Origin of the sequence: Vibrio jasicida CAIM 1864 = LMG 25398 (assembly GCF_000400365.1) — a bacterium.
Taxonomy (GTDB): Bacteria; Pseudomonadota; Gammaproteobacteria; order Enterobacterales; family Vibrionaceae; genus Vibrio; species Vibrio jasicida.
The window spans coordinates 1-57,671 of record NZ_BAOG01000010.1; the positions used below are offsets into that span (position 1 = coordinate 1).

General features: G+C 46.2%; 42 protein-coding genes and 1 pseudogene (1 of these 43 running past the window's edge). 22 read left to right on the forward strand and 21 right to left on the reverse strand.

Annotated elements, in window-relative coordinates:
• Nucleotides 1-163: 163 nt before the first annotated feature.
• Both VJL_RS03110 and VJL_RS03115 read right to left on the reverse strand, forming a co-directional pair.
• On the reverse strand, nucleotides 164-1,192 hold the full coding sequence (locus tag VJL_RS03110) for a metal-dependent hydrolase (RefSeq protein ID WP_038875629.1): 1,029 nt from the start codon (nucleotides 1,190-1,192) through the stop codon (nucleotides 164-166).
• Between the two features lie 158 nt (nucleotides 1,193-1,350).
• The gene (locus tag VJL_RS03115; RefSeq protein ID WP_038867037.1) at nucleotides 1,351-1,608 is read right to left on the reverse strand and encodes a hypothetical protein; all 258 of its coding nucleotides are present in this window, start codon (nucleotides 1,606-1,608) and stop codon (nucleotides 1,351-1,353) included.
• Nucleotides 1,609-2,164: 556 nt separating this feature from the next.
• Between VJL_RS03115 and VJL_RS03120 the strand changes: the two genes are divergently transcribed.
• The 5 genes from VJL_RS03120 to VJL_RS03140 all read left to right on the forward strand — a co-directional run bounded on the left by VJL_RS03120 (nucleotide 2,165) and on the right by VJL_RS03140 (nucleotide 7,317).
• Nucleotides 2,165-3,508, forward strand: coding sequence for a polysaccharide lyase family 7 protein (locus VJL_RS03120; protein WP_038867036.1), 1,344 nt, complete (start codon nucleotides 2,165-2,167; stop codon nucleotides 3,506-3,508).
• Nucleotides 3,509-3,821: 313 nt separating this feature from the next.
• Nucleotides 3,822-4,295 (forward strand): hypothetical protein, encoded by a 474-nt coding sequence (locus tag VJL_RS03125; RefSeq protein WP_038867033.1) that lies wholly within the window; start codon nucleotides 3,822-3,824, stop codon nucleotides 4,293-4,295.
• Nucleotides 4,296-4,317: 22 nt separating this feature from the next.
• Nucleotides 4,318-5,244, forward strand: coding sequence for a tripartite tricarboxylate transporter substrate binding protein (locus VJL_RS03130; protein WP_038875632.1), 927 nt, complete (start codon nucleotides 4,318-4,320; stop codon nucleotides 5,242-5,244).
• 159 nt (nucleotides 5,245-5,403) lie between these two features.
• The gene (locus tag VJL_RS03135; RefSeq protein WP_038875790.1) at nucleotides 5,404-5,817 is read left to right on the forward strand and encodes a tripartite tricarboxylate transporter TctB family protein; all 414 of its coding nucleotides are present in this window, start codon (nucleotides 5,404-5,406) and stop codon (nucleotides 5,815-5,817) included.
• A gap of 9 nt (nucleotides 5,818-5,826) precedes the next feature.
• Nucleotides 5,827-7,317, forward strand: a complete 1,491-nt coding sequence (locus tag VJL_RS03140) for a tripartite tricarboxylate transporter permease (RefSeq protein WP_038875634.1) — start codon at nucleotides 5,827-5,829, stop codon at nucleotides 7,315-7,317.
• Nucleotides 7,318-7,407: 90 nt separating this feature from the next.
• Here VJL_RS03140 and VJL_RS03145 read toward each other — a convergent pair whose 3' ends face one another.
• From VJL_RS03145 to VJL_RS03155, 3 genes are all read right to left on the reverse strand, one after another.
• Nucleotides 7,408-9,846 (reverse strand): M9 family metallopeptidase, encoded by a 2,439-nt coding sequence (locus VJL_RS03145; protein WP_038875636.1) that lies wholly within the window; start codon nucleotides 9,844-9,846, stop codon nucleotides 7,408-7,410.
• 247 nt (nucleotides 9,847-10,093) lie between these two features.
• Nucleotides 10,094-10,432 (reverse strand): GFA family protein, encoded by a 339-nt coding sequence (locus tag VJL_RS03150; RefSeq protein ID WP_038875638.1) that lies wholly within the window; start codon nucleotides 10,430-10,432, stop codon nucleotides 10,094-10,096.
• Nucleotides 10,433-10,500: 68 nt separating this feature from the next.
• Nucleotides 10,501-11,358, reverse strand: a complete 858-nt coding sequence (locus tag VJL_RS03155; RefSeq protein ID WP_050568805.1) for a YDG/SRA domain-containing protein — start codon at nucleotides 11,356-11,358, stop codon at nucleotides 10,501-10,503.
• Between the two features lie 340 nt (nucleotides 11,359-11,698).
• On the opposite strand from VJL_RS03155, the gene VJL_RS03160 reads away from it, so the two are divergent.
• Both VJL_RS03160 and VJL_RS03165 read left to right on the forward strand, forming a co-directional pair.
• The gene (locus tag VJL_RS03160) at nucleotides 11,699-13,027 is read left to right on the forward strand and encodes a sphingomyelin phosphodiesterase (RefSeq protein ID WP_038875640.1); all 1,329 of its coding nucleotides are present in this window, start codon (nucleotides 11,699-11,701) and stop codon (nucleotides 13,025-13,027) included.
• Nucleotides 13,024-13,983 carry a chromosome partitioning protein ParA gene (locus tag VJL_RS03165; protein ID WP_038875643.1) on the forward strand — a complete coding sequence of 320 codons (960 nt, stop codon included), beginning with the start codon at nucleotides 13,024-13,026 and terminating at the stop codon, nucleotides 13,981-13,983. Before VJL_RS03160 ends, VJL_RS03165 begins: the two co-directional genes overlap by 4 nt.
• Before the next feature lie 248 nt (nucleotides 13,984-14,231).
• Here VJL_RS03165 and VJL_RS03170 read toward each other — a convergent pair whose 3' ends face one another.
• The gene (locus VJL_RS03170) at nucleotides 14,232-14,786 is read right to left on the reverse strand and encodes a hypothetical protein (protein WP_020197005.1); all 555 of its coding nucleotides are present in this window, start codon (nucleotides 14,784-14,786) and stop codon (nucleotides 14,232-14,234) included.
• Between the two features lie 194 nt (nucleotides 14,787-14,980).
• Nucleotides 14,981-16,003 carry a tryptophan--tRNA ligase gene (trpS, locus tag VJL_RS03175; protein WP_038875645.1) on the reverse strand — a complete coding sequence of 341 codons (1,023 nt, stop codon included), beginning with the start codon at nucleotides 16,001-16,003 and terminating at the stop codon, nucleotides 14,981-14,983.
• Nucleotides 16,004-16,802: 799 nt separating this feature from the next.
• Here trpS and katG point away from each other — a divergent pair.
• The 3 genes and pseudogenes from katG to VJL_RS30530 all read left to right on the forward strand — a co-directional run bounded on the left by katG (nucleotide 16,803) and on the right by VJL_RS30530 (nucleotide 21,128).
• Nucleotides 16,803-18,983, forward strand: a complete 2,181-nt coding sequence (katG, locus tag VJL_RS03180; RefSeq protein WP_038875647.1) for a catalase/peroxidase HPI — start codon at nucleotides 16,803-16,805, stop codon at nucleotides 18,981-18,983.
• A gap of 356 nt (nucleotides 18,984-19,339) precedes the next feature.
• Entirely contained in the window at nucleotides 19,340-20,230 is an 891-nt protein-coding gene (locus tag VJL_RS03185; RefSeq protein ID WP_258071118.1) for an NAD(P)-dependent oxidoreductase, read from the forward strand.
• Nucleotides 20,231-20,309: 79 nt separating this feature from the next.
• Nucleotides 20,310-21,128 (forward strand): annotated as a pseudogene (locus VJL_RS30530) (alpha/beta hydrolase fold domain-containing protein).
• A 154-nt stretch (nucleotides 21,129-21,282) separates the two neighbouring features.
• On the opposite strand, the gene VJL_RS03190 reads toward VJL_RS30530, so the two are convergent.
• The 4 genes from VJL_RS03190 to VJL_RS03205 all read right to left on the reverse strand — a co-directional run bounded on the left by VJL_RS03190 (nucleotide 21,283) and on the right by VJL_RS03205 (nucleotide 25,765).
• Nucleotides 21,283-23,040 carry a sodium:solute symporter family protein gene (locus VJL_RS03190; RefSeq protein ID WP_038866999.1) on the reverse strand — a complete coding sequence of 586 codons (1,758 nt, stop codon included), beginning with the start codon at nucleotides 23,038-23,040 and terminating at the stop codon, nucleotides 21,283-21,285.
• 720 nt (nucleotides 23,041-23,760) lie between these two features.
• Nucleotides 23,761-24,384: a bifunctional 4-hydroxy-2-oxoglutarate aldolase/2-dehydro-3-deoxy-phosphogluconate aldolase gene (locus tag VJL_RS03195; protein WP_038875652.1), complete on the reverse strand. Its 624-nt coding sequence runs from the start codon at nucleotides 24,382-24,384 to the stop codon at nucleotides 23,761-23,763.
• Between the two features lie 78 nt (nucleotides 24,385-24,462).
• On the reverse strand, nucleotides 24,463-25,395 hold the full coding sequence (gene kdgK, locus VJL_RS03200) for a 2-dehydro-3-deoxygluconokinase (RefSeq protein WP_005437155.1): 933 nt from the start codon (nucleotides 25,393-25,395) through the stop codon (nucleotides 24,463-24,465).
• 34 nt (nucleotides 25,396-25,429) lie between these two features.
• A complete protein-coding gene (locus VJL_RS03205; RefSeq protein ID WP_005450851.1) occupies nucleotides 25,430-25,765 on the reverse strand; it encodes a cupin domain-containing protein in 336 nt (111 codons plus the stop codon).
• Nucleotides 25,766-26,186: 421 nt separating this feature from the next.
• Between VJL_RS03205 and VJL_RS03210 the strand changes: the two genes are divergently transcribed.
• Together VJL_RS03210 and VJL_RS03215 are read left to right on the forward strand one after the other, a co-directional pair.
• Nucleotides 26,187-28,352 carry a heparinase II/III domain-containing protein gene (locus tag VJL_RS03210; RefSeq protein ID WP_038875655.1) on the forward strand — a complete coding sequence of 722 codons (2,166 nt, stop codon included), beginning with the start codon at nucleotides 26,187-26,189 and terminating at the stop codon, nucleotides 28,350-28,352.
• A gap of 2 nt (nucleotides 28,353-28,354) precedes the next feature.
• Nucleotides 28,355-30,520, forward strand: coding sequence for a heparinase II/III domain-containing protein (locus tag VJL_RS03215; protein WP_038875657.1), 2,166 nt, complete (start codon nucleotides 28,355-28,357; stop codon nucleotides 30,518-30,520).
• Between the two features lie 472 nt (nucleotides 30,521-30,992).
• On the opposite strand, the gene VJL_RS03220 is transcribed toward VJL_RS03215, so the two are convergent.
• The 4 genes from VJL_RS03220 to VJL_RS03235 all read right to left on the reverse strand — a co-directional run bounded on the left by VJL_RS03220 (nucleotide 30,993) and on the right by VJL_RS03235 (nucleotide 35,409).
• Nucleotides 30,993-32,063 (reverse strand): polysaccharide lyase family 7 protein, encoded by a 1,071-nt coding sequence (locus VJL_RS03220; protein WP_038875659.1) that lies wholly within the window; start codon nucleotides 32,061-32,063, stop codon nucleotides 30,993-30,995.
• Nucleotides 32,064-32,323: 260 nt separating this feature from the next.
• Nucleotides 32,324-33,613 (reverse strand): MATE family efflux transporter, encoded by a 1,290-nt coding sequence (locus VJL_RS03225; RefSeq protein ID WP_038866988.1) that lies wholly within the window; start codon nucleotides 33,611-33,613, stop codon nucleotides 32,324-32,326.
• Between the two features lie 183 nt (nucleotides 33,614-33,796).
• Nucleotides 33,797-34,513 carry a FadR/GntR family transcriptional regulator gene (locus tag VJL_RS03230; RefSeq protein WP_038875661.1) on the reverse strand — a complete coding sequence of 239 codons (717 nt, stop codon included), beginning with the start codon at nucleotides 34,511-34,513 and terminating at the stop codon, nucleotides 33,797-33,799.
• 119 nt (nucleotides 34,514-34,632) lie between these two features.
• Entirely contained in the window at nucleotides 34,633-35,409 is a 777-nt protein-coding gene (locus tag VJL_RS03235) for an SDR family NAD(P)-dependent oxidoreductase (RefSeq protein ID WP_005437107.1), read from the reverse strand.
• 367 nt (nucleotides 35,410-35,776) lie between these two features.
• Between VJL_RS03235 and VJL_RS03240 the strand changes: the two genes are divergently transcribed.
• From VJL_RS03240 to VJL_RS03255, 4 genes are all read left to right on the forward strand, one after another.
• A complete protein-coding gene (locus VJL_RS03240) occupies nucleotides 35,777-36,496 on the forward strand; it encodes a FadR/GntR family transcriptional regulator (RefSeq protein WP_038875663.1) in 720 nt (239 codons plus the stop codon).
• Between the two features lie 173 nt (nucleotides 36,497-36,669).
• Nucleotides 36,670-38,532, forward strand: coding sequence for a putative nucleotidyltransferase substrate binding domain-containing protein (locus tag VJL_RS03245; protein WP_038875665.1), 1,863 nt, complete (start codon nucleotides 36,670-36,672; stop codon nucleotides 38,530-38,532).
• A complete protein-coding gene (locus tag VJL_RS03250; protein WP_038875667.1) occupies nucleotides 38,532-39,248 on the forward strand; it encodes a 3'-5' exonuclease in 717 nt (238 codons plus the stop codon). Before VJL_RS03245 ends, VJL_RS03250 begins: the two co-directional genes overlap by 1 nt.
• Nucleotides 39,249-39,266: 18 nt before the next feature.
• Entirely contained in the window at nucleotides 39,267-40,151 is an 885-nt protein-coding gene (locus VJL_RS03255; protein WP_038875669.1) for a DMT family transporter, read from the forward strand.
• Between the two features lie 104 nt (nucleotides 40,152-40,255).
• On the opposite strand, the gene VJL_RS03260 is transcribed toward VJL_RS03255, so the two are convergent.
• From VJL_RS03260 to VJL_RS03270, 3 genes are all read right to left on the reverse strand, one after another.
• Complete coding sequence (locus VJL_RS03260) at nucleotides 40,256-41,704, reverse strand: MltF family protein (RefSeq protein WP_038875671.1); 1,449 nt, start codon at nucleotides 41,702-41,704, stop codon at nucleotides 40,256-40,258.
• A 154-nt stretch (nucleotides 41,705-41,858) separates the two neighbouring features.
• A complete protein-coding gene (locus tag VJL_RS03265; protein ID WP_020195684.1) occupies nucleotides 41,859-42,575 on the reverse strand; it encodes an oligogalacturonate-specific porin KdgM family protein in 717 nt (238 codons plus the stop codon).
• A 71-nt stretch (nucleotides 42,576-42,646) separates the two neighbouring features.
• The gene (locus VJL_RS03270) at nucleotides 42,647-43,906 is read right to left on the reverse strand and encodes an alginate lyase family protein (RefSeq protein ID WP_032802640.1); all 1,260 of its coding nucleotides are present in this window, start codon (nucleotides 43,904-43,906) and stop codon (nucleotides 42,647-42,649) included.
• A gap of 1,404 nt (nucleotides 43,907-45,310) precedes the next feature.
• Here VJL_RS03270 and VJL_RS03275 point away from each other — a divergent pair.
• The 5 genes from VJL_RS03275 to VJL_RS03295 all read left to right on the forward strand — a co-directional run bounded on the left by VJL_RS03275 (nucleotide 45,311) and on the right by VJL_RS03295 (nucleotide 53,002).
• Nucleotides 45,311-47,092 (forward strand): sodium:solute symporter family transporter, encoded by a 1,782-nt coding sequence (locus tag VJL_RS03275; RefSeq protein ID WP_038866972.1) that lies wholly within the window; start codon nucleotides 45,311-45,313, stop codon nucleotides 47,090-47,092.
• Between the two features lie 414 nt (nucleotides 47,093-47,506).
• Nucleotides 47,507-49,294: a sodium:solute symporter family transporter gene (locus VJL_RS03280; RefSeq protein WP_038875673.1), complete on the forward strand. Its 1,788-nt coding sequence runs from the start codon at nucleotides 47,507-47,509 to the stop codon at nucleotides 49,292-49,294.
• A gap of 58 nt (nucleotides 49,295-49,352) precedes the next feature.
• Nucleotides 49,353-50,969 (forward strand): polysaccharide lyase 6 family protein, encoded by a 1,617-nt coding sequence (locus VJL_RS03285; protein WP_038875675.1) that lies wholly within the window; start codon nucleotides 49,353-49,355, stop codon nucleotides 50,967-50,969.
• A gap of 179 nt (nucleotides 50,970-51,148) precedes the next feature.
• Complete coding sequence (locus VJL_RS03290; RefSeq protein ID WP_038875678.1) at nucleotides 51,149-52,105, forward strand: AEC family transporter; 957 nt, start codon at nucleotides 51,149-51,151, stop codon at nucleotides 52,103-52,105.
• An 87-nt stretch (nucleotides 52,106-52,192) separates the two neighbouring features.
• Entirely contained in the window at nucleotides 52,193-53,002 is an 810-nt protein-coding gene (locus tag VJL_RS03295) for a fumarylacetoacetate hydrolase family protein (RefSeq protein ID WP_038875681.1), read from the forward strand.
• Between the two features lie 64 nt (nucleotides 53,003-53,066).
• On the opposite strand, the gene VJL_RS03300 is transcribed toward VJL_RS03295, so the two are convergent.
• The 3 genes from VJL_RS03300 to VJL_RS03310 form a co-directional block, all read right to left on the reverse strand.
• On the reverse strand, nucleotides 53,067-53,768 hold the full coding sequence (locus VJL_RS03300) for a DUF1028 domain-containing protein (protein WP_038875683.1): 702 nt from the start codon (nucleotides 53,766-53,768) through the stop codon (nucleotides 53,067-53,069).
• A 22-nt stretch (nucleotides 53,769-53,790) separates the two neighbouring features.
• A complete protein-coding gene (locus VJL_RS03305) occupies nucleotides 53,791-55,182 on the reverse strand; it encodes a YfcC family protein (RefSeq protein WP_017188230.1) in 1,392 nt (463 codons plus the stop codon).
• Nucleotides 55,183-55,315: 133 nt separating this feature from the next.
• On the reverse strand, nucleotides 55,316-56,563 hold the full coding sequence (locus VJL_RS03310; protein ID WP_038875687.1) for an allantoate amidohydrolase: 1,248 nt from the start codon (nucleotides 56,561-56,563) through the stop codon (nucleotides 55,316-55,318).
• Nucleotides 56,564-56,996: 433 nt separating this feature from the next.
• Here VJL_RS03310 and VJL_RS03315 point away from each other — a divergent pair, with 433 nt between their 5' ends.
• Nucleotides 56,997-57,671: the 5' portion of a FadR/GntR family transcriptional regulator gene (locus VJL_RS03315; RefSeq protein ID WP_038875691.1), read on the forward strand. 72 nt of this gene lie beyond the right edge of the window; only the first 675 of its 747 coding nucleotides appear in the window; its start codon is at nucleotides 56,997-56,999; its stop codon lies beyond the right edge, outside the window.

A 57,671-nucleotide genomic window follows, 5' to 3' on the forward strand; every position in this document is an offset into this window, starting at 1 on the left:
TCCGATAGAGTATCGAACTCAGGCCTTGAAAGCCGCTTAACAGAAATGTCCAACTTTACGGGGTCACTTCATCACGTCCGGCTTTTCTGTATCTAATCCAGAATCTCGTATCTTCATCCTCAAGAGCGAGGCACGTGCGAGTTGGGGATCTCATACACGCAAACTAAGAATGCGCACTCAACTCAGTACGTTGTAAATTTGCATCAATACTCTGGTCACCTTTCAGCCTTTCCCAAAGCTGGCCAAGTAAATCCAAACTACGTTCACTTGGGTAACGCTCCGTCGATTCCAACAACTGCCATTGTCCATCTTTCCCCTTCTCCGCAAAGATAAACTCGAACGATAAGTTGTTGGACATACCCAAACGTAAGTCAGTCACAATCAACGCATCGTCTTCAATACGGTAGTTTAGGTAGTCGTGAGAGAAAGCCTTAAGCCCTTTCAATGTGTCTGGCTTGTCTTCCAATGGCCAACTCCCAAGCGGATGCGAGACAAAATCAATGTGGTCACTACCATCGAGGACTGACGCCAAACCTTCATAGTATTGGCCGTCATTCATTACGACGACGCGCCACAAAACGGTATTGAACGGTGTTGGGGTGATCAGTACTTGTTGATTAGGTAAGTTCTGCGCACTCAAGTTTTGTTCCACGCGAGACGCGATCATTTGCTGCGATGCGTAACCCCAACCAAGATAAAGCGTCGAAATCAACACCACGCTCTGACACCAGCGTCCGCCGCGAGTTTTGGAAAACAGAGCCACACCAATCGCCAGCAATAAGGGCAGCGTGTAAAGCGGATCGATAATAAACACGTTCCGCAGCTCAAAGTAGCCCTCAAATGGCCAAATCAACTGCGTGCCATACGTTGTCATTGCATCCAACAAAGTGTGGGTAACGAACACGCTCACGGTTAAAAAGAACACACGAGAAAGTGTCCAAAACGTATCTGGTCGCCAGCGGCAATAGAGCCAAGAAATCAGCAAAGCGAAAGGAGGCAAAACAAGTAAAGAGTGACTAAAACCACGATGCTTAATTGTGTTTTGCACGGCATCACCATAGTCCAGAATTACATCCAGATCTGGCAAGGTTCCGAGGGCAGCCCCCATTAATAGCACCTTTGCGTTGCAGCGCTTCCCTGCGATCGCGCCAGCGACGGTCGCTCCTAGTGCAGCTTGTGTGATTGAATCCATATCCCGCTATCTATACTCATTCATGACAAAGATTGATTGGTTCGAAAACTAAAACGCATTTCCATATGTGTCAAACCAGTCACCCACTTTATGTCTCTTATTTACTTACTTTTACACACTAAGGGGCGATCAAATGTCTTTGATAGTTTGAAGGCGCTTTACTTAAAAAAAGCAGTCTCTTGGCGGGAGATTTTCTTGATTAACGCTTCACGTCGAAGATCTAAAATCTCATCAATCAATTTCTCTTTCGCACTAATGCCAAAGTGTTGAGCGTAATTTTTCACTTTTTCGATTTCACTCGGATGTAAACGGTACACATCTTTCTTTAATCGCGCTTCAGCTTCGCTTTTAATAAGGCCTTGGCTCTGCAACAATTTGATGATGGCTTCATCGGTTTGATTTACTGCTCGTGTCATGGGGTTCCAATCTAAAAGTTTGCGTTGCCCGCCATGCTGTTGGGCTTTCAAGTCGCACAACTTATAGACCAAACATGACAACGTTATTGCAGCCTAAAGTCATTTATTAGCAAAACATGAAACGAACTTACGACAAAAAGCTACTCACCAGCGACTTAAACAATTTACCGCTCTGAAGTATAAATACACACATTCACTTCTTCCCAATAAAGAACTTTTCGCCTTTCTGCCAATTTTACTATTGAGTATAAATTCGCTCTCGATCACATAAATCATATTATATAGGTTGTTCTCTCACTCCAATCAATCACCGTCATACTATTCAAACATCCAATTTCAGAAGCAAAATCATAGTCCGAGCAGCATAGAAAGTTGGTTACATTGTCAACAACTGGCAGTGGTCACTTTTTCGTCCATTTCAATTTCAATATTTGTGTTTTTCCCCTCCACTTCATACTTAACATAGTCAACACTACGCATATTTGTGTTATTTAAATACAAGCAATATTACTTTCTTTGTATGTCACGAAGAATGACGTTAACCATGGAGAACAATATGAAGATCACACTCACGAATATTGTCGGTAGTGCGTTGTTACTAACAACATTTGCCTCGCACAGCGCTCAAGTGAATTTAATAAACCCAAGTTTTGAAGAGAGCTTTTCTGGCTGGACGGAATTCGACCCAACCGCCGAATCTGGCGTTGCTTACGATGGTGTAAAATCAGCAAAATTCGAAGGTGATGGAGCTCGCCTTGAGCAAACCGTTTCCGTTGTCGCCAACACCGAATATACACTTAGTGCTTATGTGCGGGGTGATGCAAACATTGGCGTAGACGTTGGTGGAAGTACCTATAGCCAATCTGCATCCAATAGCGATTGGGCGAAAACAACCGTCATCTTTAACTCGCAGGATTCAACCGAGATCACCATATTTGGTGAATACAATAGTGCCGAAGGACGTGTTGACCTGTTCGCACTCAACTCATCAGACATCATTGATCCACCGACGACTTCTTTACCTATGTTTGACCTTGACCCGTCAGTGCCACCTTCCGATAACTTTGATCTACTTGATTGGAAACTGGATTTACCTGTTGACGATAACGGTAACGCCTCTGGCGATGCACAAGAAGTAAAAGAAGATGAGTTATCAAGTGGTTACGAAAACACAGAATTCTTCTATACGGGAGACGACGGTGGCCTCGTATTTATCTCTCCAGTTGAAGGGGCAACGACATCAAGTAATACCAAATACACGCGTTCTGAAATGCGCGAAATGTTACGCCGAGGCGATACCAGTATTTCCACCACAGGTATTACCAAGAATAACTGGGTATTTGCAAGCGCTCCAGCAGATGACCAAGATGCATCAGGCGGCGTTGACGGTGTATTAGAAGCAACTCTCGCGGTCAACGCGGTGACAACAACCGGCGATAGCAACCAAATCGGCCGAGTGATTGTTGGTCAGATCCACGCCAATAATGACGAGCCAATTCGACTTTACTATCGCTTACTACCCGGTCACAGCAAAGGTTCATTGTACTTTGCACATGAACCTAACGCAGACGCTTCTCCAGACGATGAGCAGTTCATCAACCTAATCGGCAGCTCTGCAGATGATGCCTCTGAACCTTCTGATGGTATCGCCCTTAATGAACTCTTCTTCTATCGCATTGAAGTTCAAGGGAACCAGTTGATCGTGACAATTCAGCGAGATGACCATGAAGACGTGACGGAAACTGTCGACATGAGCACGAGTGGCTACGATGTTGGCGGTCAGTACATGTACTTCAAGGCAGGTGTTTACAACCAAAACAACTCTGGTGACCCTACAGACTACGTACAAGCAACGTTCTACTACCTCACCAACAGCCATGAAGGATACGAGTTCCCTTAGATCTATAAAGCCAAGCGGAAGGTTAACTCCCTTCCGCTACTTCCCATCTTAGTGATGGCATTAGCAACAATAAAAAACGGTTTATACGTAAAATTTATCGTGACAAATGCCACTTTATTGTCTTAGTTATAAAACTTGATTCAGCCCTCACTTTTATAACCAATATCCTTATTAAAGTTAGATCCCTCGCACTATTCTCTTGATTCACAAGTGATCTGACCATCATTTAATCGTTTCGTACGTTTCGCACTCACTTGTCATACAATATCATTTATTTTGCAAGTTCAGGTAAGAACATCAAAAGGAATCAATGATGAAAAGTCATGTTGAAATTGCCATGGATGCTGTCGAGTTAGTCAAGCCATCCATAGAACGATTATTCGAACGAACCAATCGAAAAGAACTTCATATCGTGGTGATGGATCCTAGAGTCAAACCGTGGGAAGCGTCTTTTACTGATGCCGTTCTCTATGAAACATCTCTGGGACAACCACAAGAATGGACCATTCCATTTGATGAGTTCGCAAGAAACAAAGCACAACAAGCGTGGCGCAACGGCCGCCCTAATATTCATAACCAAACCACCCAAACGTCTTCCCTACAAGAAAACGATTTGCTGTTCTTCGGCTCATTTGTACATGGCGACGTCGTCGTTGCGTGCAGTGGTGTCGAGCAATGGTATGACATGCTCATAAGCGGCTGGATTGCCGTCGCGTTTGAGCAGCTCTGCATGAGCGAATATCAAAACAATAAAACAAACCACCCTACACAAGCATACAAAAACTAACGGAAACAAAAGGTCGATTATTATGAACAAGCTTCTTAAATCTCTACTTGTCGCCGCTGGCATCATGGCCTCTGCAACGGCTATTGCCGCGGATTATCCAACGAAAAACATCCGTCTTATTGTTCCGTTTGGTGCAGGCGGTGGTACAGACGCCGTCGGTCGAACTCTGGCTAACTCCGCAAAAGATGTACTAGGACAAAACATCGCTGTAATGAACCGCACTGGAGGCGCTGGCGCGGTGGGCATGAGTTTTGGTGCGCAGCAGCGTCCAGATGGGTACACGCTTACGGTTGTCACTCGTGAAATCGCTTCTCTCCCTCAAATGGGTTTAATGCGACATGATGCGAGCGACTTTAAACTGATTCGAATGGTTAACCTCGATCCTGCCGTGGTTCTGGTTCATAAAGACAGCCCTTTCAACACCATCAATGACCTGATCGCCGAAGCGAAAAAAGGCGAAGGTAAAGTGAAGTTTGCCTCGACTGCGGCGCCAAACTTCTACCTGATGGCATTAGAGCAGAACCAAGGAATCAAACTTAACGCCATTCCATACAACGGTGCATCGGAAGCGATTCCCGCGGTACTTGGTAAACACACAGACGTCACCATGGTAACGCCAGGAGAAGCCATTGCTCAGTTGCGTTCAGGTCAATTAAAAGCATTGGGCGTCATGTCAGACGAACGCATTGAATACATCGCCGATGTTCCGACATTAAAAGAGCAAGGTGTTGATGTCGTCACTGGTACATGGCGTGGTATTGGCGCACCAAAGAACACGCCAGATGAAGTTATTGAAACGCTGGGTAAAGCCTTTGATGAAGCAATGGCATCGGCAGAGTTCAAAGAGTTTATGGAAAAAGGCGCAATGTCGATTCACAACATGGATGCAGAAGCGTTTACCAAGTTTGTTGATGAAGACAGCAAAGCACTCGCAAAACTAATTCAGTAAGTGATGTTTTAAGCGAAGAGCATCACCACGATGCTCTTCGTGTTGAGGAGAATCAGCATGAGTCAAAACAGCCTACAACAAAGCGGCTCGCAGCCCACAGAACCCATTCAAAACCAACCGTCATCAAAACTGGATAGAGAGATCTTTTTCCCGCTTTTGATGATCGTCATTAGCAGCATCGTACTTGTGCTCATCAGCCAATTCGATGAACCGCACTACCAAGACGCCAGCGTTAACGCCCAATTCTTCCCTAGTGCTATCGCAATTGCACAAATCGTCATTTGCATCGCTCTTATCGTCCAACGAAAGCTAAAAGCATCCGTTCAACAGCCTGCCGTTCCCGTGTTTTCAAAAATGGCAATATTTGGCATCGGCTTTCTCGTGACTTATGCGCTGCTGATTCATATCGTCGGTTATTTGATCGCAAGCTTAATCGCGTTCACCGCTTACTTGGTCTTTTTCAAAGTCAAAAAACCGCTGTATTACCTTATTGCTTGGTGTTTTGTATTTGGGGTGTATTACCTATTTGGAGAGGTGTTTTACATCGCTCTACCCCAAGGCTTGTACTATTAAGGAGAGGCTATGTTTGAACACTTACTCAATGGCCTACTAACCGCATTTAGCCCAGAAGTATTGCCCATCTTAATTTTCGGTGTTGTCGGTGGAATCATCTTGGGCGCACTACCCGGACTGACGGCTACAATGGGCGTGGCGATTCTATTGCCTTTTACCTTTGGTATGGATTCCACACCGGCACTGGTGATGCTTATTGGCGTCTATATCGGTGGTATTTACGGAGGCTCGATTGCCGCCATTCTATTAAAGACACCGGGTACTCCGGCTTCAGCCGCGACGGTACTCGATGGACACACCTTAGCAGCAAAAGGACAAGCCGCTCGCGCGCTCAGTATTTCTGCGGTGGCCTCGTTCGTCGGCGGACTACTGAGTACGATTGTCTTAATTGCCATCTCCCCGCTTTTGGCAAACTTTGCACTACGCTTTAACGCGCCCGAGTACTTTGCGCTCGCTCTGTTTGGCCTAACCATTATTGTTAGCGTTTCTTCTCAAAACATTTTGAAAGGCTTGTTGGCTGGTAGCATTGGTTTATTGGTGTCGACGGTCGGTCTTGACCCTATCAGTAGCGTTCCGCGCTTCACATTTGGAATGATGGATCTTTATAGCGGCATCAATGTTATTCCGGTGCTTATTGGCTTGTTTGCCTTGTCAGAAGCCATTAATCAGATCGAGAAGATCATCAATGAAAAGCATGCAGAAGTACCAACATTTGATCGTAAAATCTTAAGCAAAAAAGACCTTAAGACGATCCTGCCTACAGCCACTAAAAGCGGCCTGATTGGCACTGCGATTGGCTCTGTACCCGGTGCTGGTGCAGATGTCTCGGCTTTTGTTTGCTACAACGAAGCCAAACGTTCAGCGAAAAAACCGGAAGAGTTTGGTAAGGGTTCACTTCATGGATTGGCTGCTGCTGAATCAGGCAACAACGGCGTAACCGGTGGCTCATTAGTACCTTTGCTCACACTGGGTGTTCCGGGTGATGCCGTTGCGGCAGTCTTGTTGGGCGCACTTATTGTGCAAGGTTTAACGCCAGGGCCTCTGTTGTTTAGCCAAAGCCCTGAGGTGGTTTATGGCGTCTTTAGTTCGATGTTGGTCGCTAATATCGTCATGCTGTTGGTTGGCTTACTTGGTATTCGTTTCTTCTGTCGCATCATCGAAGTTCCGAAAATACTGATGATTCCAATCATCATCTTCCTGTCTGTTGTTGGTGCTTATGCGATTAACAACTCCATGTTTGATGTCGGCATCGCTATCGCGTTTGGTTTACTGGGCTTCGCCCTCGGCAAGATGGACATTCCATCCTCACCAATACTGTTGGCCATCATTCTAGGGCCTATGGCAGAAACCAACTTACGCAAAGCCTTACTCATGTACGACAACTCGTGGTCATTCTTATATGAACGACCAATCGCACTTGCCTTCGTGTTGCTAGCGATCTTCTCGGTTTACTCAACATTAAAGATGAAGAAGAAAGCCAAACCCCAAGCCGCAACCTAGAAAAGGTTACGTAACGACTAACACACAGCAAAAAGCCGGACTCTGATGTCCGGCTTTGGTTTTATGAGGGTTTGATTTCGGTACGGCGAGTTAGTAGAAGTAAACCAACATCTCGACCTCATCCCCTTGCTGCTCAGCATTTAAAGAGAAATGGACATAGCCTTCTTCTGTCACTGGGATTTGCAGGTATTCATTGCTTCCCCAGTAGTTTGATGCGTATTCGTGTTGCCCTACTGTTGGCCAATACGCTTTACTCGCATACAGATCAACGTTGCCATTGCCTGCATTACCGTTTATGTCGGTTAGCCACACTCGCACCTCTTGCACGCCTTGCGGAACGTAAACCGCTGCGTAACGCTGTTGGTGCTCCGTTAAGGTTTGCGCTTGGCCAGATTCCAATACCACTGGGGTTAAGTCATCTTGCTCTTGTGCTGGCGGTGTTGGGGTTTCTGTCACTAATGACGCCTGTAATGTCACGTCATTAAAGTCCGAACGACCCGCAATGCTGATGTAGTAACGACCCAGCTTGATATAACCCGATTGCTCCGGCTCAAACGTCACTAACTCGTTGCTGCCATCGCCATATTGGCTGAACTCAAAGTCATAGTAATGGGCTTCTTTCTCAAAGCTCATGTACAAATCGGCATCGCCTTGGCTTTTGCCATGAATCGCCACGTCAAAGTGAGTAGTGTTCTCTGGCACATCCACATAGAACAATTGCTCGCTGTATGCTGCGCCACTGAGCACCACACTCTGATTTGCTGCGAGTTGCGTTACTTGATCAGAAGGCTCGGTCGGCTCACCCGGATTTGGGTCTGGGTTCGGATCAGGCTGCTGTGGTTCACTAGAGACTGAATCTAACCAACGGTCAAACTCACCATTGTATTGCTGACCCAACAATTGAACTTGCTTTGCCCACTCAGCAAACTGACCAGAACGAGAAAGCGCCAGTAAGCTATCCACTTCTTGCGGATGCTCTTCCAACATAAAGCGAACTGCTAAGTAGCCCCAACGATAAACTCGATTGGTATCGTGAGAGTAAGTGGTTGCCAACACGTCCGATAGGCTCATCTTGCCATCGGCAATCAGCCCAATCGCCGCGTCGTAACCTTGCTTGTAATGCATGTACTCAGCAAAGCCATCTAGCCACCAAACAATGTAACCATGTGCCAAGTTATCGCTGAATGAGCCATATTGGTTGAATCGTGCATCTAGGTAATGAGTGTATTCATGCTCTAGATTGAGAATAGAAAGCGCCTCACCATTGTCATAGCGGTAAGCGACAAAGCGCGCTACGTTGCCTGCTTGTGCCGGATTACCCTCAAGATACTGACCGCCGTTATCCGTCGTGTTACCAAACAAGAAAGACGAGTAATCCACGTAGCTGCCGTTGTTCGCAAACACGGCGACTTCTACTCGCTCATTGTTGTCGTCCGCCACAGGTTGATGCCCTGTGTTTGCCACTTGGTGGAAGTCGGCCTCTTTTGCGGCTAAAACCTCACAAGCTTCAATAGATTGGGCTTGGGTTAAATCTTGGGAACGGATGATGGCCGGACCATCACACTCATGACGATTCGGTAGCACACGGGCCGCTAAATCACGCTTAGCTTGATCTAAATCCAGACCATTTAAGCCTTCTGGCGCGAAGTAGCTCATCATCTCGACTGCGGCTAGCCAAAGTTTATCGTGTTCACTACCAAGCGGGTTTTGCTCCATCACTTGTTGCATCACACGCAACGATTTCTCTTTGGTTGCTTGGTTTGGGCTGGCTAGTAAACGTCCGGTTTCGCGAACGGCGTTGTAAACCAAGAAGCTCGCATCCGTATCCAATGCCCAAGCATTATCACGAGCAAATGCTGCTAACGTATCGATGTGTTGTGTATGGCTTGCCATGTATTGGTAAAAATCATCTCGCGAAGCATGGCCAGCCATTGCACGGAAAAGGTTATTCAACCCATCGACCCACTGTGTATCTTGCGCCGTTTCGCGATTGAAGTGACGCAATGCCGCAAGTTGTGCTTCCATCGTTAGAGGAAGTTGCTTCACATTGTCGACCATCAACGTCAGGCTTTTCATCGCTCCTACTTGCTCGCGTCCTTGGTCTAGCGCGTGTGGATTCGCTAAGAACGCATTAATCGATTGAGCAAAACGTTGGCCTAATGTCTCAGAGAAATCCGGCTGTTGCGCGTTGTAACGAACGTAATAAGCCGCGCGGACAAACTCACCAAGGTTTTCGAGTTTGCGCGCTTGTTCTGCCTCACCACGGTAACTTGCAATGGCTTGGTTTAACGCGATTTGAATACGGCTTAAGCTCGCTTCACTGTAGATATCGTTCAGTGAATCAGCAGGTGCGGAGAACCAAGCGCCATAGCAATGATGACTCGCTTCAGAAACAGCCAAAGCAAGATCAGACGCCTGTTGAAGATCAGGAATATCGCACTGCTCTTGTGCGAATGAGAAACTGGAAACACTGGCAAGCATGCAAGCTAGCGCCAAGCGATGACGTGGGAATAGACGGGTATGAGACATAACGACACTCATTGATTAGTTATATATTTGAGGGCGCTGTTATATTCCTTACAATCAATACGGAGAACTGAGTTGCATAAAATTTATGAAGCCAGTTCAGGAAATAGAATTTATACTCTAATTTATAAACCAATTACCAAATTTGCAGATTATCTCTCTCCGAAAACGTTCCACAACTGATTGAAATATCAAAGATAAGGTCTGTTAATTAGAAAGAAAAAAGCCAGACATGTGTCTGGCTTTTAGGTTAGTAGCGCTTACCATCAATGCGTCTCAGCGGGATATCTTTCAAGACTTCCTCTTCTGCCATCCTCATGTTTATGGCGACGATATCAGCGTCACATTTCTCTGTCGTTACGTAGTGTGTCAAACACCCACACAGGTTGCAGCGATGAAACTCGACTTCTTTATCACCCCAAATATAAAAGACTGAAGGCTCTTTCACGTAACGAACTGATACTTGCTCTGGCGAGTAGTAAGCCCAATAAGCTGCATACCGACGGCAGATAGAGCAATTACATGACGCTATCTCTTTCGGTACGTCAGCTTGAACAACGATGTTCCCGCAATGGCATGTGATTTCCATATTCAAAGATTCCATTCCAAATTCTGTCTTGGTTACTTTAACAAAATTTCATCATCTATGGCCGGCATCTAAATCTTAAAATAATGCTCACGGTGATACTGAAGAAACTTCTGTTCTATCTTGTGTTTCTTGTTCAGCGTTAAGTGTCCGTCTAGGCCAATCAAACTGAAATTCTCCGCAATTGAGAACACTCCGTTATCAAACATCACGTGATGATTTGGACATAAGCACAGGATATTTTCGACCACATCAGGTCCACGATGCGGCTCACCCAGCGGTTGAATGTGTGCAGCTTCTGCGTAGTACCCTGCTCCAGTATCAATGGCCAAACCGCATACTTGGCATTGGTATTGATGCCAGTCCTTTACCTGCTTTGCCTTTTTGTAGTCTCGGACGATCTTGTTGACCGTAACGGCTTGGCGGGACGTTACCTCATAACGTGCTTTGGTTGTGTCTTGCACCTCTGCCGCAGGTTCCGAATCAATTTGGACAAGTTTATAGCGCCATACTTTGAAGCCAGACAATCCACGCTCGCACCAATAGTCTTCAACGCGGTATAAACCCGCATATTGGTAACCTTTGGTTGGAGAATAATGGCTTTGGTGTTTATGACTTCGAGTAACGCGGACGGGTAACTCCTCCAGCTTGTTTCTAGCCAGAGCGAGGTTGGTGCGTTCTAATTTTTGATCGGCAATTTGTTTGTTGCTGTTTTCGTCACGACCACCAGCTCCGGTATAGATGATGACGTTGCCAAAATCTTCGTCGTCTTCATAACCACCGGAAAGTACGATTGAGTCAGCGCCTTCTTTAGCGCCGCCACTGATACCAGCCTGCGTTGGTGGATGGATGCCAGATTTGGCTAACGCGGCTCGATTTTCGAACATGTCACCGACTTCGGTATCGGGTATGTGTCCAAAAACTCTCATAGTAAACCCTTGTATGTGTACTACTCAGTGGGAAAACGTGTCGAGAAAAGTGACGAATTTCCAACTGATACATACGCTAACGGTATCACAATCAATCAGGTTTATATGCGTGAAACCTTCTCATTTTTCACAAGAAGTTTTTATGGTGACAATCGTTTATTTTCATATACATAGCGAACAGCACCGGGTAAACAACATGGTCAATATTGCATCTCAAACAAAACAAAGATCACAACTTATTATCAAAGTCCGACGTGCGGTTTTCTGTCATCCATATTTAACGTGCTAGTCATAATTATCAATAAGAATAATCACTCTAATTCGACTTATGGACAGACAGATGAAATTGACACAATGGATTGTTGGGCTAAGTGGCTTACTCGCATTACCGAGCTTGGCAGACACAGATGTATACCTTACGAATAACTCAGACCAACCGTTAACCATTCAGGTAAAACATGAAGGCAGCGATTTACTGGAATACGGTGAAGAATGGCAGCAACATGTGCAATTACTTGGTCCTTGGGAAACCAAATCGATACTGAGCTTTAATCGCTGGGAAGGCGTGAAAACTGGCCAGAACTATCGCTTTGAAACCGTGGTGTCTAACCCACAAGGTGAGAGTGTCACACTCAACCAAGTGGTGGAGGGCCATTGGTATAACTCGACAATGGAATATGGCCTATCGGCTGCTGATGTCGGTTTAGCATTGAAAGATGACCGTAACGTCCACCGTTCTTATACGGGATCTTTTGGTATTCGCAATACAGAGCTCGCATTCAAATCGAGCAAGACAGCCCGGTACGACGATTTGCACTACACCATCACCCCTAGCAAGGTAGATGAAGCAACGGATAATAATGAGCAAAACCTGAAGCTGATGACTTATAACATCTGGGCTCTGCCTGCGATTGCTTCACATATTGGCGATCGTTACGCGCTAATTCCTGATTACGTCAAAGGTTACGACGTACTGGCACTACAAGAGGTGTTTGCCAATGGTCGTGATGCGTTCTTACGAGAACTTGCAAAAGAATATCCTTACCAGACTAAAATGCTGGATAAAGAGGGTTTCAACATTTATGACGGCGGTGTGATCATCGTGAGCCGCTACCCTATCGTGAATCAGGCACAATATGTGTTCCCTGATTGCACCGGCACCGACTGTTTTGCCGACAAGGGCGTGAATTATGCGGAGATAGTCAAAGGTGGTCAGGCTTACCATGTGTTTGCCACGCATACCGCCTCTTTTGATACGGACACGGCACGAGACTATCGCCAACGCCAATTTAAACAGATGCGTTCGATGGCTCAGTCTTTGAATATCCTAACGAGTGAAACTGTGGTTTACAGTGGCGACTTCAATGTGAATAAGTTGAAGTTCCCTGATGACTATCAACAGATGATTGCGAACTTAAGTGCGATAGAGCCCCAGTACTCTGGTTATACCGCTTCGACTTTCGATCCTCGAATCAATAACTTTGCCGGAGAGGCTATATCTGGTGGCGAGAATGTGGAGTACCTCGACTACGTGATGGTGAGCAATGAGTATGGCGTGAAGTCGTTTAACGATAACCGTGTCGACGTTCCGCGCTCTACCGCAGAGAGTTTGTGGAAGCATTACAATCTGTCGGATCACTTCCCTGTTAGCGCTGTGATCAAACCATGAAGCGTATTGCGTTAGTTACTGTGTCCGCCGTTGTGGCGGGCACGATTTGGTTCTCAATGGCGGGTGATAAGCGTGAAAGCTTGTTGCCGTTTTCTTCTGTGATTGAACGCCGTGCTGAACAAGATACCAGTGGTCATTCTTCTTCATCAGTAAATCAAGCTGCCAGTAAAAAAGTCGTACCGAAAGCCAAAGATACCCCTTCTCCAATTAAAGCGATTGCTGGACGTTTGAATGACGCCAAAGGTCGTGCATTAAAAGCCGAGATAGAGACCTTCTGGCACACGTGTATGTCTGACCATAACTGCGAATCTAAGCTGGCCGAACTGGAAAGCTATATGTCGGGTGAGCGGTTTGCTTTACTGGCGAACTACCATCAGCTCAATAGTTTGTGGCAACAAAGAGTGGGTGGTTTGTTGTTTGATGAGCAGCAACCGCTCGCCTCTCGTGTTGCTCTTCTCAAAGCGGAAGCAAGAAAGATATGGGGTGAGCTGGCCGAAGTCATTTTTGCTGATGAATTTGCTCTTTACGATTTTAGTTTGCAGGCAGAGCAGTTGAATTCGACTCCTGCTCAAGACTACGCGCAAGCCTTTGAGGATTTAGTTCAAGAGTGGCAAGGTAATGAAGAAACGTTGGGATTAGCCAGCGACCAAGCAAAGTACGAGCGTGCGGTGGCGTTAATTCCGGATAGCGTCAGCCAAACCGAGCGCGAGGCTTTGATTGAAGAGCTTCAACAAACTTACCTTTCTGAACAAGAGAGTGAAGAGATACACGCTCGCGAACAACAAGTCGCAGAGCAAAAGCAGCAAGTGCGCGATTATCAGAGTGAGTTGCAGCAGCTTGAATCCAAACTGGCAACTCAAAGAGCCACCAGCCATGCAGGTTTGTCGGACTCGGAGTGGCAACGTTATTACCAACAAGAGGTGGCGGATTTTCGTCGCGAGTTCTTCGCTGGCTAACGGCTCGTTTGTCTGAGCAATTGGAGGTGAGAGATTCCCTACTCGCTCATTCTTCGCTCTAGGCAATGACAATGTGTGAGTGCGTGGTCATCGACAACAAATACGTCCTCCACTAACTCAAAACTTAAACCGTGTCATTCCAGCAAGGCTAGGCGCGACTAGGAATCTGGTTCCCGCGAATGCTTGATACAAGAAGGTCGCTCACTTAAAGTGACCTTCTGTAATTCGTTCCGTTAAGAACTCAAGAGTTACAACACTCGTAAGCACTCTTCCGGAGGTAAGCTAAGCAGCGTGTTAGCGAAGTTGATCTTCTCATCACGCCATTTCAATGCTGCTTCTCGGCTGTCTTGCGAATGTCGGTCAGCTTCAAAGTAGCTTTTTCTTGGTAGTCCGTTCGCTGGTGTCATCACCATAGATTGTTCATTCAAACGAATCGTAAATAGGAACTGACCGCGTTGCCCGGTTTGCGCTGCTGGGTGGTGCAATGTGGTATCGCAGCAATAGCGTTTATCACGTAGTGCGCGGCATGTGTATTCAAAGGCATCTTGAGCACCACGACCAGGGAACGCGGTATAAATACTGATGCCATCTCGTTGCAAAGACTGATCACCCGCCGCCAGTTGCACCGCGTATTGGATCATCCTAAAGCCTAGAATCACGCCACCAATGCTGTTCAATCCACTGTATTGAATTGCGCCTTCTAAGCTCAGACGAAGTTTGTCTTCCCCTTCATAAAGAAAAAGATCAGGCGATGCCCAATCACTCTTTGGAATAAGCAGTTGAGTAATATCCGAGTGTTCCATGTTGGTCTCCGCAACAATAAGTGTATTTGAGACCACAAACATAACGTAATGATAATTATTATCAATAAGTTTAAAGGAAAACTGAGAGCATAAAAAGGCACTGCTCACTACAATAGATCGTGCCTATATCAGAAATGCCAATCCGTTGAATTCAAATTGAACTCCTTGAGCCAAGCCGGATTTCGATCGTAACTTCAGAACAGGTTCAAGCCAAACACACCTTTCACATCAAATAGCACTTGCTCGGTTTTCTCACGTGAACGTTGGCTGCCTTGTTTAAGGATTTCGATCAGTTGTGCTTTGTCATCTAAAAACATGGCGCGTTTTTCTCGGATTGGACGAAGCATCTCTTGCAGACACTCTTCCAACACTTTCTTGGTTGTTCCGTCACCCAGCCCGCCACGGCGATAATTCGCTTTTAACTCTTCCACATAAGCTTTGTCAGTATGGAACGCATCAAGGTAAGTGAACACGATGTTACCTTCCACTTGGCCTGGGTCTTCAATACGTAAGTGGTTTGGATCGGTGTACATGGATTTCACCGCTGCGCTGATCTCTTTCTCTGTCGCTCCAAGATTGATTGCGTTACCCATGCTTTTCGACATTTTGTTTTTGCCATCTGTGCTTGGCAATCGCGGCGCGTCACTGAGTAGTGGACGACACTCTTTCAAAATGGTTTTCCCGCCAAGATGGTTTATCTTTCTCACGATTTCATTGGTTTGCTCTAGCATTGGCAATTGGTCATCACCAACGGGAACAAGTGTCGCGTGAAAGCCGGTAATGTCAGCCGCTTGAGAGATTGGGTAAGTCAAAAATCCAGCCGGAATGGAACGCTCAAACCCTTTGCTTTGGATTTCGTTTTTCACCGTCGGATTACGCTCCAAACGTGCGATAGAAACCAAGTTGCTGTAGTACATGGTCAGCTCAGCCAGCGCCGGAACTTGGGACTGTAAGCAGATGGTGGTTTGAATCGGGTCGATGCCAACGGCAAGGTAATCCGCCACGACGTTCAAGATATTGGAAGATACCTTGGAAGGATTGTGCGCATTGTCGGTTAGACCCTGCATATCGGCAACGAGAATGGTTTGATCGTGCTGAGTTTGTAGCGCAACTCGCTGCTGTAGTGAGCCGACGTAATGACCTAAATGCAGAGGGCCAGTGGCTCGGTCGCCAGTGAGAATGATTTCGCGCTGTTGAGTGTTTTGTGTGGTGTTCATAACTTATCTCCGAATAAAAATAGATCGCTACTGGAGATAAAAAGACATGACACTCTTAGCTACCGTCCAGCAGCGTAAGAATGTAAAGATTCCGCGCCGCTCTAATTAGAGCGCCACCAGAAGAAGTTTGATGAAGGTGTGAATGTCGTTTTCATACTTTTAAAACTAACAAGGAGCAGAGCTAAAAACAACCCTACTCCTTGTACAATTTGATTTTTCAGTTTTGGTACGGCTTGCCAGCACGGCATCAAATCTGGATATACATGGCGATGACCAGTGCAGCGCCAAATAGGCTACCCGATACAAACGCACACAATACCGCTTTATTCTGTTTGCTTCTCATCCTTTACTTCTCGACTTTAGAGCACGTAGAGCAACGCTGATTGCTCCGCTCTGATACTAAGTTGAACAGTGATAAATCCTTTCCGGTGAATCGATACGCCAAACAATCTTCGGTTCACTCTGTTGCACACAGCGTTACGATTTTTGGCGAAAACTTAAACCACTTAGTCCAAGAAGTGTGATGACGTTAGAACAAGTTCAATGAAAGCCGACAAGGTTTACAGAGACGTGTCTATTAAAAATAACGTAGTTTAGCGTCTTCGGTTAGAAACCCATTATTTCGATTTTTAATAGATACGAGCTGCACTTATTTGGCATTAAATACTGTTAAATTAGATAAGAATGACACTGATCATCTTTTGGACAAAATCCCGAAATATAACGTAAAACCGCAAGGGCGAAATACGCAACCTGTAACTAAACTTTGGGAACACTAACCCCAGTTAGGGAGCAAGAGATGAGCGACAAAAACAATCACTCCAAATGTCCTGTCATGCATGGAGCGAATACCAACCAACAGGCAGCTGAATTCAATTGGTGGCCGAAAACCCTCAACCTCGACATTCTTCATCAACATGACCAAAAAACCGACCCGATGGGCGCGGATTTTAACTATGCCGATGCTTTTAACTCTCTCGATTTAGAGGAAGTGAAAAAAGACCTAAAAGATCTGATGACCGACAGCCAAGATTGGTGGCCAGCGGACTGGGGTCATTACGGTGGCTTGATGATTCGTATGGCGTGGCACTCTGCGGGTACTTATAGAATTGCAGATGGTCGTGGTGGTGCCAGCCGAGGTAATCAACGTTTTGCTCCACTCAACAGTTGGCCAGATAACGGCAACCTAGACAAAGCACGTCGTCTACTTTGGCCAATCAAAAGAAAATACGGCAACAAATTGTCTTGGGCCGATTTGATGATTCTTGCTGGTAACATGGCTTATGAATCCATGGGCTTTAAAACGTTTGGTTTTGCTGGCGGTCGTGAAGACATTTGGCATCCTGAAAAAGACATCTACTGGGGCGCAGAAAAAGAGTGGTTGCAACCAAGTGGCGGCGAGAACAATCGTTACTCTGGTGAACGCGATCTAGAAAACCCGCTTGCAGCGGTAATGATGGGTTTGATTTACGTAAACCCTGAAGGGGTCGATGGCAAACCTGACCCAATCAAAACCGCACACGATATGCGAGTCACCTTTGCGCGCATGGCAATGAACGATGAAGAAACCGTAGCGCTCACCGCGGGTGGTCACACTGTGGGTAAAGCACACGGTAATGGCGATGCTTCCCTACTCGGCCCTGAACCCGAAGGCGCAGAAATCGAAGACCAAGGCTTTGGTTGGCTGAACAAAACCTCTCGCGGCATAGGACGTGATACCGTCACCAGTGGTGTGGAAGGTGCGTGGACCACTAACCCAACCAAATGGGATAACGGCTACTTCCACTTGTTGTTTACTTACGACTGGTGGGTTACTAAGAGCCCTGCGGGTGCTGCTCAGTGGGAGCCGGTGAACATCAAAGAAGAAGACATGCCAGTGGATGTGGAAGACCCAAGCATCCGCCGTAATCCTATGATGACCGATGCGGATATGGCGCTTAAGTTTGATCCGGAATACCGCAAGATTGCAGAGCGTTTCCGTGATGATCCTAAGTACTTCGAAGATTGTTTCGCTCGCGCTTGGTTTAAGCTGACTCACCGCGATCTAGGCCCTAAATCTCGTTACCTCGGCCCTGATGTGCCAGCAGAGGATTTAATTTGGCAAGATCCCGTGCCACCTGTTTCTTACCATCTATCTGAAGAGAACATCGACGCGCTCAAGATGGCGATTCTCAATAGCGAATTGAGCATTGCTGAGCTAGTTTCTACCGCATGGGACAGCGCTCGTACTTACCGTGGTTCTGACCGTCGCGGTGGTGCCAATGGCGCACGACTTCGTCTTGCTCCGCAAAAAGATTGGGTGGGTAACGAGCCAGAAAGATTGCAGAAAGTGTTGAGCGTACTCGACGATATTCGCACCACACACAACTCGCCAATTAGTATGGCGGATTTGATTGTGCTCGCGGGTGGTGTAGGTATTGAGAAAGCAGCATCTAACGCGGGTATGAATATCTCCGTGCCATTTAGTCAAGGACGTGGGGATGCGACAGACGCAATGACCGATGCCGATTCGTTCGATGTGCTTGAACCAATTCACGATGGCTTCCGCAACTGGCTGAAATCCGATTACATCGTAACGGCTGAAGAGCTCTTACTGGAAAGAAGCCAATTGATGCAACTGACCGCTATCGAGATGACGGTGCTCATTGGTGGTATGCGTGTTCTTGGCACCAATTATGGTGGTACAAGCCAAGGTGTCTTCACCGATAACGTCGGCGCACTGACCAACGATTTCTTCGTTAACCTCACTGATATGAGCTACACATGGCATCCAACCGGTGATAACGAGTACGAAATCCGCGAACGCGCTTCTGGTCAAACTAAATGGACTGCGTCACGTGTCGACTTAGTATTCGGCTCTAACTCGGTACTACGCTCTTACGCTGAAGTTTACGCTCAGGACGACAACAAAGAGAAATTTGTCCAAGACTTTGTCGCAGCTTGGGTGAAAGTGATGAACAACGATCGCTTCGACTTATAAAGAGCGCGCTTTTATCCATTATCTTCCAAAAGAGCTGATGACCTCAGCTCTTATTTTTTCATCCTAACTGTCACTGATTCCTTCCTCTCCCCTAGATAAATTGTAATACAATTGACATTATTCACTGAACAAACATTTGCGTAGTTAAAGCGAATCTCTTGGTTATATTTGGCATAGATACACTTATTACTTGAGACACTAAAACCCGCCAGAAACCAAGAGAAGTCGAGCCAATAGCCAAACCAACCTCTCACTTTTGCCAAAAAACATCGATAAAACCTTATTCATTGCATTTTCCGATTGCAAAATCCAACTGAGGACTTAAGATAAAGACATATAATCATACAATACGATATTTGGAGTCTAATATGACAAAACCTGTCATTGGTTTCATCGGCCTTGGTCTGATGGGTGGAAACATGGTTGAGAACCTACAAAACCGTGGTTACGAATTAAACGTAATGGATTTGAATAAAGACGCTGTGGCAGCTTGTGTTGCTCGCGGTGCTAAAGCGGCAAACACACCTAAAGAACTTGCTGAAGCAAGTGACATCGTAATGCTGTGTCTAACGACTTCTGAAGTTGTAGAAAAGATCGTTTACGGTGAAGAAGGTATTCTAGCGGGTATCAAAGAAGGCGCGACTCTGATCGACTTCGGTACTTCTATCCCTGCTTCGACTCGTAAGATCGGTGCTGATCTTGCTGCGAAAGGCGCAGGCATGATTGATGCGCCTCTTGGCCGTACTCCAGCTCACGCGAAAGATGGTCTACTAAACATCATGGCTGCTGGCGACATCGAAACGTTCAACAAAGTTAAGCCAGTGCTTGATGAACAAGGCGAAAACGTATTCCACCTTGGTGCTTTAGGTTCTGGTCACGTAACTAAGCTCGTGAACAACTTCATGGGCATGACAACAGTAGCAACTATGTCTCAGGCGTTCGCTGTTGCTAAGCGTGCTGGCGTTGATGGCCAACAGCTATTCGACATCATGTCTGCTGGCCCATCAAACTCACCATTTATGCAGTTCTGTAAGTTCTACGCTGTAGACGGCGAAGAGAAGCTAGGTTTCTCAATCGCAAACGCAAACAAAGATCTAGGTTACTTCCTAGAAATGGTTAAAGACCTAGGTACTGAGTCTCTTATTGCTGAAGGTACTTCTAAGAGCCTACAAGCAGCAGTAGACCAAGGCCTTGGTCAAAACGACGTTCCAGTTATCTTTGACTACTTTGCTGAACTAGAAGGTTAATAACCCTTTCTAAACCAAATTTTCTAAGCCTTGCTCACCTAGTAGCAAGGCTTTTTTTGTTCTTCTTCTTCCATTCTTTATTTTTCTGCGCTCTAACGGTGGCATCAAAGAGCTAGTCGACGCATTCCAAACAAATCGTAAGCCCAGCCTTTAAAAACAAGCCGTCGCCGAACGTCGCGCGGGTTATATTGGCGCTAATGTTTTAGCAGGCGAGAGCCAACATTGCGTAGCAAATGCCTAGATGTGAGGAATAGCATTGAAGTTAAAATTTACAAGCCGCCCTTCTTTCCAATGCAATTGTTATCTGCATTAAATATCAGCGGCACCTGAACATACCTATCCTAGGGCACATGATGATATTTATCAGGCGGGGCTTGGCATGAAAGAAGATGACCATAAATATGGTGGCGATACCAAACAAGTCGTGCTGCGCTTTAGGCCAATTGGCGTTAGCGACAACGCTTAGGCTCAAGTGCTTGCGACATTGGTTGCCGAGCCAACAAATTATCCACCCAATTTTAGCTCCTAAGGCCTCTCACAAAGCGACGCAGAAAACGGGCCCGACTGTGTGGTATTACCGCCAAGATGCTTCTTTCTGGTTTCGATTTATACACACACGGAAAATTCAGAACCACAACCAAACAGGATCTTAACCTTTTAAGGAGTGACTTCGGTGAACTACCCTAAACACGCTCATCACCGCTGAGTTTGATCCGCTACATAACGAAGGCGAACAGCTCTACAAGCTCATGCTCTCTTATGGTGTCGAAGTCTGAAGGGAACGTTACTTGGGGCCATTCATGGCTTCTCTCAACTTTCTGAAGTAAGTGGTTCAGCAAGACGCGGCATCACTGCGGTTCCAAACCAAATCGAGCATTCCCCATTACTACTGATTTGAAATGAAGTACTTCCCAATGCCTAATGACAACTGGGCGAATTGGGCAAAGAATCAAAAAGCAGGATCTGTGTAGAGAGGCAAGCTGACAAATAGAAAAAATCCCACAGTGATGACACCGTGGGATTTTTATTAGAAAGAGTGAGTTAAGTGGGACTTAGCTTTTCGCGTTAGCTAACTTTGGGCTTTTAGGCCCTCGTGCTGCGTTCACCAATAGAACACCCACCGAGAGAACAATCGCACCACACAAGATAAACAGTAGTCGACCTGATGGTTCGTTTGGAATCAGAGCCATCGCTAGGATACCGAAGCCCGCTACGCTGATAAGCTTACCAAGCATGCCGCGCTGTTTTGTATCTAGGTTCTGCTGCTCTTCGCTGTCAGCCACAAGAGGCGTGTTCCAGTTTTCGAACAATTGATCCACTTCTTTCTCACGTTCAGGCGATAAGCCTTTGTAGAAACGTGTTGTCAGTAGGAAGAATCCACCAGTGAAGACAACGTGTGCTGCTAGGCTCAAGCCAACTTTCAGGTCAGCCCACTCACGTGCTGTAAACGCTTGCTCTAGACCGAATAGGCGCTCCACGTCTTCTGCTTGTAGTGAGATACCGAAGATGTAAGAAACAAAGCCACCAACAACCAGTGTTGCCCAACCAGCCCAGTCCGGCGTCTTACGAATCCACATACCAAGTAGTACAGGAATCAACATTGGGAAGCCAATCAATGCGCCCACGTTCAGTACGATATCGAACAGGCTCAAGTGACGTAGTGAGTTAATGAATAGACCAATACCAATGATGATGAAACCCATCACGATAGTCGTTGCTTTACTCACGATAACCAGCTCTTTTTGCGACGCTTGTGGACGTACAATCGGGCTGTAGAAGTTCATCACAAAGATACCCGCGTTACGGTTAAGACCAGAGTCCATTGAAGACATGGTCGCCGCAAACATTGCTGACATCAGAAGACCCACCATACCTGCTGGCATTACGTTTTGTACGAATGCTAGGTAAGCTGCATCACCACCTACTGAGCCGTATTGCTCTGCGAAATCAGGCATAAATGCCGCAACGTACCAAGGTGGTAGGAACCAAATGATAGGACCAACAATCATCAGCACACATGCAAGACCTGCTGCTTTACGTGCGTTTTCACTGTCTTTTGCACATAGGTAGCGGTAAGCGTTGATGCTGTTGTTCATTACACCGAACTGTTTAACAAAGATGAACACTACCCAAAGGATAAAGATACTGACGTAGTTCAGGTTGTTACCCAGCATGAAGTCGCCGTGGAAGTTAGACACGATGTTGCCAATACCGCCACCGTGGAAGTATGCCGCCACCGCACAAGTGATCGTCACTGCCATGATAACCAACATCTGCATAAAGTCAGATGCAACAACCGCCCAAGAGCCGCCCGTTACCGCCATTAGCATTAGCACTAAACCCGTAACAATGATGGTCGCTTCCATAGGAATGTTGAAGACCGCTGCCACGAAAATCGCAAGACCATTCAACCAAATACCGGCTGAGATCAAGCTGTCTGGCATACCAGCCCAAGTGAAGAACTGCTCTGAAGTCTTACCGAAACGTTGACGAATTGCTTCAATCGCCGTCACTACACGTAGTTGGCGGAACTTTGGAGCAAAGTAGAGGTAGTTCATGAAGTAGCCAAATGCGTTGGCTAAGAATAGGATTACAACAACGAAACCGTCGTTGAACGCGCGTCCTGCGGCACCTGTAAACGTCCATGCTGAAAATTGCGTCATGAAGGCGGTAGCACCTACCATCCACCATAACATCTTACCGCCCCCTCGGAAGTAGTCACTGGTTGAGGTAGTGAACTTACGGAACATCCAACCAATTGCAACTAAGAAGAAGAAGTAGGCAAGAACAACAAGAGTATCAATAGTCATTTTTTCAGCCTTTCAAGTTTGATCATTTTCTAACGCCTAGACTACTCTGTTCATTATTTTATTTGTACTACAATAAGCTTTAATTGTGATCTGGAACATAAGTTATTTCATTGAAAAATTGGCGACAAAGCCTTTATTTTATAGGGATACTGGCATTCAAAGTCAGAATAACCATCACTCAACAAGTAATTATATTGTAATACAAATAATCTATTGCAAATTCATTAAAGTATGGAATATTTTTCTTCTTCACGCTTTGTCTGAAGATCAAAAATGCGTGTCATTTATTTGTAGGAAACGTAATGAGATGTTTCGAAGGCATAGGATAGAAAGTGGAATTTATATGAATGCAACCAGCAAAATTCCCTATTCCTTCTCGTCATTTCCTAAATGGAGGAACGACTGAGTAGGAAATCTCCTTTCACCAACAAATACCAAGTCGTTACTTTGATGGGTCAAATCACTGTCGAAGCTACGTGTAGATTCGGTTATCCAAGATTCCCACCCCCCTCCTTCGCCGCTATCGAGAACGATGCAAGGACGGTTCAGCGCTTTCCGTTTTCGCTTCTCAAATCTCGTTTCTCGATTCTAATCTCTTGTTTGCTTTTCTCGCATCTCGATTCTCCCATCTCGCCTCTTTCAAACTTTCAAACACAAAAAAAGCGAGCACTGAGGCTCGCTTTTCGTTCTTTCGCTAGTTTTATCGGGGTGTTACGACACTTATGCTACGTGAGCTACTGCGTCGCGAACCAGTGTACCTAGTTCATCCCATTTACCTTCATCGATAAGTTTTGTTGGCACCATCCAAGTACCGCCACATGCCAGCACTGAAGGGATAGACAAGTACTCGTCTACGTTACCTAGGCTCACACCACCTGTTGGCATGAATTTCACTGGGTAAACCGCCGTAAGTGCTTTAAGCATACCCACACCGCCAGATGGCTCAGCAGGGAAGAACTTAAGTGTACGCAGACCCATTTCCATCGCTTGCTCAACTAGGCTTGGGTTGTTTACGCCAGGTACGATAGCCACGCCTTTGTCTAGGCAGTATTGAACCGTGCGAGGGTTAAAACCTGGGCTTACGATAAAGTCCACACCAGCTTCGATCGCTTGGTCAACTTGCTCGTTAGTTAGGATCGTACCTGCACCGATCAGCATTTCTGGGAACTCAGCGCGCATAGCACGAATCGCTTCTGCAGCACACTCTGTGCGGAACGTGATTTCTGCGCAAGGCATACCGTTTTCAACCAAAGTGCGACCTAGAGGAATCGCATCTTCTGTTTTGTTGATGGCAATAACAGGAATTACTTTTAGGTTTGCTAATTGTTCGTTTAATGTCGTCATAAGAGTGTACTCGTCGTCGTTAACTTGAGTTCAATAAATCACTGCGGAGCGCCGATTACTCAACGCTCCGCAAAAGAATTATAAAGGAAGATCTGGCATCACTTCACGTGGAATGATGGCACCTTTATGTTGAATTACCGCGCCAGCCATACAGTGACCAGAGTAAGCCGATTCAGCTGCATTGCCGCCAGTCAAACGCTTCGCCAAGAAGCCTGCACTGAAAGAATCACCAGCCGCTGTTGTATCAATCACGTTGTCGACTTTGTTTGGCGCCACGTATTGCGCTTCGCCATTCGCCACAACCAAGCAATCTTTGCTGCCACGTTTAATGATGATTTCATCCACGCCCAGTGCAGAGGTTCTCTCGATGCACTGCTCTAGATGCTCGTCACCGTAAAGCATTTGCTCATCTTCAAATGTGAGCAGTGCGATATCCGTGTGCTTAAGGATCTTAAGGTACCAAGACATGGCATTCTCGCGGCTTTCCCACAATTTAGGGCGGTAGTTGTTATCGAAAATAACCTTACCACCTTGTGCCTTGAAGCGCTCAAGGAAGCCAAACAGTTGCGTCTTACCTTCTTCAGTAAGAATCGCTAATGTAATACCGCTCAAGTAAACCGCATCGTACGAGTAAAGTTTGTCGACTAATAGCGGAGACTCGTTTTGTTCGAATAGGAACTTAGCGGCCGCTTCGTTACGCCAGTAGTGGAAGTAACGTTCGCCAGTTTCATCGGTTTCGATATAGTAGATACCTGGTTGCTTTTCTTTAACAGAAAGAACCAGACTAGTATCGATGCCCTCTTCTTGCCATGCTGATAGCATTTCTTGGCTAAAAGGATCGTTACCCAAAGCCGTTACATAGCTGGTTTTAATATCGTGAGCTTTGGTCAAACGAGATAAATACAGTGCGGTATTCAACGTATCACCACCGAATGACTGCTTTAGCTGACCTTCCTTCTTCTGTAGCTCAACCATACATTCGCCAATGACCGCGATGTTTAATGATTTCATGTTGTCACCTTAGCAACTGAGGTTGCGCTATAGATTATTTTAAGAAGTCTTCACGAGCTGGGTTGAAGATATCTAGAAGAATGCTGTCTTGCTCTAGTGCAACCGCACCGTGCATCATGTGCTTACGAGCAAAGTATGCGTCGCCTTCTTTTAGTACTTTCTTCTCACCTTCGATTTCCGCTTCAAAGCTGCCACGTACTACGTAACCGATTTGATCGTGGATTTCGTGAGTATGCGGAGCGCCAATCGCACCTTTATCAAAACATAGGTGAACCGCCATTAGGTCATCTGTGTAAGCAACAATTTTACGTTTGATACCGCCGCCTAGCTCTTCCCACGGGTTCTCATCTAATACAAAGAAAGAATTCATCGTCATACTCCTAAAAAGTCTCTATTAAAGCGAACCCTACGGCACTTCATTCTTAACCATGCTTTTATTAAAAGGTTCTCTTAAAAAAGCGTCGTATTGATAAAAGTGAAACGCAAAGCGAAAGGGTCTGCTGTTGAATTGGTAACGAGCATATCCGATCTATTTTAATTGTCATACAATATATCTAAAAATATGTGATATTCATCAAATGGTGCTCGTTAAAGCATTCCACTTAACGATTAATAACGCCGAAACATCAGTCACAACAAGGATTACCACAGCGATATAAATCAATAAGTTAGCTAAATTCGCGTGATTTCACTCTCCCTTTTTGCCACAAAAACTACACCCAAACTTAATATTGTATTACTTTATAGAGAGTTTAAGAAAACAACACACTTCATCTGAGGGTGGTAAAGAAATGACTACACAACCGATTTTGTTGACTGAAGCAGAAGTCGAACTACTAAGAAAGGAAGTCGGAAAGCCGAGCTTAATGGGTAAATCCATTGAAGCGAATCGCAAGGAACTTGAAGCCTTTATGCGTCTGCCTCTAGACGTACCAGGTCACGGCGAAGCGGGTGGCTACGAGCACAACCGCCACAAACAAAACTATACCTACATGAATTTAGCGGGTCGTTTGTTCTTGATCACTCAAGAACAAAAGTACGCGCAGTTCGTTAAAGATCTTCTCGCTATTTACGCAGAGAAGTACCTCACTTTTGATTTCCACGTACAGAAAAACACTAACCCAACAGGTCGTCTTTTCCACCAGATCCTTAATGAACACTGTTGGTTAATGTTTACTAGCCTTGCTTACTCTTGCGTGGCATCAGTGATGACAGAAGAAGAGCGCACAGCTGTTGTTGAGCGCATTTTCGAACCAATGCTAGACATGTTCACAGTGAAATACGCGCACGATTTCGACCGTATTCACAACCACGGTATCTGGGCAGTTGCGGCTGTTGGTATCTGTGGTCTAGCCATTGGCAAACCTGAATATCTAGAGATGTCGGTATACGGTCAAGATCGTGATGATACCGGTGGCTTCCTAGCGCAAATCTCACAGTTGTTCGCCCCTTCTGGTTACTACATGGAAGGTCCGTACTACCATCGTTATGCGATTCGTCCAACTTGTGTATTTGCAGAAGTAGTACACCGTCACATGCCTGAAGTAGACATCTACAACTACAAAAACAAAGTGATTGGCAACACAGTACAAGCGATGCTGGCAACGGCTTACCCGAATGGTGAGTTCCCCGCACTAAACGATGCATCTCGTACCATGAGCATTACCGACATGGGTGTTCAAGTTGCAGTGAGTGTTTACAGCAAGCACTACGGCTTGGATGACAACATCCTTGGCATGGCGAAGATTCAAAACGCCGTTTGGATGCACCCTTGTGGTCTTGAGCTTTCTCAAGCTTACGATAAAGCTATCGCAGACCGTGAAATCGGTATGCCTTTCTGGCCAAGCGTGGAACTTAACGAAGGCCCAACTGGTAATAACGGAGCACAAGGCTTTATCCGTATGCAGGATAAAACCGGTGATGTGTCACAGCTTGTGATGAACTACGGTCAACACGGCATGGGACATGGTAACTTCGATACGCTTGGCATTACTTTCTTTAACCGTGGTCAAGAAGTGCTGCGTGAATACGGCTTCTGTCGCTGGGTAAACGTAGAGCCTAAATTCGGCGGTCGTTACCTAGACGAAAACAAATCGTACGCACGTCAAACTATCGCGCACAACGCGGTAACGATTGATGAGCAATGTCAGAATGGTTTCGATGTAGACCGCGCTGATTCGGTGCATGGTTTGCCTCACTTCTTCAAAGTAGTAGGCACTGAAATCAACGGTATGAGTGCGTTTGCGAACGACCATTACCCGAATACAGACATGCAGCGCAGTGTGTTCATGCTTAGCCTAGACGAGCTTGAAGCACCGCTACTGCTAGACCTTTACCGCATTGAAGGTGAAGGCGAGCATCAGTACGACTACTCTCATCAATACGATGGTCAAATCGTACGTACTAACTTCGATTACCAAAGCTTTGGTGAACTGAACACCCTTGGCGATGACTTCGGTTACCAGCACCTTTGGAAAGTAGCAAGCGGCAAAACGCAAGATACGGCGTTGGTTAGCTGGCTACAAAACAACACCTACTACACTTGGTTAGGCACTAGCAGCAGCGCGAAACAAAACGGTGATAATGAAGTGATCTTCACTCGCACTGGCGCCAATGACCCAAGCTTTAACCTACGTAGCGAACCAGCATTCATTCTGCGCAGCAAGGGCGAATCGACGCTATTTGCTTCTGTGCTAGAAACACACGGCTACTTCAACGAAGAGTTTGAGCAGTCGGTGAATGCACGTGGTCAGGTGAAAGATATCCGCGTCGTGGGCTACAACGCCGTTGGCAGCATCGTAGAAATCACGACTGAAAAATCACTGGTTACTGTGATGATCAGCAATGTTCTAGGCGCTGACGACCAAACCCCACACCAAGTAGAATTGAACGGTAAAACCTACAGCTGGAATGGCTTCTACTCTCTAGAAGTGAACGCATTCGGGCAGGAGAAATAATAATGAGCTACCAAACCCAGTCTTACCAACCGCTATTAATGAACTTTGAAGAAGCGGCAGAACTAAGCAAAGCACTTGGCACGGATAGCCTATTAGGAAATGCACTAGCACGTGACATCAAACAAACTGACGCTTACATGGCTGAGGTCGGTATTGAAGTTCCAGGTCACGGCGAAGGCGGCGGTTACGAGCATAACCGTCACAAGCAAAACTACATCCACATTGATCTAGCGGGTCGCCTATTCCTTATCACTGGCGAGCAGAAGTACCGCGATTACATCGTGGACATGCTAACGGCTTACGCGAAGGTTTACCCGACGCTAGAGAGCAACACCAGCCGTGACTCTAACCCTCCGGGTAAGATCTTCCACCAAACTCTGAACGAGAACATGTGGATGCTATACGCGTCTTGTGCGTACAGCTGCATTTACCACACGTTGGAAGAAGAGCAAAAAACACTGATTGAAAACGATCTGTTCAAACAAATGATTGAGCTGTTCGTAGTCACTTACGGTCACGACTTTGACATCGTACACAACCACGGTCTGTGGGCTGTAGCAGCAGTAGGTATCTGTGGTTACGCAATTAACGACCAAGAAGCGGTAGACAAAGCGCTTTACGGCTTGAAACTGGATAAAGTTAGCGGCGGCTTCCTAGCTCAGTTAGACCAACTGTTCTCGCCAGATGGCTACTACATGGAAGGTCCTTACTACCACCGTTTCTCGCTGCGTCCAATCTACCTATTCGCAGAAGCGATTGAACGTCGTCAGCCTGAGCTTGGTATTTACGAGTTCAACGACTCGGTAATCAAGACCACGTCTTACGCAGTATTTAAGACGGCATTCCCAGATGGTACTTTGCCAGCATTGAACGATTCATCGAAGACGATTTCGATCAACGATGAAGGCGTAATCATGGCCACGTCTGTGTGTTACCACCGTTACGAACAAACTGAAACGCTACTCGGCATGGCTGACCACCAGCAAGACGTTTGGGTTCATATCTCAGGCAAGACATTGTCTGACGCAGTTGCAACAACAGACAACATCAAACCGTTCAACTGGGGTAGCCTATTCGTAACAGACGGCCCAGAAGGCGAAAAAGGCGGCGTAAGCATTCTTCGTCACCGTGACGAGCAAGACGACGACACCATGGCGCTTATCTGGTTTGGTCAGCACGGCAGCGATCACCAGTACCACTCTGCACTAGACCACGGTCACTACGATGGTCTGCACCTGAGTGTGTTTAACCGCGGTCATGAAGTGCTGCACGATTACGGCTTTGGTCGCTGGGTAAACGTTGAGCCTAAATTTGGCGGTCGTTACATCCCAGAGAACAAGTCTTACTGTAAGCAGACAGTCGCGCACAACACAGTAACGGTTGACCAAAAGACACAAAACAACTTCGACACAGCACTAGCAGAAACCAAGTTCGGTTCTAAGCACTTCTTCAAAGCTGATGATGAAAAACTGCAAGGCATGAGCGGTCGTATTTCTGGTTACTACAACGGTGTAGACATGCAGCGCAGCATCATTCTTGCTGAATTGCCAGAATTCGAGAAACCACTTGTGATTGATGTTTACCGCATCGAAGCAGATCAAGAGCACCAATACGATCTGCCAGTGCACTACTCCGGTCAAATCATCCGTACGGATTTTGAATACGATGTAGAAAGCACGCTGCGTCCAATGGGCGAGGACAACGGTTACCAACACCTATGGAATGTAGGTTCAGGCCAAGTTCAAAGCAGCTCGCTTGTAAGCTGGTTGCACGACAACAGCTACTATTCGCTAATCACAAGCGCAACGAACGGCGGCAAAGTGTTCTTCACTCGCACGGGCGCAAATGATCCAGACTTCAACTTGAAGAGCGAACCAGCACTGATCCTACGTCAATCTGGTCAGAACCACGTGTTTGCCTCTGTGTTAGAAACGCACGGTTACTTCAACGAGTCTATCGAAGCATCAGTTGGCGCTCGTGGACTAGTAGAGTCAGTAACCGTCGTTGGCAACAACGAAGTGGGTACCGTGATTCGCCTGCAAACTACAACAAGCAACGCTTACCACTTCGCTATCTGCAACCTAGACGAAGACAAACAGAACGCGACACATCGCGTTGAGTTCGACGGTGTGACTTACACTTGGGAAGGCGCATTCGCACAAATTTAATCTTTAGATAGGGTCTGTTTATCTTTCGTGGTTAAATTTTGTTCGAGATAAAAGCGTTTTAATCGCGGCGAGTCGATTGAAGCCTAGTGGTTCTAAGTAAAATTGACTCAACAAAGAGTAAAACGCTTTTAGCCGAACCCTTTGGGTAGCGTTTGTAGGTGCTTTCTACTGCGTTATCGGCTTATCAGGTAGAACAACTACATATCAAAGCCTCTGCTTTGTATAAAACACCTACAAACTGCTGCAAAAATCATCACGAAAGGTCAACAGACCCTGGTCACTAAAAATTAATGTAAAAATCGGGAACTAATTCAAAGCCGGACGTCATGTTCGGCTTTTTTTCGTTTACTTCCATCAACAGCCCCCTCTTCGTTTTATCAATACCAATCAAATCGTTTGTACATGTTTTGTTGGAGGCATAAAAAATCCCTAACCATTGGAATCCAATGATTAGGGACGTTAAAGCGACATCTTACTTGCCATTTAACTTCAGTACAGAGAAGGTCGCGCTACTGTAATCGCCGTTTTTCTTATCCGTCTCGAAATCTCCCGTTCCTTCACAGCCTGTCGCCCAGAAGTTATCACCTGTTTTCACGCTGCATTGTCCGTAAGCGCCTGCTTTAAAGTAGAACCATTCGCTCGCATAGCCTTTGGCGAAATCTTTCTTATCCACTTTTCCATAAGCGTCGACGTTATTGCTCAAGTCGAGTTCATACTTCACGGTTGGGTGGCCTTCGGCTTCGAATGCAAGCTGCATAATGTTGCCTTCGACTTTAACGCTGTAACTGAACTCTTCGCCAAGTGCGATGCCTTTATCTCCCGGCTCGGCGTTGTTTTCCCATGTATTACCCCATACTGGATAAGCGATGTCTGTGCGATCAGGGTCCGCTTTCGCTAGGTTGCGTTCGTACGTCCAGAACACCGATCCCATCTTATGGTTAGGCCATTTCTTGTAGAAGATTTTTAGTGGTTCATTGCCGTGTCCAAACCCTGTGTTCGCCTCTAACTGAGCCGGATCTTTGCCTGCATGAATCTGCCCTACCACGACGGAATACGCTGGGTATTTTTCTGGATTCTTAGAGCGCGTAGCAACGTGGTTTACTTTTAACGTCGCTTCTAATGTTCCTCCTACTGCGCTGAATGATTCCGCTTGAGGGTGCGCGGCAATCGCCCAGTTGTTTTCTGGTGCTTTCACACTGATATCGACATCAGTGCCTCGCCCCATTTGACGGAGCTCAGAACGCGCGTTTGTAGAACCCTTTGTTGTCACGGCCATGTTCGGCACTTCAAAGACCATATTGTCGTTTTCATCTAAGAAGAAAAATTGGTGATGTGAGTAACTGAGCATCGCCACGCCTTCGATTTCATCCGCTCGACCGTTGTTGTCTTTGTCCATTGGCAAGGTGATCTTCCAGTTCATCATATCGAACTTATCCGCAGGCACTGGATGAGGTGTCTGATTATGGGCCAAAGCGGTCATTGGTAACGTAGTCAGTAAGGCGGCAGCGAGGAGATTCTTGTTCAGTCTTTTGCTATTACACATGGATTTGGATTTCCTTATTTATGTATTATTGTCGTACATATTAATTATTAATCCAGAGATTAAACCGAACGGAAATTCGGGTGTGTAAAATCGCTCACAGTTTGATCACTTCAAGTTCTACTTGGATCAAACTTTAAGAAAAAGTGATAGATAAAAGCAGGTTATTTAAACCAAACACTCAGCAGTAAACTATAGCGGCAAAAAAGCCCTCATCATTGAGGGCTCTTTACTAGACGAAAAATCAAAATAAAAACGACAAATTAATCATACATAAGCTTCTCAGCTTTCTTAAGATCAAACTCGTTGAGTGATTTACGCGCCAAGTGCCTAAATGGCAGTGCTTTCACTATTTCTTCAAATGGCATAACGGCGAACGCCCAAAAGAAAGAGAGATCCCAATGCAGAATGACTAATGCACACAATGGGATGGACACTATCCACTGGCCAGTGAAGTTGATCTTGAAGACTTCTGTGGTCTTGCCCAACGCACGCAACACATGGCCGTGTACCGTATTATAGCCACGAACAATCGGCAGAAAGACGTATAACGGTGCGATGGAAGCAAGGGCAACGTAGGTACTTGGGTCTAGGTCTGGGTATAAATCCGGTAGGACAAAACTTAAGGCTAAGAAGAACGCCGCCGAGACAAATGAGATCATCACAGCCATATCGATGCTGATATCAACATTCTTACGCAGTTCATCCATTTGTCGTGAACCAATCGCTTGGCTGATCGTGATCGCCGACGAGTGTGCCCACGCAGTGATGAACTGAGTCCCTGCTTTGATCCAAGGCATCACGATGGTCATCGCTACGTAGGCGTTCAATGTAAGCTGTGAATACAACAACATGTAGATAGTCGCGCCGGTTTGCAACATCGTCACGTTTGCTGCAACGGGGAAAATCTCTTTAAAGTGATTCAGCGTGTTGGCTTTCAGTGAGGCATCTAGGTTCTTAATTGACAAGACGATGGAATCATCCCATCGAATACACAGGGTCAAGTACAGCAATCGAATGGTGATGGCGATTAAGCTGCCCGCTGCCGCGCCTTGCACACCAATACCCTCAAAACCAGCAAAGCCATGAATCAACACGTACGACATTGCCATGTTGACTGGCAGCTCAATCAAGTAACCTTTGAACGGCACTTTGGTTCGGCCAAGGGCATTAAACAAGGCGATCATGACTTGGGTAATCGCGTTGAAGATGATGATGAACTTGGCGACAGCGAGGTAACGTTCGGTCTCTGCATAAAGAGCAACATTGTCGGTTAACTTACTGATCAACGCTTTGTCGAAGGCGGTAATCAGTGTCCAAAACACAACCGCGACCAAAACGTTGATAATTAAGCCCGCCCAGAAGCCTTTGTTCAAGGATGGGTGTTGCCCAGATCCAACTGCACGACTAAGTACCAACTGTGAGCCGTTCGCCAATGCCATTTGGATACCTAAAACAAAGGAAACAATGGTGGTGGCAATACCCATGGCGGCAAGGGAAACTTCACCGAGTGGTGAGACAAGGAAGGTGTCGATCATTAACATCGACTGCATTAATAATGCGTTCAAGGCCAACGGCCAAGCAAGGGACAGATTTTTTCTTATATAGGGTTGGGAAGACATGGTAGACCTTTCGGGGTTGTCATAAGCGCAACTAGCAAAGACGCAATTGCCGCTAAACGTTGGCCTTGCCCTATCCTTTCACCGTTAGAGCAAAGCCAAATACACGTTGATTCATCAACCGTTGACGACCTGAGCCAGTTTTTGGTTTTCGTCGTTAAGCAATGTATGCGACGAGATACGAGCTTGGTCTCCATTCCCCGCCATAATCGCATCGTAAATCGCGCGATGCTCTTCAATACAGAATCGACCGCCTTCAGCTGAATGATCGATAAACTGCTTGAAGATGGTCGATAAAATATTGCTAAACGGAATGTAGAATTGATTGCCTGTTGCAAGGAATATTGTCTGGTGAAACAGGTGGTCGTTGACCGTCCAGTCGTCATAATCGAAACGATTGGCTGCCATGGTCATACGCTGAAAAATAACCGACAACTCTTTGCGTTGCTCTGCTGTTGCGTTATTCGCCGCTAAGGCACAAGCCTCTGGTTCAATCGCTTTACGCAGCCCCAAAAACTGAGCCAAAAACGGCTCGGTATCTTCTAAATCTTGAATCCATTCCAAGAGTTGAGGGTCGAGAAAATGCCAATAGTTACGCGCACGAATGGTAGTTCCCACCTTCGGCTTTGACTCGATTAACCCTTTTGCCGAGAGCAGTTTGGTTGACTCGCGTAATGCTGTGCGACTCACGCCAAACGCGTCACAGAGATCCATCTCATTGGGTAGCTTTTCATTTTGGTTTAGCTCACCTGACAGTATTTTGCGGGCGATCTGTCTGGCAACTTGCACATGGATCTTGCGGTGTGAATCCTCCACAAGAGAAAACTTTGCCATTTGACGCTCCTTATAATTATGCTTCCAGTGCCGTAGCACTTGATAAATGATCAAAAAAAGCCAGACGAAGCTGGCTTTTTGAGGTCAGTGTATTCGTCTGAAACGAAATAAGTCAGCGCTTATGGCGCCATTTGTCCGCCGTTTACATCCAGCACTTGGCCAGTGATGTAACCAGAACATGCGTGTGAAGCGAAGAAAGCAAACGTTGGTGCTACTTCTTCGATTCGACCGAAGCGACCCATAGGGATACCGCTTGCGATTGCAGCTTTCAACTCGTCAGACTTACCATCGTGGAATGCTGTATCGATAGTGCCTGGAGAAACGATGTTGAAACGGATGTTGTCTTTAGTGAACTCTTTCACCCAGTTACGGTGAATGTCGTGCAACCACGCTTTTGATGCTGCGTAGATACCAGCACCAACACCGCCGCCTTCACGAGCTGCGATAGAGCCAGTGCTGATCACACATGCTGTCTCACCAGATTCCGCTGCGGATGCACGAAGGTGCGGGATGGAATATTTGGTTGTCATCAACGCCGAGCGAGCGTTCAGATCCATAACGCGGTTGTAGAACTCATCATCGATGTTTTCTAGGTTTTCACGACCGCCAAGACCACCAGCGTTGTTGATTAGCACGTCCATGCCACCGAAATGATCGGTAAATTCCTTAACCAGTTTTTCGCAGTCTGCGGTCACCATAAGGTTCGCTTGGAAAAACTTAACATCGCCACCAAGTGCGGTTAGCTCAGTCACTGCTGCATCTGCGTCAGGACCGGTTTGATGACTGTTAATGCCGATTTTAGCGCCGTATTTTGCGAACACGCGTGCCGCCGCTAGGCCCATACCTGACGTAGAACCAGTGATAAGTACGCGCTTACCTTTCAAATCGTTAAACATGACGGTTTACCTATGTTAGTTATTCGTGCCTTCGAAATAAATCATACAATAAGATCTTTCGGTCGCAAGCGTATTTGCGCCCAATTGAGCGAGATCCGGCAAAATTCGTCAGTTTTGCGTTGCATTTGTGGTTTGGGTCACAGCAAGTAGGATTTTACAGCTATTATTTGTATGAATAATTTAACAACTTGATAGCGATAAAAACGATATTGAAGAAGCGCTCAAGTCAACGCAATCATTGATTGTGTCTAGTGAAAACACGCGTTATGTGAACCCTCTTATATTACGTTCACATCTGCTTGGTAGGTAGGGGCAAGAGTGCTATAGTGCGGCTTAAATAATACATATTTAATAAGAAGTGAAGATTATGTCCGGCGAATTTCATTCTATCTCAGGCTCTAAGCGAAGCCTTCATGTGCAAGTAGCACGTGAAATCGCACGTGGTATTTTGTCTGGTAAGCTTCCTCAGGGCTCTATCCTACCTGGCGAAATGGTTCTTTGTGAGCAATTTGGCATCAGCCGTACTGCATTGCGTGAAGCAGTGAAATTGCTAACGTCGAAAGGCCTACTTGAGTCGCGTCCTAAAGTTGGTACTCGCGTCATCAACCGCGCTTACTGGAACTTCTTAGATCCTCAGCTGATTGAATGGATGGACGGTCTTGCAGATACTGACCAGTTCTGTGGTCAATTCCTTGGTTTACGCCGTGCGATCGAGCCAGAAGCATGCGCCTTAGCTGCGATCCATGCTACTGCGGAACAACGCATTGAATTATCTGAAACTTTCCAGAAGATGGTCGACGTTGCAGAAGCGGAAGAGTTTGATCAAGCAAAATGGATGGAAGTTGACACTCGTTTCCATAGCCTGATTTTCAACGCAACGGGTAACGACTTCTACCTACCATTCGGTAATATCCTGACGACAATGTTCGTTAACTTCATTGCGCACTCTTCGGAAGAAGGCAGCACTTGTATCAAAGAACACCGTCAGATTTACGATGCAATCATGGCAGGCAATGCTGACAAAGCGCGCCAAGCATCAGCGAATCACTTGTTAGACTCTAAGCACCGCTTAGCGCCAGTAAAATAAGTTCAGCGACAAACCATTGAAAGCACGCGTCCTTCGCGTGCTTTTTTGTCTCTACTCCCCTCTTGCTTTAGCCAGAATCCTATCAATCCTCACAAAAAACTTCTTATTCAGTGATACTTTGATTAAATTTAGATATATAATAATACAAATTAAATTTATTAAAGTGCTGTGTTATGACTGAATCTTTGCTGCCAAACATCCTGCAATTTATTGGGCAAGTCGACCCATTCGACAAGATCCCAAAACCCGCTTTACGTGAACTCGCATCGCACGTGCAGATTACTTACCTTGGCAAAGGTGAAGTCATTGACCAATGCGTGACAGGCCAAGAGAAGTCGCTCTACATCATACGAACTGGCTCCATGGAGCAAAGAAAGTCCGATGGTGTGCTACGTGCAAAACTAGGGCCAGAAGACATCTTCGGCTTCACTTTTCTTGGCAGTCAAATCGACAGCACGAAAGGCTACCGTGCGATCGCGATTGAGAACTCACTGGTTTATGTGATTCCCAACTCGGCCCTTAAAAAGCTGTTCGAAACCCACCCTGAATGTGCGGAGCACTTTGCTTCTCAGGCACAAGTTCGTTTGAAATCCGCGCTGGATGTGGTGTGGTCAAACAAAGAGAAAGGCTTGTTCATTCGCCGCGTTGGCGAGGTTGCCAGCGGCCGCGTTGCTGTGGTGACTGCCGACCAGTCGATTCAAACCGTTGCAAACGAGATGCTGACCAAATGCTCGCCATGCGCCGTGGTTTACGAGAACGACAAAATCGTCGGTTTGATTACTGACCGCGATATGACCAAGCGCGTTATCGCTCAAGGGGTAAGCACTGACCGCCCTATTTCTGAAGTGATGACACACGATCCGCAAACCATCAAACCGGATGATCTCGTCTTGCATGCCGCATCGATGATGATGCAGCACAATATTCGCAACCTGCCATTAGTGGAAAACAACAAGGTCGTCGGCGTGCTGACTACGACACATCTTGTGCAAAACCACCGTGTGCAGGCCATCTTCTTGATCGAGAAAATCAAATACGCAGGCAGCGTAAAATCCCTTTCGAGCTTTACCCCAGAGCGCCAAGCGATCTTTGAAGCGCTAGTTGATGGGCACGTTTCACCAGAAGTCATCGGTAAAGTGATGACGATGATCATGGATGCTTACACGCGGCGCTTGATTCAAATCGCGATTGATAAACTTGGTCCGCCGCCATGTAAGTTCTCATGGATTGTGGCAGGCTCTCACGCTCGTAACGAAGTCCACATGTTGTCGGATCAAGACAGCGCGATTGTCCTTGCTGACCACGCGACAGAGAACGACCGAATTTACTTTAAACACCTTGCTATGATCGTCAGTAACGACCTTGCGAGCTGCGATTACCCTTTATGTCCTGGCAAGTTTATGGCGGCAACGCCAAAGTGGTGCCAACCTCTTAACGTTTGGAAGAAGTACTACAAAAAATGGGTCGCCAACCCGGAGTACGAGCGCTTGCTAAACATCAGCGTGTTCTTGGAAATTCGTACCCTTTACGGCAATAAAGATTACGAAAGCATCTTGCGAGATGAGCTGCATACCAACATTCGCAGCAATCGTGAGTTTCTCTCCATGCTTGTGAACGATGCGGTAAACACCAACCCACCGTTGGGCATCTTCAACAGTTTGGTTTTGGAGAAGTCAGGCGAGAACAAGAAGACGCTCGATGTGAAGAAATACGCCATCAATCTGATCATTGATTTGGCGCGCATTTACGGTTTGGCGGTTGAGTGTGATTTAACCGCTACCGACGAGCGTTTCAAAGCCGCGAATGAAGCGGGCGTATTAAGTGAAGATGCGTACAAGAACATCCTTAACGCGTACCAGTTCATCTTGTCGTTCCGTTTTGGTCATCAGTTAGAGGCGCTGAAACGTGGCGAAGAGCCAAATAACCACATCGATCCAAATACGTTCGGTAGCTTTGAACGCCAGCACCTGAAAGACGCCTTCCGTATTATTGCTGACTTGCAAGAAGCCGCGAAAGTGCGCTTTGGGAGCCGTTAATGAAGCGAATCCTAGAACACTTTCATCCTTGCTCGCGCCTGAATCGAAAGCGCGAGCAATACGTGAAACAGACAACCATGCCAGAGCACATCAAAGCGCTGGTTCAAACGCCACGTCTGGAAGCGGCGCAATTCGCACAAGACGCCAATTACATTGTGCTGGATTTGGAGACAACCGGCTTAGACAGCGAAGAAGATTTGATTTTGTCGATCGGTTGGGTAGACATTGCGAATGGCAAAGTGGATCTGGCCACCAGCCAGCACATGTACATCAATAGTGATTCGCAAATCAAACCAGAAACCGCGGTGATCAACCATATTACGCCGCAAATGCTGTCCGAGGGCGTTTCTATCCATGATGCTATGCGAGCGTTTTTCCACGCCGCCAAAGGCAAGATCTTGGTCGCTCACGCTTGCGTGGTCGAAACCCAGTTCATCAATCAGTATCTACAGCGGGTGTTTAAACTCAGCGAACCGCCTTTGGTTTGGGTCGACACCATGTGTATTGAAAAGCATCTACAGAAAGCGATTAATCCTCGTGACGAAATTGATGTCACTCTCTCTGGTACTCGCGCTCGCTATGGGCTGCCTGAGTACAACGGACACAATGCGTTAGCGGATGCGGTCGCGACGGCAGAGCTGTTGTTGGCACAAAAAACTCGCATTACTCCTCAAGGAAAAACCACCATCGGTACCCTTTATCGATTGAGTCTCTAACTCTCTAACCATTCCAATATGAAAAAATCTGATGTCTCTAGCGCCATCTTCCTTTTGGTGGCGGCGAACTTGGTCGCGTCCCTTTCCGACGTGTCCCTCAAAATGCTTAATGGCGAAGTACCCACTTTTCAATACGTCTTTATTCGCCAATTAATCAGTCTGGTGTTGCTGTTACCTCTTTGGCTTCGTTTGGATAAACGAGAACGTCAAATGGGATGCGATTGGATCACCTTCTGGCGCGCGCAATTGATTCTGATAGGCAGTGCCAGCGCTATGGTAGCAATCACGCATCTGCCATTGGCGACAGCGAATGCGATTTTCTATGTCGGCCCACTATTGGTGCTGCCGCTGTCGGTTATCTTCCTTAAAGAAAAGCCCTCCAAAGGAAAGATTTTCGGTACTTTGATTGGCTTTGGTGGCGTCTTAATTGTGCTTCGTCCCGAACATTTCCATTGGGCTGCAATCATTGCTTTAGGCAGTGCGCTTGCCATCGGTGTGGGCAACATCCTTATTCGCCGGATGCCACAAGAGCAGCCTTTGGTGTGCACCTTGTTTTGGACAACGTTAATGACATTACCAGTCGCTTTATTGCTCGCCTACCCTCAATGGCAAGCCATTACTTGGCAACACCTGATGTGGATTGTCGCGATTAACTTGTTTGTGCTTGCTTATCATGCCTTGGTGGTCAAAGCGTTTAAGCGTGCTCCGGCGAGCCAGATTGCACTGGCAGAGTATTCTGGGCTGGCATTTGTGACATTGTTTGGCGTGATGTGGTTTGATGAAATACCTGACCTGTTTACCGCGCTCGGGATCATCCTGATTGTGCTGCCGATGATGCCGCTCAATTGGCAACGTTTATTGGGGAACAAGCGCCGAGCACCAGCAGCGCAAGAAGTGTCTTAATCGCTTTAAGCAATAAGTTAAATACTCAAGAGGAGCACAGCGCTCCTCTTTTTTATTGTGCTTAAGCTATCTTGCGAATGTCTTTGCCGATGACCACTACCTCGTTAGTAATAGAGCTTAATGGTTTCGAGTTTGTATGGTGGATGAAGGTAAGGTTCGAGTTCGCTACGACGATTGTTGAGTCGTTCTAGCAACTTGTAGGCAATAAAATAATGGTTAATGTTGCTGACGTAACGTATCGGCTCAAGTCCAATGTATTGCCTCGTCACCACTTCGACATTGCCAAACCAGACATTGGGATCATACCCTTTCTCTTTGGCGATTCTTCTCATCTTCCTCATGTTACCTGGCCCTGCATTGTAGGCTGCTAGACAGAAGTAAATGATGTCGTTTTCGCTGATGTTGTCATCGTTAAAGAAATACTTCCGAAGATAATGCATGTACTTCAAACCAGCGTGAATATTGGGTTCTTTCTCGTAGATATTAGAAATGTTGATGGCTCTGTCTCTCGCCGTAGTCGGCAAGATCTGCATGATGCCCACCGCCCCTTTGTGAGAAATGACGTTTTGGTTCAATCCGGATTCTTGAAAGCCCTGAGCCAGCATCAACAGGTGGTTGAATTGATACTCCTGAGAATACGCGTAGAAGATATCTAGCAATTCTTTAGAACGAACTGCATTGTCTCGGTTAAGGAACTTTCTTAACCATTTGTCGTTTTCGAGATACCTTTCATTGACCACATTGCCGAACAAAGTTCCTATCCGAACTTCCTTGATGAACTTGTTCACCGCCTCTTCTAGCTGAGGCGAATCTTGTCGTATTCCCCAGCCAATCTGTGCATTTTCCCTGATGGTGATTTGATTGTGGAACGCCACGCCGGGAAAGATATTCCCCCACATCCCCGTCTTGTGTCGGTCGAGTACGGTGATATCGATAATGCCCGCACTGACCATTTCGAGAACCTCATAATCTTGCATGATCTCATCAAGAAACAAGATATTAATCAGCGGCTTGTTTTGTATCGTGAAGTAGTTATTTACCTTGGTTAGGCTCTTATGGTAACTCGAGCTTTCTCTCACCCAAACATCCAGTCCACTCAAATCATCCACGGTTTTGATGTCCGAGTATCTGGTGTTGGTAGCAATGATTTCTGAGACGTTTTCTCGTACCGGATCGCTAAACGCAATCTGCTCTTTGCGCTCATTGGTAATGGTTAGATTCGCAACTATGACGTCACCATAACCGGCAATCAATTTGGGGATGAGTTCGTTTCTTGCGACCGGAATAACCTGAATGTTGATCGCCTTTTTGTTCTTCCTTAAATAGCGTTCAAATTCATAAATAAGCTCAGAGATAATGCCTTTCGGCTTACCATTTTGGATGTAGTAAAAACCCAGATCAGCAGACACCAAAATACGAACGGCTTTCTTTTCCTTTAGGGTATCTAAGTCCCCCACGTAGGGGGCAGACTTTAAAGGAGAGAGTTCCAATGCGGCACTGGTATGAGAGAAAGACCAAAGACACAGGACGATGCAAAGTATTTTTCCCACCATGAGCTTATCCGTTCGCCAAATCATTAATGATAATTTTAGCAATAAAAGCTCAAGGGCATGTCTTAGGTCTGAGCCTGCCCTTGTTCGAGAAATAAAAATAGCCCGCTTCGGGGGCGGGCTATTGGAAAGAATCTTAATTTATTTATGGCTTGGATTAGAAGCTGTATGTTACACCGACACGGCTACGTAGCTGACGTGATGAGCTGTCATCACAAGAGCTGTTACATTGAACGTTACCGAATTCTACGTATGGACGCCAATCCCAACCTTTCTCTTTGTAGCCTAGTTTAAAGTTGTAGTCCCATTCGTACTTACCATCGCGGTTACCTAGCTTCCACTCATCGCTGAAGAAATCTTCTTTGTAGTTTGCTTCAAAACCAAATTGCCAAGCGTTCCAGTTGTAATCGATGTTACCCGTGATTTTACTCGCGTTCAGTGAATCGTGTTGTTTGCCGTCTAGACCTGTTGATGTTTTACCAGATGCGTAGTTGCGGAACTCGTGACGGTAGCGAAGCTTGGTTGTGATACCAGAATCGAATTTGTATTGAACACGAACTTGTGGTTTGTACGTTACGGCTTCGTCACCAAAGGTAATTGGCATCGATGTGGTTACACGCCAGTTGTTATCAAATTTGAAGTGGTAACCGTATTCGAATTCGCTATCACCACGCTGAAGCTCACTCAAGTTGCCTGTGTGCTTCATCTCTACGCCGTAGTAATGGTTACCTGTGCTGCCACCAATTTTGATACGACCTGCCCACTGCTCTGAATCGTGTTTGTATTCTTCACGGAAGTCTAGTGACGCGGCTGAAATGCTACCTGCAAAAAGGGTTGTCGCGATCGCTAAAGCAATTTGTTTTTTAGAAGTCATAGTAATGTTCCACTGTAAATAAATTGTATTTCAAAGTGGCGACGCGCATACACGCCGCCCTTTTTAGGGTTTTATTGTTTTGGGTAAAGCAATTCGATATCGCGCTGAGCCCAAACTTCTGCCAAGTTCTTCTTCACTGTGAAGCGGCTAAAGTCAGTTTCGGTTGCCAGTTTCACCCACTCAGGTTTCTCCATCGCCACACCTGCTTTTAGATAAATCGGTGTCATGCGCTCTACGCGGCGTGGATTGTCTTTCGCGGTGTATGGCCAGTCAGACGCAGGATCTTGATAAGTCGCCATTAGCTGAATACCTTGCGCTAATGAGCCACCTTTCTTGTTTTGGTAGTGCCATAGGTCGATGCCCACTTTGTCACCGATTTGAGCTATGCCGACCAATGGATCTAAGCTGAAGTAGTGGTAGTGGTATGCACGAGTACGTTCGATTTCATGAGGTTGAGAGCCGTCTTTTTCGAACTGAGTGTCTACACGCATCTTGCCTTTTTGAACCATCTGTTTTGCGAGAGGCTCATTACCTAAGAAGTAAGCAATACTGGCGACTTGAAAGTCATACCAAGTACCGTGGTTGTTTGCCGCAGCAGCTTCGCCTTTCGGGCCACCTGATAGATCGTCAACAATCAACCAATCTAAGTATTCGCCGTACCATTGTGTAATTTGCTGTTCGTCTTTATCCGTCCAAGCAGGAGAAAGCGAAAGGATGGCGATCGAATCCAGCATGCGGTCTGCTAGAGTACGCGTATCAATAATGCCGCCACGACGACCTTCTGCTCGACCAGGTACACCCTGACCGTAATTCACGTTCGGGTTCATCTTAGTTTCATCATTCATGAACCAAGTACGAACGTATTCGATACCTTGTTTGGCGTATTTCTCGTCTTGGCTGAAGTAATAAGCCAATGCCAATGCACGAACAGAACGAGTGAAGTGACCAATACGTTTAGAATCTGTTTCAGCTGTTTTGGAGGCTGGGTTGGTTTTGCCATCGTGACGAACCCAAGGAAGGCCATCTTCTTTCGATTCATCTGGCCACCAGTACGGGCTGATGCTCATGTAATCGTTTTTGCTACCGCTTGGTGGCGTCATACCTTTCGCCGTTACCGTAAACGGGCCATCTTTCATCGCCAGTTCTGCTTCTTCAATCAGACGGTCGTACGCGTCTTTCATTGAATCGCTCGCTTTATCTGACTGTAAAACAGCGCGGTTTTGTTCAAGCGTTGCTTCATCAAGGAACACAAAGTCTGCAGCAAGAGTGTTAGCACTAAAAAGAATGGCGCTGAGGCAGGTTGCTAGATGTAGAGGTCGTAGGGGTTTCATTATTACCGGCCTTATATCTTGAGTTAAAATACTACAAATATAGTACCTAGCCGATGTTGAGCGTTCTGTGAATTAGATCTAATTGTATGATTTATCCACGCTATCAAACTTTGTTACAACCACCAAAGTTGACATTAACTTATTGATATTAAATATATTACCGATATTTACGGCTCATTAATTGTCTTAATATTTAGGCTAAAAATGTGCTCTACCGCATATTTTTGCACCAAATGAGTTCATTTTTATTTGTCATACAATATAATCATTTCAAGTTTTTGAGACACAGAACATCAAATTGCTATTGACGCGCTCTTTTTCGCTCTGTCCTTTTCTGTATAGAGTCCAATAACAGGTTAAGCATCGCTTGGTTATAGAGACGAAATGAGAAAGGCCGAGGCTATATAAGCAGAGGTCACTTATGTCAGGCTGAGACATAAGCGGATAGAAGAAATAAGTAAGCAGAAGAAATAGCAAATAGAAGCAAAGTACAGCGAACAAGATGGATGCGACCAGTGAAACTTTCAACATTGAAGAATACTGTTTTGTCATCCTTACTCGCTGTTGCTCAAGTCTTGATGGTTCTAAGCAGCTTGTTGTTGCTTCCAACGGTTGTAGTTCTCATTGGACTTAAATGGCTGTAGCGGTTTGTCTTTTGTAACAGACACTTATAGAAACAAATCAACAAGCTGGTTTCGCTATCAACAGATAGCAAGGAAAACGCTTAATTGGTTATGAATAGTTTATTTTTAGGAGCCGTTAATTAATTGGGAAGTCTTTAATACCAATCGGCATAGGTAAAACGCCGAGATCGAGCAGACGAGGATGTTTTGTGTCGATTGGTATAGTTGCTCCCATATCATAACAACACTTTACAGAGCCTAGCTTTGTTGAACTTTGCAATGATTGTCGAAGATCTTACAGCGTAACGTGCTTAGCAGCGATGAGAGATATACCCCTCGAGTATCTTTCAGCTACATCCAGAACCTCGTTTCACTGTTCTATTGCAATCCAACAGAGCCCTTGGCTCAGACGGTATCAATACCGTTTTTCGCCCACGCATTACAGGCATGTCGTGGGCGTTTTTTTATCTGCAATAGTCATACAAATCTGACAATAGTTCACACCTTCTTACTCCGTTATAGCCCTTATTATCTAAGGCTATAAACGCTATTGAACCAATCGAGTGCATGCCAAAGCCATTGATAACTTGTCGTGATATTGACTTGGTGCACCCTTCCCTTTTTGAGTGCAATGTCAATATCCGATCATGATCACTTGTATGATTATTGAAATGACACATTCCGGATCATTCGTCACGCTTTTGAGTTATTGTACTACAAATAAGCAAACTGATAGTTAGTATTGCCTCAAGACATTAAATAACGATCAAAAGGTCTAAAGATGGAACTCAATACCCTTATTGTAGGCATCTACTTTCTATTCTTAATTGCAATAGGTTGGATGTTCAGAACGTTTACCAATACAACTAGTGACTATTTCCGAGGCGGCGGCAACATGCTTTGGTGGATGGTTGGTGCAACGGCCTTCATGACGCAGTTCTCTGCATGGACGTTTACTGGTGCTGCTGGTAAAGCTTATAACGATGGTTTCGCGGTTGCGGTTATCTTCCTAGCAAACGCATTCGGTTACTTCATGAACTTTGCTTATTTCGCACCAAAGTTCCGCCAGCTACGCGTAGTGACGGTAATTGAAGCGATTCGTATGCGTTTCGGCACCACGAACGAACAAGTCTTTACTTGGTCTTCAATGCCAAACAGTGTGGTATCTGCTGGTGTTTGGTTGAATGCACTGGCGATCATCGCTTCTGGTATTTTCGGCTTTGATATGACAGCAACCATCTGGATTACCGGTTTGGTGGTACTGATGATGTCAGTGACGGGTGGCTCTTGGGCGGTTATCGCGTCTGACTTCATGCAGATGGTCATCATCATGGCGGTAACGGTAACTTGTGCAGTTGTTGCGATCGTTCAAGGCGGCGGCATTACTGAAGTCATCAATAACTTCCCTGTCGCAGAAGGCGGTTCTTTCGTCTCTGGTAACAACCTGAACTACCTAAGCATCTTTAGCATTTGGGCGTTCTTCATCTTTGTTAAGCAGTTCTCTATTACCAACAACATGTTGAACTCTTACCGCTACCTTGCAGCAAAAGACTCGAAAAACGCGAAGAAAGCGGCATTGCTAGCATGTGTTCTAATGCTAGGCGGTGTATTCATTTGGTTCATGCCTTCTTGGTACATTGCGGGTCAAGGCGTAGACCTATCAGCCGCTTACCCAGATGCAGGTAGCAAAGCAGGCGACTTCGCTTACCTTTACTTCGTACAAGAATACATGCCAGCAGGTATGGTTGGCCTTCTCGTAGCAGCAATGTTTGCCGCGACCATGTCTTCAATGGACTCAGGTCTAAACCGCAACTCTGGTATCTTCGTTAAGAACTTCTACGAACCAGTAGTTCGCCGTGGCCAAGCATCAGAGAAAGAGCTAGTAACGGTATCGAAAATTACGTCAACGGTATTTGGTATTGCCATCATCCTTGTTGCGCAGTTCATCAACTCACTAAAAGGTCTGAGCCTGTTCGACACCATGATGTACGTAGGTGCCTTGATCGGCTTCCCAATGACAATCCCTGCATTCCTTGGCTTCTTTATTAAGAAGACGCCTGACTGGGCTGGTTGGGGCACGCTAATTGTCGGTGGTCTTGTCTCTTACGTTGTTGGTTTCGTTATCACTGCTGACATGGTTTCTTCAGCATTCGGTCTTGAGCAGCTTACTGGTCGTGAATGGTCAGACGTTAAAGTCGCGATTGGTCTAGTTGGCCACATTACGCTAACGGGTGGCTTCTTTGTTCTATCAACGCTGTTCTACAAGCCTCTAAGTGAGAAACGTCAGGCAGACGTAGATAAGTTCTTCGACAACCTATCAACACCACTTGTTGCTGAATCTGCAGAACAGAAAGTTCTTGATAACAAGCAACGTCAAATGCTTGGCAAACTCATCGCAGTCGCTGGTGTAGGCGTAATGCTGATGGCGCTACTGCCAAACCCAATGTGGGGACGCTTAGTCTTCATCTTGTGTGGTGCCATTGTTGGTGGCGTTGGTCTGCTACTTGTTAAAGCAGTCGACGACAACGGTACTCAAACCCAACAAGCGGTAACCGAAAGCTAAATCTGCCTTATGAAGCGGTTGTACTCAGCCGCTTCATTCTTCCCTTATCACTCAGGTCTATTTGTTTACTTTTTTGTTAAGTCCGTTGCGGTTGAGACATTAAATAACCAGCGAATTTAACAAAGAAATAATCATACAAAATAAGCAAAATGTATAACCAAAGTTTCTTGTTGATACGATAAGCGAATGTAATTAACGGGGTTCCATACTGACAAATCTCATCATAAGTTATTGAATAATCGATTTTAAGTTCACAACAATCAGTTCTTGCAGATAGAAGCAGAAGAATGTAATGGGTCAATCCGATTTCCAGTATTAATCACCTCATCACACAATTGAATTATTGTAGTACAAATAAATAATCGAACGGATAATATATCTGGCAGAAATCAATGACTATGAGAAGGTCGAAAAATGGAACTCAATACCCTGATTGTTGGCATCTATTTCCTATTCCTCATTGCGATAGGCTGGATGTTTAGAACATTTACAAGCACCACCAGTGACTACTTCCGCGGGGGCGGCAACATGCTGTGGTGGATGGTAGGCGCAACGGCGTTTATGACCCAGTTCAGTGCTTGGACATTTACTGGTGCGGCCGGTAAAGCGTACACCGATGGCTTCGCTGTAGCGACTATCTTCTTAGCGAATGCGTTCGGTTACTTGATGAACTACCTGTACTTCGCACCGAAATTCCGCCAGCTGCGCGTTATCACGCCGATTGATGCGATTCGCATGCGCTTTGGTCGCTTTAACGAGCAAGTATTCACTTGGTCTGGCATGCCAAGCAGCGTGATTTCTGCGGGTATCTGGTTGAATGGTTTGGCGATCATTGCATCGGGCATTTTCGGCTTCGATATGACAACCACCATTTGGATCACGGGCTTAGTGGTACTAATGATGTCCGTAACGGGCGGCTCTTGGGCGGTTATCGCATCTGACTTTATGCAGATGGTTATCATCATGGCAGTAACGGTGACGTGTGCTGTGGTTGCGGTAGTAAAAGGCGGCGGTATTACAGAAATCATTGCGAACTTCCCTGTTCAAGAAAACGGGTCTTTCGTAACGGGTAACAACCTGAACTACCTGAGTATTTTTGGTATCTGGGCAGTGTTCATTTTCTTAAAGCAGTTCTCTATCAACAACAACATGTTGAACTGTCACCGTTACCTAGCGGCAAAAGACTCTAAGAACGCGAAGAAAGCGGCACTGCTTGCGTGTGTACTAATGACAGTGGGCGTATTTATTTGGTTTACCCCTTCTTGGTTCATTGCAAGCCAAGGTGTTGACCTATCGGCGCACTACCCAGAAGCAGGCTCAAAAGCGGGTGATTTTGCTTACTTGTACTTTGTTGAGAAATACATGCCAGCGGGCATGGTTGGTCTGCTGATTTCAGCGATGTTTGCAGCGACGATGTCGTCAATGGACTCGGGTTTGAACCGTAATTCAGGCATCTTCGTGATGAACTTCTACTTGCCGATTCTGCGCCCGAACGCGACAGAAAAAGAGCTGATGATCGTATCGAAAATCACCTCTACCTTCTTCGGCATCGCGATCATCTTGATTGCTCTGTTCATCAACTCGCTAAAAGGTCTGAGCCTGTTCGACACCATGATGTACGTTGGCGCGTTGATTGGCTTCCCAATGACGATTCCTGCGTTCTGTGGCTTCTTCATCAAGAGAACACCGGACTGGGCTGGCTGGGGCACATTGGTGGTAGGTGGCATCGTGTCTTACACGGTTGGTTTTGTCATCACACCGGAAATGATTCAAAACTGGTTTGATCTTCAGCCTCTAACAGGCCGTGAATGGTCAGATCTAAAAGTTGCGGTTGGTTTGATTGGTCACTTGGTGTTTACCGCAGGCTTCTTTGCTCTGTCGACACTGTTCTACAAACCGCTTGAAGAGAAACGCCAACAAGACGTTGACCGCTTCTTCAATAACTTAGCAACACCGTTGGTTTCTGACTCAACGGAACAGAAAAAACTGGATAACAAACAACGCCAAATGTTGGGTTCGTTGATTGCCGTATCTGGTGTGGGTGTGATGGCGATGTTCTTACTGCCTAACCCATTCTGGGGACGCATGATTTTCGTGTTCTGTGGTGTGATTGTTCTTGGCGTCGGCGTGGCGCTGATGAGAGCAGTCGATGGCAACGCAGAGCGCGCTTCTGAGGGGGCTCCGATAACGGAGAACTCATAACGAGAAACAAGCGGTTGAGTATTCAACCGCTTTTTGTGCTTCTACAAAGAGATACATTATGAAAAAAACAATGCTTGCTGGCGTGGTTGCCGCGTCCATTTCTGCCCTAACCCTAGTAGGTTGTAACACTTCACCTTCTCAAACGACGGAAGCTGCGGCTCCCGCTGTTGTTGAAACCGCTGTGAATGACATCACTCGCGATTACTTGCTTGCTACGGATCGCTTAAACACAGTGGATGGCAGCGCACTTGAAGCGCAATCAGCAGACGCTGTGCAAGCATTGAAACAACAAATGGAGAATGCCGGAGACGGTACAACAATTACGATTCCTGCGGGTAAATACGCGGATCTTGATATCGTCACGGTAAAAGCCAACGACATTACCATCAAGGCGGAGCAAGCTGGCAGCGTTTGGCTAACGGGTTTGGCTCAGCTTCGCCTTGAAGGTAACAACATCACTGTCGACGGTTTGGTGTTTACCGAAGGCGGCCCAGCTGAACGTTTTGGCGGCGTGCGTATGATGGGTAACAACAACACTTTGCAAAACTCTACGTTCTACTACTTCAACCACGCTTACGAATACCAACCGGACGAACGTCGCTCTGAATACCCGAAATACTTGTGGGTTTCGCTTTGGGGTAAAGATGGAAAAGTGATCAACAACCGTTTTGAAGGTAAGCAAAAGCGCGGCACGTTAATTGGCGTACAAAAAGACGACACACCAGATAACCACCTTATTGCTAACAACATTTTCTTGGACCAAAAACCAAACCAGTTCAATGAATTCGACATCAAAGAAGCGATTCGCTACAACGGCAACAGCTGGGAAGCGATTCGAATTGGTGACTCTAAATCGTCTCAATGGGCATCAAACTCTAAGTTCACCAACAACCTGATGATTGATATGGATGGTGAGCGTGAGCTGATTTCGATTAAGTCAGGCGGCAATGAAATCTCTGGCAACACCATCTTTGAAAGTGCCTCTCTGATTTCTCTTCGTCACGGTAAAGCGAACGTGGTGAAAGACAACGTGATTCTAGGTAACGAAAAACTGCTGACTGGCGGTATGCGTATTTACGATGAAGACCACGTGATTGAGAACAACTACATCACTGGCACGCGCGGTCGTGATGGCAAGATTGAAGGTAATGCGGATCTGCGTGGCGGCATCGTGATCAACACCGGCATCATTGATGTAGCAAACGGCGAGAAGCTAGACCAAGCAGTAAAAGGCAAAGAGCTCAACAAACAATGGACACCAAAGAACATCACCATTCGTAACAACACCCTTGTAGATACGGAATGGGGCATTGTCTACGGCAACCAAACGCACCGTGTTAGCCTGTTCAACAACAGTGAAGTGAAGAACATTTTCGCTGGCGTGGACGTTCATTTCGATAGCAACGTGGTTGATAACCACCAGCAAGAGCAATTCGTCAGCGTACGCGCGACAGAAGAGTTGCCGCTGGTGAATCCTACCTACAACAACGAAGTTTACGTCGGCACGGTGACTAACGCAGAGCAAATCGCTTCTTACTCGGTAGAGTTACCAAAAAGCGAACAAGTGAAAAGCTTTACTCAATACCAAGGCGTTGGTGCAGATACGAGCAAGCTATCTGTAGTAACGGCGGAAACAGCCGGTCCTGATTACCTCCTTTCAAACGCTCAAAAGTAATTCTGCTTTAGAGTTTGCTTCCAGTCTGGTGATACAAGCCAGACTGGTTTTCCTCTCCTTTCACCAGTAACCCCACAATAACTGAAGAAAATTTCACCACCCTACTGTCTCCCAAGATTGAGTTGTGGTTTAATTGTATGACAATTATAAAACTATTTTCTTTTGCTGCGGATACACTCATGGATGCTGTTTTACATCAGTTGCAATTCTCGTTGTCGATCACAGGCCCCATCTGCTTAATGCTGGTATTGGGCGTTATCTTCAAACGTATTGGGCTTATCAACGACAACTTTATCGAAGTCGGTTCTAAACTGGTGTTTCAGGTCACGCTACCTGCGATGTTGTTCTTGAGTATCGTCGTCTCCGAGCATGATTTCTCCGCGGCTAGCGGCTTCGTCAATTACGGCATTGTTGCCAGCATCGCGTTTTTCATCTTCACTTTTATCTCTGTCAAACTGTTCTTCAAATCTTCACCCGACCAAGGCGTTTTAATCCAAGGTGGCTTTCGCGCTAATACGGGGATCATCGGTATTGCGTATGTGGCGAATGCTTACGGTTCACAAGGTGTGGCGCTGGCCGCGCTTTATGTTGCGGTGACCACCTTTATCTATAACGTGCAAGCGGTGATTTGTTTGTCTCCAAAAGGTGCAACGTCTGGGTCTCAAGCCGCCAAAATGATGGTGAGAACCTTAACGCGCAACCCACTGATCATCGCGATCGTCTCTGGCATGGTGTTTTACCTTTTGTCGATTCCGGTTCCGGATGTGGCGATTGATGCCGGTAACTATCTATCGAAGATGACGCTTCCCCTAGCCCTCTTGTGTACCGGAGGCTCTCTCGATTTAAGTTTGATGAAGAAAGAGAAAGGGCCGTCTTGGTTTGCTAGCAGCTACAAACTGATCGTCGCCCCTATCGTGATTACCACAGGTGCGTATTTAGTCGGCTTTAGAGGGATTGAGCTTGGCATTCTGTTCTTTATGAACGCCTCTCCTGTGGCGGCAGCAAGTTATGTGATGGCACGTTCGATGGGAGGAAACTCCGTCTTAGCAGCGAACATCATTGCTTTAACGACCGTGCTCTCTACAATCACTTGCACATTGGGTATCGTCATTCTTAAGAGTTACAACCTAATTTAATCGGGACATAACCCCAAGTAGGGGAGATCGGCATACGCTTCCCAGCAATTAACCGATATAATGCGCTAAAAAATAAGGATTTCTATAATGAAACTCATCGCATTATGTTTGGGCGTGTGTTTAAGTGTGGTCAGCCTAACGGCGAATGCAGCTTCAACGACTTATGTTCGCTATCAACACCTCGGGAAAATCAGTTACGGCAAGTTAGTAGAAGACTCAATCTACCCTCTTAAGGGGGATATTTTCTCCGACTCATCACTCTCACCTCGCCAAGTTTCCGTTAATGATGTCAGTCTTCTGCTTCCGACTAAGCCAGAAAAAGTGTTCATCGTTCAAGCGGAAAAACAAGCAGATAAGGCGAAGAAAAGTGATTATCAGTTTTTCTTTAAACTGCCTTCAGCGTTAATTTCTACCGGCGCTCCAATCCAAGTACCATCTGATGCCGATAACATCGAGTATTCAAGCTCCCTCGTGGTCGTGATAGGAAAGCAAAGTAAGAACATCGATACCAAGCAAGCGTCAGCCGCTATATTTGGACTCACCGTTGGGGGCGATCTTACGGAAACAAACTGGCTGCAGCATGATGCCCATTCGCTAAGAGCAAAAAGCGCAGACGGTTTTGCCCCAATTGCGAATGAGATCGTTCGCGGACTCGATTTCACCCAGATTCATGTTTCTTCGCAAATCAACGGTAAAGCCATTAACAATGACGCCTTTGCTGAAATGACCTATTCTCCAGCAGAAATCGTGAGTGAACTCAGTCAGTATTTCACACTCAAACCGGGCGATTTAATTTACATCGACTTACCAACTCACACAGTTGAAGTGAAAGATAACGATGTCATTTCTGTTTCACTCAATGGCATCATTAAAGTTGAAAACAAAATTATGTTTTAACCAATACAAAAAAGCCGAACAGCAGTCACTGTTCGGCTTTTTATTTTGCGCGACATGAATCCTCTTACTGATTCGGCACGCCATTAAGAAACTCTTGAAAGCTCGGCGCTCGTACGCGGCTCAGTACCGTCCTCATGTCTTCCATCAAGCTGTCATCAGACCAATCGACACGAATATCGATCGGCGCATGAGTATAACTTTCTATACGAAGAGAGGCAGAATAGGTACCGCGCTTATCCCCTCCCGCTTCCAATGCGGCTTCTAGTGCAGAAATAAGCACTTCCGCTAGCGTTGCCTCATAGCTATCACGATATTGCGGTTTGCCCCCAGCTCTCACTTGCTCGGCATTGATCACAGTCTGAGCTAGGAACGAATCTGCAAACGCCTCAATAACCGCATCACTTTCAAGCATGTTTCCGGCAACTGCCAAATCTTGAAGTGCTAGAGAGCCGACGTACGCGATGTTCTCTTCGCCGTTTATAAACGCGGTATGGCCATGTTTGTCCATTACCATACATTGGCGCTTGGCGAATTCCGCATCACCTTCTTTCAAACGGTCAATCACCTCATGACAAGACAGTCCTTGAGATAACCATCGCTTGGCATTGTCTGCATACCAAGGATTGGTAAACAAACCTTGAGTTGCACAGGCGCCAACTCCACGCCAACTGTGGTTCACATAACCACCAACGGCAACACCGCCAGTGGCTGTAATGGAAGCCGATAATCCCGTTTCAGGATTAACATGAATAAGTGAAATCGTCATAGATTCTCGATATAAAAAGACGTTAGTAGCCGACCATTTGTCCAATAAACAGCGCCAACCAACACAAGGCGTAAACAAATACCATGAATGGCATAATTGCCTTTAGCCACTGCTCGTAAGACACGCGACCAAGCGCCAACATCGCTAGCGTACCACCAGAAGTCGGTACGATAAGGTTGGTCAGACCGTCACCCACTTGGAATGCGGTAATCATCAGCTGGCGGCTCATGCCAGTAAGGTCAGCCACAGGAATTAGGATCGGCATGGTCACCATTGCCTGACCAGAACCCGATGGTACGAATAGGTTGATCACACCTTGCACCACACTCGCAACAATCGCAGAGATAGCAATCGGCATATCTTGAATAAGTGAGCTTAGCGCGTTAACGATGGTGTCGATGATTTGTGCTTGGTCGAGAATGATTTGAATCGATGCCGCAACACCAATCACCAATGCACCTGCAGTTACGCCCGATGCACCTTCCATCATCTGCTTCACGATGCCATTCGCACTTAAACCGTTCACCGCACCGATCACAATTGCCATTAATAAGAACAGACCTGCGATCTCGTTGATGTACCAACCGTTAGCAAATACGCCGTAAAGCATCACACCAAGACCAGCTAGGAATACGCCTAGCGTCAGTTTGTCTTTCTTCTCTAGGTGGTATTCCGATAAATCTTTGCTTAAGCCTTCTGCTGAATCTGGCTCTTTAAACTCCATCTTCGCCACACGAGTACAGATGTAGTAAGACAGCAATGCAAGAGAGGAAATTACCATCGCTGCACGCAACCAAGCGCCCGAGAAAGTAGGCAGTTCAGCAATACCTTGAGCCACACCTACGGTATAAGGGTTGATTGGTGACAGTGCAAAGCCTACACCGATACCGCCCACTGCCATTACCGTACCGACAAGGCTGGAGTAACCAACCGCAGCAGAAATCAGAACCGCAACCGGAACGAGTGCGATGTTGTTCTCAAAGCCTACCGCCACGCCAAAGAAACCGTAGATAAAGGTGCCGATTGTGATGATCAGATTACGGTTCTTCACGCCAACTTTGTTTACCGCCACACCAATCGCGTTCTCAAGCGCACCAGTACGTTGCAAGATGTGGAACAAACCACCAGCAATAAATACGATGAACAAGTAAGGTGCCGCGCTGATCAAACCTTTCGGAATCGCGACAAAAATGTCAAAGAAATGCACCGCAGGCACATCACTCAGATAAGCAAATGAATTAGGGACAACGGTAGTACGACCGTCCACCACAACACGTGAGAACTCCCCGGCAGGCACAACAAAAGTCAGTAGATACGTTGCCACCAAAATCATAAAGATCAGGACCATTGGGTCCGGCATACTCTTGTACCAAGCCTTCTTCTCTGTTGTCTCCATCTTTTTTGTCATATCCATAACAAAATCTCTCCTTAGTATAGGAATGAAAACCCATTGGTATGAGCCTTCACGTTCACAAGCTAAAACCAAGTCTTGGTTTTGAAAGTAAAAAAGAGGATGAATCCCCACCCTCTCTTGTGTTATTTCGCTTTTATTGGTGTTTCATCAGCATGCAGAAATGGTTCAGAACCTCGACTGCTGCTACGAGGTCTTGTTGTAAAATCGCTTCATCAGGATGATGGCTAACCCCGCCCGTACAACGCATAAACAACATCGCAATATCCGTCAGCTCACACACAGCCAGACCATCATGACCCGCGCCACTGAATAGATGTTTGGTGTCAATATTGGATAGTGCGATCGCTTGAGTAAGTGCCGAAGAAAGTGAATCAGAACAGGTGACAGCAGCTTGCTCATAAGTTTGTTCGTGGTGATACGCGAGGTTGTATTGCGCCATCAAGGTTTGAATGTTCTCCAGCATTTCTTTTCGTGCGGCAATGCGAGAGGCATCATTTGGAGAGCGCAGTTCGATAGTGATGTCCGTCTGCTGAGGAATCACATTCACACCATTTGGGAAGTTGGCGATTTTACCTACGACGCCCACTAGGTCGTCTTCACGTTTGCACAGTTGGTCAAACATATGAATGACCTGAGCTGCCCCAACTAGCGCATCTTGACGCATGTCCATTGGCACGGTGCCTGCGTGTCCGGCTTTGCCAACAATCGACAAAGTATGACGCTCAATCCCAGTGATGGCAGTAACCACACCGACCGGCAAGTTCGCTTGTTCAAGCTGTGGCCCTTGCTCAATATGCAGTTCCACAAAGCCCAACACCTTTTCTTTGTCGTAAGCGTCTTTTTCGATCTGATCTGGATGACAACCAAACGACGTTAACGCTTCACGCATGGTCACACCGTGGGCATCTCGCGCATCCAGCACACTTGGGTCAAACGTCCCAGATATCGCTTTTGAGCCAAGTAGTGTCGATTGGAATCGAGTTCCCTCTTCATCGCTAAAGGCAATCACATCAATATTGAATGGGAATTCGAATTTCTGTTGATGAAAATAGTGAATCAACGCAACTGGTAGAATCACACCCAAGATGCCATCGTATTTACCACCATTTGGCACCGTGTCTTGGTGAGAGCCAAAAATCAGCGTCTGGGCATTTGGATTTGGGCTGTGATAGCGACCAATAAGATTTGCAGCATTGTCCATGCGCACTTCCATACCAGACAGCAGCATCCACTCACGTAGTTTTTCATTCGCTTTTGCGTGCTCTTCACTGGCACATAAGCGAGTAACACCTTCGCTATCTGGGTCTTGGGTTTGGCTGCATTGAGCAATATCTTCCAACCACTCCCACGCTAGGCTGGCAGTTTCTACAAATTTTTCCATCTTGAATCGCTCTTTTTCTAACCATGTTCATTTTTAATTTATCATGATAAATATCAAATGAAAGACATTTATCATGATAAATAGACTTTTTTGTGAGAGTGATTCGATCGATAATCGGATGGTTTCATAACTAAAACCGTGTTCGTTTTTCAGAAAATGAAAGGCAGAAAACAGGTGACATCCTTTGAATTTCCTTCAGAATTCAATAGGGTCTGTTAACCTTTCGTGCTGATTTTTGCAGCGAATTGTTGGGTGTTTATACAAGGCAAAGACTTTGATGTGTAGTTAGCCTACATGAGAAGTCGATAACGAAGTAGAAATGGCCAACAAACGCTGCCCAAAGGGTTCGGGCTAGGCGCCCCCATCCGAACAAAATTTAACTACGAAAGATAAACAGACCCTAGATACCGCGAGAAAAACCAGCGAGGATAATGTGGCAAGCAGCGCAAAAGGACGTAGAACTCAACAATTAGCCGAATCGATCAAAGCATGGATTGTCGATCAAGCTTTACAACCCGGCGATCGTCTGCCGAGTGAAATCGAAGTCATGGAAACCTTTGATGCGTCAAAAAGCACAGTACGTGAAAGCATGCGTATCTTAGAGGCTCAAGGTATTCTCTCGACCAAGACTGGACCAAAAGGCGGTGTGTTTGTTAGCGAAATGAGTGAGAACAAAGCTCAGGCGCTGCTAAGCAACTACCTGTTCTTCAAAGACGTTTCGATTTCTGATCTGTACCAAATCCGCTTGTCACTTGAACCAGAGATCGCGGCATCATTGGCGGGCACATTGACCGATGAGCAACTTGCTCGTCTCGATCAGCAAATCGATAAGTACCAAACGCCACCAGAAGACGTGTATCAAGAGCGCGAGCACCACATTGCATCGATTGAGTTTCACAGCCTATTGGCCAGTTACTCTGGCAATGAGCTGCTGAAGTTTGTGGTTCGCTTTACTGCACAGATGCTTACCGAGCTAACGATTTATCGCAAACTGTATGAACCGGGAAACCACAAACTGTGGCAAACGGGCGTGCAAAGCCAACGTGCACTGGTGGAGGCATTGCGTAAAGGTGACGCTTCAAAAGCCAAACAAGTGATGGAACAACAC

What these genes read in the sequence shown, in the direction of transcription:
- VJL_RS03205 (WP_005450851.1), bottom strand. Translation starts at nt 25,765, where the DNA reads ATGAATTCTTTCTTTGTATTAGATGAGAACCCGTGGGAAGAGCTAGGC.
- VJL_RS03230 (WP_038875661.1), bottom strand. Translation starts at nt 34,513, where the DNA reads ATGGCAAAGTTTTCTCTTGTGGAGGATTCACACCGCAAGATCCATGTG.
- VJL_RS03240 (WP_038875663.1), top strand. Translation starts at nt 35,777, where the DNA reads ATGTCCGGCGAATTTCATTCTATCTCAGGCTCTAAGCGAAGCCTTCAT.
- VJL_RS03195 (WP_038875652.1), bottom strand. Translation starts at nt 24,384, where the DNA reads ATGACGACATTAAACGAACAATTAGCAAACCTAAAAGTAATTCCTGTT.
- VJL_RS03235 (WP_005437107.1), bottom strand. Translation starts at nt 35,409, where the DNA reads ATGTTTAACGATTTGAAAGGTAAGCGCGTACTTATCACTGGTTCTACG.
- VJL_RS03250 (WP_038875667.1), top strand. Translation starts at nt 38,532, where the DNA reads ATGAAGCGAATCCTAGAACACTTTCATCCTTGCTCGCGCCTGAATCGA.
- VJL_RS03275 (WP_038866972.1), top strand. Translation starts at nt 45,311, where the DNA reads ATGGAACTCAATACCCTTATTGTAGGCATCTACTTTCTATTCTTAATT.
- VJL_RS03245 (WP_038875665.1), top strand. Translation starts at nt 36,670, where the DNA reads ATGACTGAATCTTTGCTGCCAAACATCCTGCAATTTATTGGGCAAGTC.
- VJL_RS03155 (WP_050568805.1), bottom strand. Translation starts at nt 11,358, where the DNA reads ATGAGAGTTTTTGGACACATACCCGATACCGAAGTCGGTGACATGTTC.
- VJL_RS03145 (WP_038875636.1), bottom strand. Translation starts at nt 9,846, where the DNA reads ATGTCTCATACCCGTCTATTCCCACGTCATCGCTTGGCGCTAGCTTGC.
- VJL_RS03225 (WP_038866988.1), bottom strand. Translation starts at nt 33,613, where the DNA reads ATGCAGTCGATGTTAATGATCGACACCTTCCTTGTCTCACCACTCGGT.
- VJL_RS03160 (WP_038875640.1), top strand. Translation starts at nt 11,699, where the DNA reads ATGAAATTGACACAATGGATTGTTGGGCTAAGTGGCTTACTCGCATTA.
- VJL_RS03170 (WP_020197005.1), bottom strand. Translation starts at nt 14,786, where the DNA reads ATGGAACACTCGGATATTACTCAACTGCTTATTCCAAAGAGTGATTGG.
- kdgK (WP_005437155.1), bottom strand. Translation starts at nt 25,395, where the DNA reads ATGAAATCATTAAACATCGCGGTCATTGGCGAATGTATGGTTGAGCTA.
- VJL_RS03305 (WP_017188230.1), bottom strand. Translation starts at nt 55,182, where the DNA reads ATGGATATGACAAAAAAGATGGAGACAACAGAGAAGAAGGCTTGGTAC.
- VJL_RS03130 (WP_038875632.1), top strand. Translation starts at nt 4,318, where the DNA reads ATGAACAAGCTTCTTAAATCTCTACTTGTCGCCGCTGGCATCATGGCC.
- VJL_RS03290 (WP_038875678.1), top strand. Translation starts at nt 51,149, where the DNA reads ATGGATGCTGTTTTACATCAGTTGCAATTCTCGTTGTCGATCACAGGC.
- VJL_RS03190 (WP_038866999.1), bottom strand. Translation starts at nt 23,040, where the DNA reads ATGACTATTGATACTCTTGTTGTTCTTGCCTACTTCTTCTTCTTAGTT.
- VJL_RS03220 (WP_038875659.1), bottom strand. Translation starts at nt 32,063, where the DNA reads ATGTGTAATAGCAAAAGACTGAACAAGAATCTCCTCGCTGCCGCCTTA.
- trpS (WP_038875645.1), bottom strand. Translation starts at nt 16,003, where the DNA reads ATGAACACCACACAAAACACTCAACAGCGCGAAATCATTCTCACTGGC.
- VJL_RS03210 (WP_038875655.1), top strand. Translation starts at nt 26,187, where the DNA reads ATGACTACACAACCGATTTTGTTGACTGAAGCAGAAGTCGAACTACTA.
- VJL_RS03265 (WP_020195684.1), bottom strand. Translation starts at nt 42,575, where the DNA reads ATGACTTCTAAAAAACAAATTGCTTTAGCGATCGCGACAACCCTTTTT.
- VJL_RS03135 (WP_038875790.1), top strand. Translation starts at nt 5,404, where the DNA reads ATGATCGTCATTAGCAGCATCGTACTTGTGCTCATCAGCCAATTCGAT.
- VJL_RS03295 (WP_038875681.1), top strand. Translation starts at nt 52,193, where the DNA reads ATGAAACTCATCGCATTATGTTTGGGCGTGTGTTTAAGTGTGGTCAGC.
- VJL_RS03300 (WP_038875683.1), bottom strand. Translation starts at nt 53,768, where the DNA reads ATGACGATTTCACTTATTCATGTTAATCCTGAAACGGGATTATCGGCT.
- katG (WP_038875647.1), top strand. Translation starts at nt 16,803, where the DNA reads ATGAGCGACAAAAACAATCACTCCAAATGTCCTGTCATGCATGGAGCG.
- VJL_RS03120 (WP_038867036.1), top strand. Translation starts at nt 2,165, where the DNA reads ATGAAGATCACACTCACGAATATTGTCGGTAGTGCGTTGTTACTAACA.
- VJL_RS03125 (WP_038867033.1), top strand. Translation starts at nt 3,822, where the DNA reads ATGAAAAGTCATGTTGAAATTGCCATGGATGCTGTCGAGTTAGTCAAG.
- VJL_RS03115 (WP_038867037.1), bottom strand. Translation starts at nt 1,608, where the DNA reads ATGACACGAGCAGTAAATCAAACCGATGAAGCCATCATCAAATTGTTG.
- VJL_RS03140 (WP_038875634.1), top strand. Translation starts at nt 5,827, where the DNA reads ATGTTTGAACACTTACTCAATGGCCTACTAACCGCATTTAGCCCAGAA.
- VJL_RS03270 (WP_032802640.1), bottom strand. Translation starts at nt 43,906, where the DNA reads ATGAAACCCCTACGACCTCTACATCTAGCAACCTGCCTCAGCGCCATT.
- VJL_RS03285 (WP_038875675.1), top strand. Translation starts at nt 49,353, where the DNA reads ATGAAAAAAACAATGCTTGCTGGCGTGGTTGCCGCGTCCATTTCTGCC.
- VJL_RS03215 (WP_038875657.1), top strand. Translation starts at nt 28,355, where the DNA reads ATGAGCTACCAAACCCAGTCTTACCAACCGCTATTAATGAACTTTGAA.
- VJL_RS03110 (WP_038875629.1), bottom strand. Translation starts at nt 1,192, where the DNA reads ATGGATTCAATCACACAAGCTGCACTAGGAGCGACCGTCGCTGGCGCG.
- VJL_RS03165 (WP_038875643.1), top strand. Translation starts at nt 13,024, where the DNA reads ATGAAGCGTATTGCGTTAGTTACTGTGTCCGCCGTTGTGGCGGGCACG.
- VJL_RS03150 (WP_038875638.1), bottom strand. Translation starts at nt 10,432, where the DNA reads ATGGAAATCACATGCCATTGCGGGAACATCGTTGTTCAAGCTGACGTA.
- VJL_RS03310 (WP_038875687.1), bottom strand. Translation starts at nt 56,563, where the DNA reads ATGGAAAAATTTGTAGAAACTGCCAGCCTAGCGTGGGAGTGGTTGGAA.
- VJL_RS03260 (WP_038875671.1), bottom strand. Translation starts at nt 41,704, where the DNA reads ATGGTGGGAAAAATACTTTGCATCGTCCTGTGTCTTTGGTCTTTCTCT.
- VJL_RS03255 (WP_038875669.1), top strand. Translation starts at nt 39,267, where the DNA reads ATGAAAAAATCTGATGTCTCTAGCGCCATCTTCCTTTTGGTGGCGGCG.
- VJL_RS03280 (WP_038875673.1), top strand. Translation starts at nt 47,507, where the DNA reads ATGGAACTCAATACCCTGATTGTTGGCATCTATTTCCTATTCCTCATT.